Annotated in this window: 44 protein-coding genes and 2 pseudogenes; 30 read left to right on the plus strand and 16 right to left on the minus strand. The window is 39.9% G+C overall.

Annotation, left to right across the window (positions count from 1 at the left end; translation table 11 throughout):
- Nucleotides 1-1132 precede the first annotated feature (1132 nt).
- From A9Y75_RS00340 to A9Y75_RS00400, 12 genes are all read left to right on the plus strand, one after another.
- Entirely contained in the window at nucleotides 1133-8176 is a 7044-nt protein-coding gene (locus A9Y75_RS00340) for a type I polyketide synthase (RefSeq protein ID WP_071187157.1), read from the plus strand.
- A gap of 373 nt (nucleotides 8177-8549) precedes the next feature.
- On the plus strand, nucleotides 8550-11330 hold the full coding sequence (locus A9Y75_RS00350; protein WP_071187161.1) for a type I polyketide synthase: 2781 nt from the start codon (nucleotides 8550-8552) through the stop codon (nucleotides 11328-11330).
- A 110-nt stretch (nucleotides 11331-11440) separates the two neighbouring features.
- Nucleotides 11441-13090 carry a PfaD family polyunsaturated fatty acid/polyketide biosynthesis protein gene (locus A9Y75_RS00355; protein ID WP_071187163.1) on the plus strand — a complete coding sequence of 550 codons (1650 nt, stop codon included), beginning with the start codon at nucleotides 11441-11443 and terminating at the stop codon, nucleotides 13088-13090.
- Nucleotides 13091-13101: 11 nt separating this feature from the next.
- A complete protein-coding gene (locus A9Y75_RS00360; RefSeq protein ID WP_071187164.1) occupies nucleotides 13102-14430 on the plus strand; it encodes a condensation domain-containing protein in 1329 nt (442 codons plus the stop codon).
- A complete protein-coding gene (locus tag A9Y75_RS00365) occupies nucleotides 14431-14736 on the plus strand; it encodes an acyl carrier protein (RefSeq protein ID WP_071187167.1) in 306 nt (101 codons plus the stop codon).
- Nucleotides 14737-14920: 184 nt separating this feature from the next.
- Nucleotides 14921-16798 carry a hypothetical protein gene (locus A9Y75_RS00370; protein WP_071187169.1) on the plus strand — a complete coding sequence of 626 codons (1878 nt, stop codon included), beginning with the start codon at nucleotides 14921-14923 and terminating at the stop codon, nucleotides 16796-16798.
- Nucleotides 16799-17477: 679 nt separating this feature from the next.
- On the plus strand, nucleotides 17478-17756 hold the full coding sequence (locus tag A9Y75_RS00375) for a transcriptional coactivator PipX (RefSeq protein ID WP_071187171.1): 279 nt from the start codon (nucleotides 17478-17480) through the stop codon (nucleotides 17754-17756).
- On the plus strand, nucleotides 17753-18421 hold the full coding sequence (locus A9Y75_RS00380; RefSeq protein ID WP_071187173.1) for a YggS family pyridoxal phosphate-dependent enzyme: 669 nt from the start codon (nucleotides 17753-17755) through the stop codon (nucleotides 18419-18421). Before A9Y75_RS00375 ends, A9Y75_RS00380 begins: the two co-directional genes overlap by 4 nt.
- Before the next feature lie 364 nt (nucleotides 18422-18785).
- Nucleotides 18786-19379, plus strand: a complete 594-nt coding sequence (locus tag A9Y75_RS00385) for a cell division protein SepF (RefSeq protein WP_071187175.1) — start codon at nucleotides 18786-18788, stop codon at nucleotides 19377-19379.
- Between the two features lie 50 nt (nucleotides 19380-19429).
- Nucleotides 19430-20245, plus strand: coding sequence for a pyrroline-5-carboxylate reductase (gene proC / locus A9Y75_RS00390; protein WP_071188770.1), 816 nt, complete (start codon nucleotides 19430-19432; stop codon nucleotides 20243-20245).
- A 204-nt stretch (nucleotides 20246-20449) separates the two neighbouring features.
- Complete coding sequence (locus A9Y75_RS00395; RefSeq protein WP_026104256.1) at nucleotides 20450-20695, plus strand: UPF0175 family protein; 246 nt, start codon at nucleotides 20450-20452, stop codon at nucleotides 20693-20695.
- Entirely contained in the window at nucleotides 20692-21189 is a 498-nt protein-coding gene (locus A9Y75_RS00400; RefSeq protein ID WP_071187177.1) for a DUF3368 domain-containing protein, read from the plus strand. The genes A9Y75_RS00395 and A9Y75_RS00400 overlap by 4 nt, the downstream gene beginning before the upstream one ends.
- On the opposite strand, the gene A9Y75_RS00405 is transcribed toward A9Y75_RS00400, so the two are convergent.
- Nucleotides 21186-21377 (minus strand): DUF433 domain-containing protein, encoded by a 192-nt coding sequence (locus A9Y75_RS00405; protein WP_071188771.1) that lies wholly within the window; start codon nucleotides 21375-21377, stop codon nucleotides 21186-21188. The two genes, A9Y75_RS00400 and A9Y75_RS00405, sit on opposite strands and share 4 nt — an antisense overlap.
- A 754-nt stretch (nucleotides 21378-22131) precedes the next feature.
- On the opposite strand from A9Y75_RS00405, the gene A9Y75_RS00415 reads away from it, so the two are divergent.
- Together A9Y75_RS00415 and A9Y75_RS00420 are read left to right on the plus strand one after the other, a co-directional pair.
- Nucleotides 22132-22779 (plus strand): type I restriction endonuclease subunit R, encoded by a 648-nt coding sequence (locus tag A9Y75_RS00415; RefSeq protein ID WP_071187181.1) that lies wholly within the window; start codon nucleotides 22132-22134, stop codon nucleotides 22777-22779.
- A 90-nt stretch (nucleotides 22780-22869) separates the two neighbouring features.
- Nucleotides 22870-25542, plus strand: coding sequence for an RNA helicase (locus tag A9Y75_RS00420; RefSeq protein ID WP_071187183.1), 2673 nt, complete (start codon nucleotides 22870-22872; stop codon nucleotides 25540-25542).
- 305 nt (nucleotides 25543-25847) lie between these two features.
- Here the strand turns inward: A9Y75_RS00420 and A9Y75_RS00425 are convergent, their stop codons facing one another.
- On the minus strand, nucleotides 25848-26960 hold the full coding sequence (locus tag A9Y75_RS00425) for an aromatic ring-hydroxylating dioxygenase subunit alpha (RefSeq protein ID WP_071187186.1): 1113 nt from the start codon (nucleotides 26958-26960) through the stop codon (nucleotides 25848-25850).
- A gap of 206 nt (nucleotides 26961-27166) precedes the next feature.
- Nucleotides 27167-27313: a hypothetical protein gene (locus tag A9Y75_RS28065; protein WP_177176062.1), complete on the minus strand. Its 147-nt coding sequence runs from the start codon at nucleotides 27311-27313 to the stop codon at nucleotides 27167-27169.
- Nucleotides 27314-27444: 131 nt separating this feature from the next.
- Between A9Y75_RS28065 and A9Y75_RS00430 the strand changes: the two genes are divergently transcribed.
- The gene (locus A9Y75_RS00430; protein WP_071187188.1) at nucleotides 27445-27858 is read left to right on the plus strand and encodes a heavy metal-responsive transcriptional regulator; all 414 of its coding nucleotides are present in this window, start codon (nucleotides 27445-27447) and stop codon (nucleotides 27856-27858) included.
- A gap of 175 nt (nucleotides 27859-28033) precedes the next feature.
- On the opposite strand, the gene A9Y75_RS00435 is transcribed toward A9Y75_RS00430, so the two are convergent.
- From A9Y75_RS00435 to A9Y75_RS00455, 5 genes are all read right to left on the minus strand, one after another.
- Nucleotides 28034-28276: a hypothetical protein gene (locus A9Y75_RS00435; protein ID WP_071187191.1), complete on the minus strand. Its 243-nt coding sequence runs from the start codon at nucleotides 28274-28276 to the stop codon at nucleotides 28034-28036.
- On the minus strand, nucleotides 28277-30541 hold the full coding sequence (locus A9Y75_RS00440) for a heavy metal translocating P-type ATPase (protein ID WP_071187193.1): 2265 nt from the start codon (nucleotides 30539-30541) through the stop codon (nucleotides 28277-28279).
- A gap of 102 nt (nucleotides 30542-30643) precedes the next feature.
- The gene (locus tag A9Y75_RS00445) at nucleotides 30644-30838 is read right to left on the minus strand and encodes a heavy-metal-associated domain-containing protein (RefSeq protein WP_071187195.1); all 195 of its coding nucleotides are present in this window, start codon (nucleotides 30836-30838) and stop codon (nucleotides 30644-30646) included.
- A gap of 28 nt (nucleotides 30839-30866) precedes the next feature.
- Complete coding sequence (locus A9Y75_RS00450) at nucleotides 30867-31463, minus strand: DUF305 domain-containing protein (RefSeq protein ID WP_071187197.1); 597 nt, start codon at nucleotides 31461-31463, stop codon at nucleotides 30867-30869.
- A gap of 232 nt (nucleotides 31464-31695) precedes the next feature.
- Nucleotides 31696-32550: a Ycf66 family protein gene (locus A9Y75_RS00455; RefSeq protein WP_071187199.1), complete on the minus strand. Its 855-nt coding sequence runs from the start codon at nucleotides 32548-32550 to the stop codon at nucleotides 31696-31698.
- 218 nt (nucleotides 32551-32768) lie between these two features.
- Here A9Y75_RS00455 and gndA point away from each other — a divergent pair, with 218 nt between their 5' ends.
- Both gndA and A9Y75_RS00465 read left to right on the plus strand, forming a co-directional pair.
- Nucleotides 32769-34199 (plus strand): NADP-dependent phosphogluconate dehydrogenase, encoded by a 1431-nt coding sequence (gene gndA, locus A9Y75_RS00460; RefSeq protein WP_071187201.1) that lies wholly within the window; start codon nucleotides 32769-32771, stop codon nucleotides 34197-34199.
- A 180-nt stretch (nucleotides 34200-34379) separates the two neighbouring features.
- Entirely contained in the window at nucleotides 34380-34625 is a 246-nt protein-coding gene (locus A9Y75_RS00465; RefSeq protein WP_071187203.1) for a CopG family transcriptional regulator, read from the plus strand.
- Nucleotides 34626-34765: 140 nt separating this feature from the next.
- Here A9Y75_RS00465 and A9Y75_RS00470 read toward each other — a convergent pair whose 3' ends face one another.
- Nucleotides 34766-35488 carry a DUF305 domain-containing protein gene (locus A9Y75_RS00470; RefSeq protein WP_071187205.1) on the minus strand — a complete coding sequence of 241 codons (723 nt, stop codon included), beginning with the start codon at nucleotides 35486-35488 and terminating at the stop codon, nucleotides 34766-34768.
- 178 nt (nucleotides 35489-35666) lie between these two features.
- On the minus strand, nucleotides 35667-36806 hold the full coding sequence (locus A9Y75_RS00475; RefSeq protein ID WP_071187208.1) for a serine/threonine-protein kinase: 1140 nt from the start codon (nucleotides 36804-36806) through the stop codon (nucleotides 35667-35669).
- A gap of 78 nt (nucleotides 36807-36884) precedes the next feature.
- Here A9Y75_RS00475 and A9Y75_RS25925 point away from each other — a divergent pair, with 78 nt between their 5' ends.
- From A9Y75_RS25925 to A9Y75_RS00485, 4 genes and pseudogenes are all read left to right on the plus strand, one after another.
- Nucleotides 36885-37073 carry a BrnT family toxin gene (locus A9Y75_RS25925; RefSeq protein WP_083389456.1) on the plus strand — a complete coding sequence of 63 codons (189 nt, stop codon included), beginning with the start codon at nucleotides 36885-36887 and terminating at the stop codon, nucleotides 37071-37073.
- 15 nt (nucleotides 37074-37088) lie between these two features.
- Nucleotides 37089-37310: a hypothetical protein gene (locus tag A9Y75_RS00480; protein WP_071187210.1), complete on the plus strand. Its 222-nt coding sequence runs from the start codon at nucleotides 37089-37091 to the stop codon at nucleotides 37308-37310.
- 1 nt (nucleotide 37311) lies between these two features.
- Nucleotides 37312-37425 (plus strand): annotated as a pseudogene (locus A9Y75_RS29195) (type II toxin-antitoxin system VapC family toxin); the annotation flags it as partial.
- A gap of 112 nt (nucleotides 37426-37537) precedes the next feature.
- Nucleotides 37538-38557: a PIN-like domain-containing protein gene (locus A9Y75_RS00485; RefSeq protein ID WP_143046334.1), complete on the plus strand. Its 1020-nt coding sequence runs from the start codon at nucleotides 37538-37540 to the stop codon at nucleotides 38555-38557.
- Nucleotides 38558-38693: 136 nt separating this feature from the next.
- Here the strand turns inward: A9Y75_RS00485 and A9Y75_RS29200 are convergent, their stop codons facing one another.
- Entirely contained in the window at nucleotides 38694-39728 is a 1035-nt protein-coding gene (locus A9Y75_RS29200; protein WP_071187214.1) for a 4-Cys prefix domain-containing protein, read from the minus strand.
- The gene (locus A9Y75_RS00495) at nucleotides 39725-40525 is read right to left on the minus strand and encodes a hypothetical protein (RefSeq protein ID WP_071187216.1); all 801 of its coding nucleotides are present in this window, start codon (nucleotides 40523-40525) and stop codon (nucleotides 39725-39727) included. The genes A9Y75_RS29200 and A9Y75_RS00495 overlap by 4 nt, the downstream gene beginning before the upstream one ends.
- 272 nt (nucleotides 40526-40797) lie before the next feature.
- Here A9Y75_RS00495 and ilvA point away from each other — a divergent pair, with 272 nt between their 5' ends.
- From ilvA to A9Y75_RS00515, 4 genes are all read left to right on the plus strand, one after another.
- Nucleotides 40798-42309, plus strand: a complete 1512-nt coding sequence (gene ilvA / locus A9Y75_RS00500; protein WP_071187218.1) for a threonine ammonia-lyase, biosynthetic — start codon at nucleotides 40798-40800, stop codon at nucleotides 42307-42309.
- Nucleotides 42310-42383: 74 nt separating this feature from the next.
- Nucleotides 42384-42572, plus strand: a complete 189-nt coding sequence (locus A9Y75_RS00505; protein ID WP_071188772.1) for an RNA-binding S4 domain-containing protein — start codon at nucleotides 42384-42386, stop codon at nucleotides 42570-42572.
- Between the two features lie 183 nt (nucleotides 42573-42755).
- Nucleotides 42756-43967 carry a bifunctional phosphopantothenoylcysteine decarboxylase/phosphopantothenate--cysteine ligase CoaBC gene (coaBC, locus tag A9Y75_RS00510; protein WP_071187220.1) on the plus strand — a complete coding sequence of 404 codons (1212 nt, stop codon included), beginning with the start codon at nucleotides 42756-42758 and terminating at the stop codon, nucleotides 43965-43967.
- A 159-nt stretch (nucleotides 43968-44126) separates the two neighbouring features.
- The gene (locus tag A9Y75_RS00515) at nucleotides 44127-44825 is read left to right on the plus strand and encodes a hypothetical protein (RefSeq protein WP_083389457.1); all 699 of its coding nucleotides are present in this window, start codon (nucleotides 44127-44129) and stop codon (nucleotides 44823-44825) included.
- 68 nt (nucleotides 44826-44893) lie between these two features.
- On the opposite strand, the gene A9Y75_RS00520 is transcribed toward A9Y75_RS00515, so the two are convergent.
- The 3 genes from A9Y75_RS00520 to A9Y75_RS00530 all read right to left on the minus strand — a co-directional run bounded on the left by A9Y75_RS00520 (nucleotide 44894) and on the right by A9Y75_RS00530 (nucleotide 50280).
- Complete coding sequence (locus A9Y75_RS00520) at nucleotides 44894-45331, minus strand: hypothetical protein (RefSeq protein ID WP_071187222.1); 438 nt, start codon at nucleotides 45329-45331, stop codon at nucleotides 44894-44896.
- A gap of 381 nt (nucleotides 45332-45712) precedes the next feature.
- Complete coding sequence (locus tag A9Y75_RS00525; RefSeq protein ID WP_071187224.1) at nucleotides 45713-48880, minus strand: efflux RND transporter permease subunit; 3168 nt, start codon at nucleotides 48878-48880, stop codon at nucleotides 45713-45715.
- Between the two features lie 83 nt (nucleotides 48881-48963).
- Nucleotides 48964-50280: an efflux RND transporter periplasmic adaptor subunit gene (locus A9Y75_RS00530; protein ID WP_071187226.1), complete on the minus strand. Its 1317-nt coding sequence runs from the start codon at nucleotides 50278-50280 to the stop codon at nucleotides 48964-48966.
- Between the two features lie 371 nt (nucleotides 50281-50651).
- On the opposite strand from A9Y75_RS00530, the gene A9Y75_RS00535 reads away from it, so the two are divergent.
- Both A9Y75_RS00535 and A9Y75_RS28940 read left to right on the plus strand, forming a co-directional pair.
- Nucleotides 50652-52148, plus strand: a complete 1497-nt coding sequence (locus A9Y75_RS00535; RefSeq protein WP_071187228.1) for a site-2 protease family protein — start codon at nucleotides 50652-50654, stop codon at nucleotides 52146-52148.
- Nucleotides 52149-52168: 20 nt separating this feature from the next.
- Nucleotides 52169-52621, plus strand: a complete 453-nt coding sequence (locus tag A9Y75_RS28940; RefSeq protein ID WP_201788379.1) for a hypothetical protein — start codon at nucleotides 52169-52171, stop codon at nucleotides 52619-52621.
- Here the strand turns inward: A9Y75_RS28940 and A9Y75_RS00540 are convergent.
- Nucleotides 52593-53825, minus strand: a complete 1233-nt coding sequence (locus tag A9Y75_RS00540; protein WP_071187230.1) for a glycoside hydrolase family 10 protein — start codon at nucleotides 53823-53825, stop codon at nucleotides 52593-52595. The two genes, A9Y75_RS28940 and A9Y75_RS00540, sit on opposite strands and share 29 nt — an antisense overlap.
- A 326-nt stretch (nucleotides 53826-54151) precedes the next feature.
- Here A9Y75_RS00540 and A9Y75_RS00545 point away from each other — a divergent pair.
- The 3 genes and pseudogenes from A9Y75_RS00545 to purH form a co-directional block, all read left to right on the plus strand.
- A pseudogene (locus A9Y75_RS00545) lies at nucleotides 54152-54571 on the plus strand (site-2 protease family protein); the annotation flags it as partial.
- Between the two features lie 258 nt (nucleotides 54572-54829).
- Entirely contained in the window at nucleotides 54830-55210 is a 381-nt protein-coding gene (locus A9Y75_RS00550) for a hypothetical protein (RefSeq protein ID WP_071187234.1), read from the plus strand.
- 820 nt (nucleotides 55211-56030) lie between these two features.
- The gene (gene purH / locus A9Y75_RS00555; protein WP_071187236.1) at nucleotides 56031-57554 is read left to right on the plus strand and encodes a bifunctional phosphoribosylaminoimidazolecarboxamide formyltransferase/IMP cyclohydrolase; all 1524 of its coding nucleotides are present in this window, start codon (nucleotides 56031-56033) and stop codon (nucleotides 57552-57554) included.
- The last annotated feature ends 117 nt before the right edge of the window (nucleotides 57555-57671 follow it).

Below are 57671 nucleotides of genomic sequence, written 5' to 3' on the forward strand. Positions count from 1 at the left end.
ATGTTGCGGGTATTTGTGCTGAAAATTATTTGTTATTTAACTTGATTTATATTTGTTACTCATATCTTTAAAATTTGCTGATTTTTTATTAAAGATGCTATTTTTTTCATACTTTAGATATATTAACTAGTTATAAAACTTACATCAATTTTCACTTTAAGCTTGGAAATAAAGAACTTTTTTCCAGCAATAAACTAGTTCATAAATGTAAAAGCTAGAAATTAAATATTAACTAAAGATAGATGCACGATTTGGTTATTTATGGCAACATTTTCCAGAATATTAGCAAAAGTTTATGAGTCAAGATTGAGAATGCTTGCCAAATTCAGAATCTCACAACTATATATTTTTTTGAATCAATAACACCTATCCTAGGTTATAAATTTGAGTAAAATTTCCATATTCACATCTTGCAACTTCTCATATCAATTCACTTAATTAAAGCTACAACTGAATCTCCTTCCGCGTCTGTCCATTTGTATCAACCTTAAAGTAAAACGGTATCAATAAGGGTGCGGTGGGCATTGCCCACCCTACGAGACTATATATTGGTTAATTCTAATTATGAAGATTTCAATAATCTTAAATAAAGAATATATTTTATCAATGCAACATTATTAAAAATCGGGCGATATTAGCTAATACTTGATAAGTATTGGATTAGGAAATATCTCCCAGAGATGGCTCTAGTAACTTTAGAGTTTGCACAACTTTATTTAGTTGCATCTAAGTTGCATATGAGTTGTAAAAGTTTTGTCACCAGTTTAATATAAACCCAAGCGGCAATTTCAGGAATGATACAGGGAAGAAGATTAAGTTTTCCGCATAAAGCTATCTCAGCTTGAGCCGCCAAGCGATGCATTTTACCAAATTTCAGCTAACAATCAATAAGTAATTATTTAGTGAGAGAAAATTGTTGTTTTTAGTGACTAAATTTTAATAGTTACGATTACAAAAGATAACAACTATCTCATATCATATCCGCCTAATCACTTATCAAAAAAAGTTCTCCGCGTCCCCGCATCTCCCTGTCTTCGCGTGATAAGTATATCTCTGACGAGACGCTACGCGAACAACCGGACATGATATCAGTCCCTCTACATTGCACGAGCAAAATAGTGAAGATATAGTCATGGCTGCTTGCCAATTTGAAGTTGCGTTCGCACAATTGCAATCGGAAATTAGCGATTGTGAAAAAGCTCTGCTCAAGCTGATTAAGGTTAAAAAAGATATGTCGGAAAACACAAATAATTTCAGTAAAATTAATGCAAAGTTGCGGCAAACTAATGTTGCAATTATTGGCATGGCTTCTATATTTCCCCAATCAAAAAATTTACAGGAATATTGGGACAAGATTATTCAAAAAGTTGATTGTATTACTGATGTTCCTCCTTCTCGTTGGAGTATAGATGATTATTACGATCCCAACCCGAAGACACCAGATAAAACTTACTGTAAACGGGGCGGATTTATTCCCGATATTGATTTTAATCCGCTGGAATTTGGCTTACCTCCCAATATCTTAGAAGTAACAGATATTTCCCAGTTATTAGGATTGGTAGTTGCAAAAGCAGCAATGGAAAATGCCGGTTATGGGGAATCTCAGCAGTTGAACCGGGATATTTACGATCGCACTGGGGTAGTCTTAGGAGTAGCCATTGGTAGACAATTAGCAATCCCTCTCAGCAGCAGGTTACAATATCCAGTTTGGGAAAAAGTCCTCAAAAACAGCGGTTTATCAGCCGAAGATACCCAAAAAATCATTGCCAAAATCCAAAGTGCATATGTGCAATGGGAAGAAAACGCCTTCCCCGGTATGTTAGCTAACGTCATTTCTGGACGTATCGCCAACCGCCTCGACTTAGGAGGGCTGAACTGCGTAGTTGATGCAGCTTGTGCCAGTTCCCTCGGTGCGTTGAAAATGGCAATTAGCGAGTTAGTTGAACATCGTGCCGATATGATGATCACAGGTGGCGTTGACACCGATAACTCCATTTTGGCTTATATGTGTTTTAGTAAAACACCCGCAGTTTCTCCTGGTGAAAACGTCAAACCCTTCGATGTCGATTCTGATGGGATGATGTTGGGAGAAGGGGTAGGGATGTTGGTACTCAAGCGTTTAGAAGATGCCCAACGAGATGGCGATCGCATCTATGCAGTTATTAAAGGCATTGGCACTTCTAGCGATGGTAGGTATAAAAGTATCTATGCACCGCGTTCGGAAGGACAAGTTAAAGCCTTACACCGTGCTTATGAAGATGCGGGATTTTCACCGTCGAGTGTGGGTTTAATGGAAGCACATGGTACGGGAACGATGGTGGGAGATCCTACAGAATTCAGTTCTATCAAAGAAGTTTTTGGGGAAAACAATCCTAAAAAACAATATATTGCTTTGGGAACTGTCAAATCCCAAATTGGACATACCAAAGCCGCAGCGGGTGCAGCAAGTCTGATTAAAACTGCTTTGGCATTACATCACAAAGTATTACCACCCACAATTAACATTACTAAACCACATCCAAAACTGAATATTGAGACTTCTCCATTTTATTTAAATACAGAAACCAGACCTTGGATTACTAACCAACCCAGACGGGCAGGGGTGAGTGCTTTTGGCTTTGGGGGAACTAATTATCACGTCGTTTTGGAAGAATACGAACCTGAACATAATCACTCCTATCGTTTACACAATACTGCCAAATCAATACTGTTATTTGCACCCACAACTCCAGAGTTATTATCTCGCTGTTTAGATATCCAACAAAAGTTGCAATCAGAAGATAAAGAACGGCATTATGCAGAATTAATTACAGAATGTGAATCTGTAAAAATTCCTGTCAATCATGGCAGAGTGGGGTTTGTCGCTGATTCTTTGACACAAGCTGGAGAATTTTTGCAGATTATTATTGACTCGCTGAAAAATAAGCCAGAAGCCGAATCTTGGGAACATCCGAAAAGAATTTACTACCGCCAAAGTGGGTTAGAAACTTCAGGTAAAGTTGTGGCTTTATTTTCTGGGCAAGGTTCCCAATATTTAGAAATGGGGAGGGAAGTTGCAGTTAACTTTCCTTACTTGCGTCAAATCTATGCTCACATGGATAACCTGTTGTGTGAAGATGGGTTACGCCCCCTATCCGAGGTAGTTTTTCCGCCACCAGTTTTTGATACAGCCCAAAAAGCGAGTCAATTAGCAGCATTGCAAATGACGGAATATGCACAGCCCGCAATTGGTGCTTTTAGTGCCGGGTTGTACAAGATATTACAACAAGCTGGGTTTAAGCCGGATTTTGTTGCCGGTCATAGTTTCGGAGAATTGACGGCTTTGTGGGCTGGGGGTGTGTTGAATGAGGAGGATTACTTGTTCTTAGTGAAAGCTAGGGGACAAGCGATGGCTGCACCAGCAGATTCTCAATTTGATGCGGGAGGGATGTTAGCGGTGCAAGGGGATGTCATTCAGGTGACAGAATTGATTAAGAATTTCCCCCAAATTGCGATCGCTAATTGCAATTCTCAGCGTCAGGTAGTATTGGCTGGGAAAAAGACCGAAATTGCCCAAGTGCAGGATTTTCTCAAGCAGAAGGGTTTTTCTACTGTTTTACTGGGAGTTTCCGCAGCTTTTCACACACCTTTGGTAGCCCATGCACAAAAACCTTTTGCTAAAGCAATTGAAAAGGTGACTTTCAACGCTCCACAAATTCCAGTTTATACCAATGTCACAGGCGGATTTTACCCTAATGAAGCCCCAGCAATTCAAAAAATCCTCAAGGAACATTTGCTAAATCAGGTATTGTTTCAGCAGGAAATTGAGAATCTTTATGAGTCTGGTGGGTATTGTTTTGTGGAATTTGGCCCAAAAAACATTCTTACTAAGTTGGTGAAAGATATTTTGAGTGGAAAACCACATCTAGCTGTGGCTTTAAATGGGAATCCTAGTAAGAATAGCAGCGACGATGATCGCACTTTACGAGAAGCAGTAATACAGTTGCGAGTAGCTGGATTACCTTTGCAAAATCTCGATCCCTACCAAATTACCACCAAAATTCCAGAAGTTGATCAAAAGAAGGTTTTGAATGTGCGGTTAAATAGCACTAATTTGAATGACAAAACCCAACAAGCATTTGCCAAATCACTGCAAAATGGGCATATAGTTAACGTCCAACCAGCCACACCACAGCATTTAGAACCAGTTAACAATGGTAAATCTGTAAATAACGGACATCATTTAGAACCAGTTAATGGGAATGGTAAATCTGTAAATAATGGACATCAATTAGAACCAGTTAACAATGGTAAATCTGTAAATAACCACAAATTGGACAGAGTGGAAATTCAACCGCAGAACTACGAACGAGTTATTGATAGTTTAGAGTATTCCTTAAAAGAGTTCAATCGCCAACAACGTGACATCATGCACGTGCATGAACAATCTTTAACAAATCAGACAGAGTACACCAAAAACTTTGTCCAGTTAATGCAACAGCAGCATACCTTATGGGAAAATAGTCAAGTAACAGCAGAGCAGATCAAAACACAACAAACTGCGATCGCTAGTTCTGAGCGTAGCATGATGCAGTTTCATGAGCATCAAGCCGACACCCTCCACATTCATCAACAATATCTCAACTATCAGCAAGAATACACACACAACTACTTTCAACTCATTCAGCAACATTATCAGGTGTTGCTTCCAGATGATACTTCTCAACCTCAGCCAGAATGCAGAGACATTACATACAACATCACTACAATATCATCACCCCCAGAAACAGAAGAGTTATATCAAAACCGGTTAAATGCTGATCATCAAGACAGCAGGGAACAGGGGGAAACAGAGTTTAGCAATTTCTCAGCAAATACGGAAATTATCACTAATCAACCGGACTTGATATTAGAGTCAAAATCCCACAATGGTAATCATGTAGAAGCAGAAGAAATCGCAACTATCACCGTAGTCCCCACAACACCTATCAGTATTGATGTTTCTAACCTCAGCCCAACTCTACTCAACATCGTTAGTGATAAAACAGGTTATCCCGCAGAGATGCTAGACCTGTCAATGGATATTGAAGCAGATTTGGGAATTGATTCGATTAAACGGGTAGAAATTCTTGGTGGTTTGCTAGAACTTTACCCCGATTTACCCAAGCCAAACCCAGAAGAATTAGGACAATTACGCACCTTGAGTCAAATTGTCGAGTATATAGAAACTCAAGTGCGAGACTTACCTAATTATCAAATAGAGGTTTCCGAAGCAACTATTTCTCACGCACAGATATTAGTTGAAATTCCTCACGAAGGGATTGAAAATGACCGCCAAATCCCCGAACCCCAACAACAGGTAACGGTAAATCAATCAACAACAACTATACCCGCAGACTTGAGTAATGTTCTCCTGAACATTGTCAGTGATAAGACAGGTTATCCAGCAGAAATGTTAGAACTGTCAATGGATATTGAAGCAGATTTGGGAATTGATTCGATCAAACGAGTAGAAATTCTCGGTAGTTTGCTAGAACTTTATCCCGATTTACCCAAACCAAACCCCGAAGAATTAGGACAATTGCGTACCTTGGGTCAAATTGTCGAGTATGTGCAGAATCAGGGAACGGGAGTATCATCTGATGTTGAAAACAATGAAACAGAGACGCAAAAAGTTGTTTTTGATCAGCAATTAGCCGAACTTGATAAAACAGAATTGGTGACGGAAGCAACGCAGAATCTAAAAGCAGCAGAATTGAATCACAGGATTCTTCGCAGTCCGGCGAAATTAAAGCAACTTCCCCAACCAGACATTTTAGATTTTACCATTCCTGAAAACCATATCGCCTTAATCACTGATGATGGTTCTTCCACCACGGAGAAATTAGCCACAGCTTTAACAGCACAAGGTTGGAAAACTGTAGTTTTAAGTTTCCCTTCTTTGGGGTCAAAATTATCTGAAAATGCTGAAAATATTGATCAGGTAGTGCTGGCTGATTGGAGTGAGGAAAGTTTACAACGTCAGTTAGAAGATATCTCTCATCAATATGGGGCTGTAGCTACATTTATTCACCTGCACCCCTTACACAATATCCATTATCTGGAAACAGAAAAAACTATTCTCCGCCATGTCTTTTTAATCGCCAAACATCTTAAAGAACCACTAAATAAAGCAGCAAATCAAGGACACAGTTCTTTCTTCACAGTGGCGCGTCTAGATGGACAATTTGGACTTGGACGTACCAATAATTTCAGCGTCATTGCTGCGGGATTATTTGGACTTACCAAAAGTTTGAATCAAGAATGGGAAACTGTATTTTGTCGTTCCTGTGATTTAAGTCCTGATTTAGATAGAGAAACATCAGTAAAACATATTCTCGCCGAACTTAAAGATCCTAATCTGTTAGTTACAGAAGTCGGATATAGCAAAACAGGAAGATTCACCTTAGTTGCAGATACTCCCAGCCAATTACCCATTACTAATGACCAATTACCCATTACCAATAACCAAGTATTTCTAGTCAGTGGTGGCGCAAAAGGAATTACCGCCCAATGTGTGATTAAATTAGCCCAAGAATCGCAATGTAAATTTATCCTCTTAGGGCGTTCGAGTACAGAATCAGAACCTGTATGGGCTGAAGGTTGCGAAAATGAAGCTGAACTAAAACAGCGGATTATGGAGGATTTTCAGGCGAAAGGGGAAAAACCAACACCTATAATGGTGCAGAAAAAATATCAGACAATTTCTTCTCAGCGGGAAATTCAAAATACCCTAAAAGCTATTGAGAAAGCCGGAGGAAAAGCTGAATATTTGAGTGTAGATGTGACTGAAGGGGTTTTACTCCAAGAAAAACTTGCGCCTGTAATTGAACGTTTAGGAGCGATAACTGGAATTATTCACGGTGCGGGTAATTTGGCTGATAAGCGAATTGAGAAAAAATCAATTCAGGATTTTGAAACCGTTTATACTGCCAAAGTTAAGGGTTTAGAAAATCTTCTGCATTGTCTACCACCCAGCCAACTGCAATATCTCATTCTATTTTCTTCCGTGGTTGGTTTTTACGGTAATGTGGGACAATCAGATTATGCAATTGCTAATGAAATCCTCAACAAATCTGCCCATCTTATCAAACTAAACCACCCCGATTGTCATGTAGTTGCTATTAACTGGGGTCCTTGGGATAGTGGCATGGTATCGCCAGAATTAAAGAAAGCTTTCGCAGAACGCGGAATTGAAACTATTCCCATAGAAGTCGGCGCACAGATGTTAGTTAATGAACTAAAAAACCACAATCATGAAACAGTGCAAGTGGTAATTGGTAGCCCCTTAATTTATGTCCCAACTACCTTAAATAGCGAATTAAAAAGCTATTGCATTCACCGCCAATTAACATTAGCAGCTAATCCATTTTTACACGATCATGTAATCGCAGGTCGTCCCGTTCTCCCCGCTACTTGTGGATTATTATGGATGGCTAATACTTGCGAACAACTTTATCCTGGTTATAAAGCTCTTTGTTTTCCCAAGTTCAAAGTTTTGAAAGGAATTGTTTTTGATGAAAATTTAGCCAAGGAATACAATCTAGAATTGCAAGAAATTGCTAAGATTGAAAACAAAGAAATAGAATTTACTGCTAAAATTAGTAGTAAGAGTCCCGATGGAAAAATCCGTTATCATTTCAGTACTAATGTCATTTTGAAACGGGAAGCTTCTACTCCCCCTAACTATGAATTCCTGAACTTACAACAGGATGAGAAATTCCTTTCTACGAATCCATTACTTTATCAACATGGGGCAAGTAGCTTATTTCACGGAACTACTTTTCAAGGCGTTAAATCTGTATTAAATGCCAGTCCCGCTAAACTCACCCTAGAATGTTATTTACCACAACCAACAGCACAACAACAGGGACAGTTTTCAGTCCAAACATTTAATCCCTATATTGCCGATGTGCAGATACATTCGCTCTGGATTTGGACACAGCAATTTCATCAATTAGGTTGTTTACCGGCAGAGATTCAATATTTTGAACAATTTGCATCTGTGCCATTTGGCGAAACGTTTTATGTCACTTGTGAGATTAAATCTCAAACTGCATTAACTGTAATTGCTGATGTCATTACTCACAATCGCCAAGGGCAAGTTTATAATCGCATGATTGGCGCTAAGGGAACTATTTTGAGTCAACCAATTTGATGATTTTTAACCGCAGATTTTTGGGTAAATGAACTACATTTTTTTGTCTCACGCAGAGGCGCAGAGGCGCAAAGAGGAATCAAGAGTTTGGTCTGCAAATGTCCTCCGCAATGCACTTGCTTCTCTGTGTCTCTGTGGTTAGTTAAAAAAATGATTTTGATGACAGACCCTAGCCTTACAGCGGTTTCCGCTCTTATAAGGTACATCATAGCCCCCTCATCGCTTGCGGGGAGGGGGTTGGGGGTGGGGTTCTTGTACCGCATGAAACTGGGAAGTGCTGTAAGGACTAAAGTCCTCACTACAAACCTTGAATTATTCACCCTGCTCTACTTAGTCTTAACTGAAACCCATTGCAACATAATGGAGAATAATAATGAAAGACTTTTACAAAAATCAATCTCAGAAAATGGCAATTGTGGGGATGGATTGCTATACTGGTGGTTGTCAGGAATTGGATGCTTTTGAACGCTGCATTTATGAAGGTAAGCAATATTTTGTTTCTGCCAATTATGCCAATGAACGATTACCTTTAATTGATCTTTGCAATTTACCAATTACCCCAGAGGAAATTAATCAACTTCCACTTCAACAACTGTTAATGCTGAAGGTGGCTGCTCGTACTCTCCAAGATGCAAAACTGCAACCAGAAACCAAAATAGCAGTGATCATGGTGAGTACATCCCAAGGTAATAAACCCAATAAATTAGCCAGTTATATTTCCCGTCTTTGGGATGCGACTAGTCCCGCTTTCGGTGAAGAAAATTCAGTTTTTTCTGCCTTACATTTGGCACAAAAGCTATTAATTAATCAACAAGTAGATGCTGTTTTAGTTGCAGCAATGGATTTTGCTAGGGAGAAAAATCACGTTACAGGTGTAAATACCCTTAGTTATGATCAAAAAGCTGATGGTATTCTAGTAGGAGAAGGTGCAGGTGCTGTGGTCTTGCAACTCCACAACACAGCCAAACAAAAACATCACCGCATATATGCAGTAATTGATGGTTTGAGTGTGGTGCAGAATTCCCTACACAACTCTGAAGCAGTCACCCAAGCTTGTGAAATGGCTTTTAATCTTGCAGATATTCAACCTCAAGATATTGGCTATTTGGAACTTTGTGCTAGTGGTATTCCTCAACAAGATGATGCGGAAATTCAAGGTTTAATTCAAGCTTATGGAACTACAAACACAAAATTAAATTGTGCAGTAGGTAGTGTCAAAGCTAATATTGGTCATACTCACGCTGCTTCAGGAATTATCAGTCTCATCAAAACAGCGCTTTGTTTATATCACCGCTATATTCCCGCCGTTCCCCAGTGGTCTAGTCCCAAACAGCCGCAGGTGTGGCGTGAAAGCCCCTTTTATGTAGCGACACAATCTAAACCTTGGTTTGTAGAACCAGGTGCGGACAAAAGAATAGCTGCTGTGAATAGTTTGGAGTTAGATGGCAGTTATGTACACTTAATTTTATCAGAAGAATCCAGTCAGATAGAACGTCACAGTCGATATTTAGAGCAAATACCATATTATCTGTTTGCTCTGGCTGCTGAAGATTGCTCTTCTCTATTAGAACAGCTAAATAGACTGCAACAAACTATTCAAGATTCCCTCTCCTTATCTCACACCGCTAGTCAGAATTTTAGGGAATTTCAAAAGCATCAAACAGCAACCTACGCTTTAGCAATTTTGGGACGCAATCAAGATGAATTAACACGAGAAATTCAGCGAGCAATTCAAGGTGTTACAGTTGCTTTCGATACTGGCAAAGACTGGCAAACCCCTATTGGAAGTTATTTTACACCCAAACCACAAGGAAAAATTGGTAAAGTCGCCTTTGTTTACTCTGGTTCATTCACCTCTTATATTGGACTATGCCGTAATTTATTTCATATGTTTCCTCAACTTTACGAGGACACAATTGTTAAGAGTGTTTACAACCGCGTTGCTAACATCGAAAAACTTCTTTATCCCCGCAGCATCAATAAATTATCAAACAGACAATTAGAAGCCTTAGAACAGCAATTAGTTGATGACCCAGTAGCAATGCTGGAATCAGAAGTTGGCTTTGCTGGACTCATAACTGCAATTCTCAAAAATTATTTCCAAATCCAAAACCAATGCGCCTTTGGTTACAGTCTCGGCGAAACCAGCATGATGTTAGCTCAAGGTGTCTGGACTAGCTTTAAAGAAACCAGTGATTACTTAAACTCATCACCTCTTTTTAAAACCCAGCTATCCGGCCCCAAAAATGCCGTTCGTCAATCCTGGGGATTACCATTAAATGATCAAAATCCAGAATTCTGGAGTAACTACATTCTCATCTGTCCAGTATCCCAGGTCAGGGAAGCTATCAAACATGAAAAACGTGTTTATATCCCTTTAATTAACACACCAGAAGAAGTTGTAATTGCTGGAGAAACACAAGCTTGTCAAAGAGTAATTCAACAACTAAATTGTGATGCTTTCCCCACTTCTATCAATCATGTAATTCATTGCGACCCCATGCGCTCTGAATACAACGAACTGCAAAAAATCAACACTTTACCCGTTCAAAACATCCCTGATTTGACTTTTTATTCCGCCGCCGAATATGAACCAATTACCATCGATAGCCAAACTATTGGCAACAACATAGCTAAATGTCTTTGTCAAGAACTTGATTTTCCTCGCTTAATTAACCGGGTTTATCAAGACAACTACAGAATATTTATTGAAGTAGGCGTTGGTGGTAACTGCTCCAGATGGATTAGTGAAACCCTCAAGCAAAAAGAACACGTTGCCGTATCTATAAATAAAAGAGGCGTAGATGACCATACCTCAATTATTAGAGCCTTAGGTAAAATCCTCAGTCATCGAGTTGAATTAGATTTATCACCTTTGTATGTTCCTTCTCCAACAGATAATCAGCCTAATATCAAAGTAGAAAATACCCCACAGCCTCAAAATCAATCTTTAAATTATCATCCCCCAAAAATTTGGAAATCAACTTCCTTCCCACTTCCCAATTTTCGCAAACATCACCAACAAAAAATGAGTGATAACAATGCACTCATAACTAAAACCCACAGTTTCTTATTAAAGTCTCGCCAAGAATCACTACAGCAAATAAATCTCTTGATTCAGCAACAAATGGAATTTTATAAGCGGATGTTTTAAAAGTATTCACAACCTCCGCAATGATTGTCATAGCACAACTCAAATATTGTGGGTTGGGCTGAAAAGTCCACCCCAATAATACCAATTAGATTTTTCAGAGGTCTACTAACGTGTTAAACACAGAAACTATCCTAGAAAAGCCCAATAATTCTCTAAAAATATCTCCTTTATTGAGCCACAATCACCAACCTTGGCAAGGAAATATAAATACTGTTTCATTTGATGCAGAAGGAATTAAATCTAAACTGAGGAATTTAGAAAAACCATGTTATATAGTCAAGAAAGAAGGACAGATTGGCGTTACCAATGAAGGACATATAGTTCCTATTAATCATGGCAACCAAGCTCAAATACAAACACTAATTACTGTCCCATCTTTATCAATTCAACAATTAGGTGATCCCAGCTTTCTTGATTTTTACGGAGTAAAATATGCCTACGCTACAGGTGCAATGGCTCAGGGAATTGCTTCCGAAGAATTAGTAATTGCGCTAGGAAAAGAAAGGATTTTAAGTTCATTTGGTGCAGGAGGTTTATCTCCTAATCGTGTCGAATCAGCCATTAACCGCATTCAACAAGCTTTGCAGCAAAAACCTTACGCTTTTAACTTACTCCATAGTCCTAGTGAACCAGCCATTGAACGCCGTAGTGTTGATTTATATCTGCAATATCAAGTCAGAATAATTGAAGCTTCTGCATTTTTAGATTTGACTGATAACATCGTTTACTATCGAGCCGCAGGACTAAGTTTAAATTCAGCTAATGAAATCGAAATCAAAAATAAAGTCATCGCCAAAGTTTCACGTCGAGAAGTTGCAACTAAATTTCTTCAACCTGCTCCCGTAAAAATTCTGAAACAATTAGTTCAACAAGGTCTTATTAGTGAATTACAAGCCACTCTTGCCGAGAAAATTCCTATGGCTGATGATATTACCGTAGAAGCAGATTCTGGAGGTCATACAGATAATCGTCCGCTCATTTGTTTATTACCTTCTATTTTGGAATTGCGAGATGAAATTCAAACTAAATATTGTTATCAACAACCAGTAAGAATTGGTGTAGCAGGCGGAATTTCTACCCCGCAATCAGCATTAGCTGCCTTTATGATGGGTGCAGCTTATGTAGTCACCGGCTCTATTAATCAATCTTGTATTGAAGCTGGAACTTCTCAATATACCAAAGAATTACTAGCTCAATCAGAAATGGCTGATGTAATGATGGCTCCCGCAGCAGATATGTTTGAAATGGGAGTAAAATTGCAAGTTCTCAAACGTGGAACACTCTTTCCTCTCCGCGCTCAAAAATTATTAGAATTATACAAAAACTATAACTCAATTGAAGAGATTCCCCTAGCCGAACTGGAAAAATTAGAAAAGCAAATTCTGAAAAAAACAGTACAAGAAGTTTGGCAAGAAACTGTGACTTATTTATCGCAACGTAACCCAGAAAAATTAAACAAAGCACTGAGTAATTCCAAGCTAAAAATGGCTTTAATTTTCCGTTGGTATCTGGGATTATCTTCCCGCTGGTCTAATACTGGTGAAAAAGGTCGAGAAATTGATTATCAAATTTGGTGTGGTCCCGCAATGGGTAGCTTTAATAATTGGGTGAAAGGTTCTTATTTGTCTGAATCCAAAAATAGAAAAGTGGTGGATATTGCTGACCATATTATGACAGGAGCAGCATTTCTCTACCGCATCCAAAGTTTAAAAATTCAAGGATTAAAAATTCCAGATAAATACAGTCAATATCGTCCATAAGGTTTATAAATATGTCCAGCGGCAGAAAATTGGGCAATGTAGAACAAGCAATGGAAATCCTCAATAGACGTGCTAAAACATGGAATTTAGTCACTATTAGCCGCATCAAAGGTAATTTCCAAGAAGCAGTTCTCAGGCAATCTCTAGACATTATTCAGTATCGTCATCCTCGTTTAAATTCACACATTCTTCATTTCCGAAAATGTTTTTATTTTCAAACCACAGGTACAGAAAAAATTGATTTACGGATTGTTAATCATATAAACGAGGAACATTGGCAAGAAGTTGTTAATGAAGAGATGAACCAGGAAATTGATAGTAGCAAATCTCTGATGCGAGTAGTGCTTGTGCATATCCTCAATGAGGAAAAAATCAGTTACTTAATTACTACCCTACACCATGCAATTTCCGACGGCTTATCTAGCATTCAACTGCATTCAGAAATATTGAATTATTATCAAAGGCTTAGATCTTGTGAACCCATTCAACCAGTTAGAAGATTAGAACCTTTGCCACCTATTGAAACCCTAATACCCAAATCTAAACAGGGGTTTATAGGTAAGATTAGCGGACTTTTATATTTGTTAAAGCTGGGATTTTATAAAATATGGAATCAACCCCAAACATTAGGATTTGAAAAATATGTCTCCGTCTCTCAGCGTCATTCCACTATTATTCACAGACAGATAAACACAGAATTAACTCAAAAGTTTGTGCAGCGCTGTCGGCAGGAAAATACCACAGTACATAGTGCTTTATCTGCCATTCTCATGTTTACAGTAGCCAGAAAAATTATCAAATATCATCAAAAAGATGTGCGAGTAAATAGCTTATCATATCTTAATTTACGAAAACGATTGCAACCTACAATTAATGAAGAAGATCTGGCTGTTTTAGCCACATCAATGATGGGATTTCACAGCATAAAACCCAATACATATTTCTGGGATTTAGCACGGGATGTTAAGCAAAATCTAGAAGCTGGAATCAAGCGTCAAGATATCTTTAATATGATATTAATTGCTAAACAACTTATAGACTTTAGTTTGACTTTTCCCAAACAAATAGCTGCTACAGTTTCAGTATCTAATATTGGTAAAGTAAATATTCCTGCAACTTATGGGGAATTAGAACTAGAAGAAATTAGTTTTGCAGGTTCCCATAGTTTGTATGCAGGTGTTTTGGTAATTCATGCTGCAACTTTTCAGGGAAAAATGCTATTAAATTTTGTATTTTCTCAGCCTTCAATTAGCCAAAAAACAATGGAAGCAATTGTCACAAATGTTATTGATCTTATCTCTGATGTCACGTTTAATTCCTTACAACTTAGAGGTACATAAATGAGCAATTCTCTTGCTAATTCTTCACAAAAACCAGCTTACTCTACTTTAGAGATTCAAGCTTGGCTAGTTTCTCAAATTTCTTCTTTATTGGGAGTCAATCCAGATGAAATAGATATTCGAGAACCTTTGGATAGCTACGGTTTAGATTCAGCACAAGCAATGACTCTTGCTAGTAAAGCCGAGAAAATGATGGGAATTAAGTTGTCTCTTATCCATCTTTGGTACTACCCTACTATTGAAGAACTTGCTCAACGGTTAGCCGAAGAATTGGAAAATTCCCAAACCGAAATTTTGCAGATGTGAACTCTCATAGTAGTTCTTAATTAGCTACAATAAGAGCAACTACTATGCATCTAAAGCAATAAAGAATTTTAAGTTTTTTCCTCCTATAAGACGGACACTTCGCAGGATTGAGGGAAAACCGTTCCAGTGAAGTGTCTTCTTTTTTCTCTTCTTTGTACTTCCTTAAAAACTGGGAGATTTAGTAATGAACGCATCCGAAATTCTAGCAAAACTTACTCAACAAGGTGTTCAATTTTGGGTAGAAAATACCAAACTAAATATTCGCTCTCCCAAGGGTGTAATTACACCAGAAGTACAGGCAGAAATAGCCGCCTATAAAGCAGATATTCTGGCATTAATACAGGAAATGAATATCACACCAAAATGTGCATCTGAGCCTCTGAGTCAAGGAATTAGCTTAGAAACTATTGGCAGATTAATAGGTGGCTTTGCAGGAGAATCATCTCTGGAATATCAACCACCAGTTATTAACCCTAAATCGATGGCTCAAAACCTCAGTGTTACATTTAGACCTTTACCTAATGGTTATCAAAATCAAATAATTATTAAATTCCGTCAAGAATTAGCAATTAAATTAAAAAAATTTGGTGTTAAAGTTCTCTCTTGGCAGGAAGCAACAGCAGATTATTTTTATGATATTAAAATTCCCATACTTAACAAAAAAATCTCCTTTAAGCTGCGGGGAGTGAAAGCAGAAATTAATGCAGTTATAGATATCGAAAGACCGAATTCTTGGCTTAGAAAAATAGGCATATTTATAGCGGAGAATCTATATAAATTTTCTTCTCTCTCGCTGGCAAAAAATCGCCAAATGTCGGTTGTACAAATTGCTAAATTAAGTAGTTGGGCTGAAGATCATGCAGCTAAGTATGTTGAAAATCCGACAAATACACAAGTGATTATTCTTAGCGAAATAGATCATAAATTTGTGAATCCAATCACACCATATAAAGAAAAAATTAGCATTGGCATCAACACACTGATTAGAACATTTTCAGAAATTGTCATTGGTGTATCTAGTAATCAGATTTCTATCCTGAACATGAATTTATCAGATTCTATTTTTTCTAAATCTGAACTAGATAATTTTGTCTCAAAATCGCTAATTCCTAAAGTTTTCGTCCCCATTGCCCCACTATTAATGAGTCGATTTGAAATAGGAACCTATAATCCTCATCTATCTAAATATGCGAATAACTTAGTAAATTTAGGACGAGAATTAGCCTCAACTGGTTTATTTCCGGCTGGGTTTAAGCTGGCTGAAGTTATTAAAAGAAAGTCTCACAGAGATATTGTCAACATCATCGTCAATGGGAGAACAGGAGTCTCTTATGGTTTTGTAGCTTATGCAGAACCTCCCCACTATGTAGGAAAACCAGAAATAAATAATTATGAGTGGGAGAATTTATGGCCAGTTCCTGGATTTAGTAGTAATGAAGTTCGCAAAAATGAAGCAAATAGACGTTATATTAAAATCATTATTGACGGAGAATATGTATTTAAGCAAATTCCTGATATTTGGCTAGTTAGTTCTCGTTCAGGCTCGAATAAAACCGATTTAAATCTTGAACAAGATATTATTCGGATTGGGTTGCAAGATAAATTACATCTGCAATTACCAATAGAAGCACAGCAGCAAAAAATAGATATCAAACCTTCTTATGATATCTATGTCATGCTGGCAATTAGTCTTTCTGCTGCTCTGTATACACCGGAATTAATTGAAAATGGTGCGCCAATTGTTCACTTTCATGGTTATCCTGCATTTGATTGGTTTCAAGAAAATGAATATTGCGTTGGCGTAACCAATCCATCAGTACCCTGTGGCACATATGAATCAGGAGTGTTGAATTTTTTGGGTTTCTCTAATTTAGCTGATCAAAAAATCCCAAATATCAAATTAGTGAGTTTAATAGAACCAGATCATGGCGTAAATTTTATTGCTCATGATGTGGAGTATCTAGTTGATAGGTTAAAACATGGATGTGTCGCCGATCAAATTGAACTAGGTGGTAAAAATTTTGCTTCTCTGAAAGCAAATCTAGGTAATTCCCAAATTTAAATTTTAAAATTTAAATTAATTTCCAGACTTAGTAATTTTAAAACAACAGTTGCTGCAACAAGTTTAGTCCGGTTGTGGCAACTTTTTTTAGTGAGTAAGTTTAATTAAGCAATTTTTATACCGAAATGCAAACTAAATTAACGTAATTAAGAGGGTATAATCCCCCAATGATTGCAACTACGTAGACGTAGGCTACGTTCGTCACTATTACGAATTACGTATCCCTAGCGGGACCGTAGGCACTATTACGAATTACGAATTATCAATTACTTTGATTATATATTTGCGCCATAAAGCGAGAATTATGGCAGGATGGAAAGAAGCTTGTGCAACGAGAAGTCCGAATTCACTCTTAGGAACTTCAAAGGCGCTTTCCTTCTGGGAATCTGTGAACAAATCAGCGTGTAAATCTCCCTGTCTAGTAGTACCGCATGATTTGTGAATTGCGCGTTATCCAGACTAGATGGTTTCAGCCCGATTTTCAGTTTTTCCATAGGTATTCATACTTTACCTGCCAATGAGAAACTAGATCAAGGTCTTCATGAAAGCCATTACCTGGCAAAATGTCGTTAGTTTCGCATTGTCAGCAAAGATTCTGGCAAAAGAATATCTATTATCGTCGGAATGTTTGTGTTTGACTGCGAAAACAGAATATATGTACTCCAACCTTGACTATTAAATGAATCCAGACTACTCAGAAACTTACATAAATCATCCTACGTGGGGTTTGCTATATAGGATCTGTATGGTTGATGATAACCAGGATCTGTTCACTACACTTTATGCCCAACGTTTATTTTTCTTGGTAACAAATGACGTTAAAGGTCTTAAATTTCAGTCAATTGGACGTACTGAAGCCAGAATGATGCTGGAAAATCGCTTACGTACTTTACGTCGCAATGGCAAGTCCCAGGAGTACGATCAGCTTCAGAGTGTTTTCCAACGCACCTTCCAATGAGTAGTTCGATTAATGAACGTATTGCTGCCATTCGTGCCTCACTTCCTGATTCAGTGCGGTTGATTGCTGTTAGTAAGCAAGTGCCAACCGCACTAATGAGAGAAGCTTATGCTGCCGGAATTCGTGATTTTGGCGAAAATCGCATCCAAGAAGCTGCCAGCAAACAATCTGAGTTGCAAGATTTGTCGGATATTACCTGGCACTTTATTGGAAATTTACAAAGTAATAAAGCCAAAAAAGCTTTGGAACTATTTGACTGGATTCACTCCGTCGATAATTTGCAGATTGCCCAACGCCTCGATAGTCTGGCGCAACAGCTAGGTGTGAGTCCCCAGGTTTGCTTACAAGTCAAAATTCTCCCTGATCCTAGTAAATCTGGTTGGATGGTTCCGGAACTGTTAGCTGATTTGGCGGCACTTAACCAATGCAAAAATTTACAAATTCAAGGTTTGATGACAATTCTCCCCCGTGGCTTGGCTGATGCTGAGATTGTAGATGTATTTAATAGGACTAATAAACTAGCAAAAGCCATCGCATCACAAAACTGGCCAAATATTACCATGCAGCATCTCTCAATGGGTATGTCAGGGGATTATCAATTGGCAGTTCCAGCAGGTGCAACGATGGTTAGATTGGGAACTATATTATTTGGGGAGAGAACCTGATCTTTTTGCTTCTGGCTAGGGGTTAAATATCAAAATCAAGACCGAACTTGCTGAAAACCAATTCAGTACGTTAGAGTATAATGCGTGTCTTAAAGATATAATATTGACAAATGTAATTACTAAGACAAAATGAAGTAGATAGGATTTTACCTTGACCAAAACTTAGGATATAATTTTGACTCATTGTTGTGTCCAGTTAAGGTATAGTCCTTTCTAGAACCGTCTTTTTCTTATGAAAACCTGTACTAGAGGCTACTAAGGGCAATAAAATTGCCCCAGGCAGCGGCTAATATAGCAATCACAATTGGTTGTCAATAATTAACAGCCAGAGCAATTAAGGTAATTTCCACCGGGAGCGTACAAAATGAACAATATATTTTCCAAACTTAGAGACTTTGTGGGGCTGAATGAGCAAGTAGAGTACGAATACTACGAAGAGGAACCAGAAACTGATAGCTACCGAAATATGTATCAGCAAGAAAATCCTCAACCTGCTCCACAAGAAACCACTACACCCAATCGACGTTGGCGCGAACCCATGCCTACAATGGAAGAAGAAGTAGCCGCAGCAGGGTCAAAGCCTATGAGTAATGTGATTGGTATGCCAGGTGCAATTAATGGAATTTCCGAAGTTTTAGTACTTGAGCCACGAACCTTTGAAGAAATGCCTCAGGCAATTCAAGCATTACGCGAGCGCAAATCCGTAGTATTAAACTTGACGATTATGGACCCGGATCAGGCTCAACGGGCAGTCGATTTTGTGGCTGGTGGTACATATGCTCTAGATGGACATCAAGAGCGGATTGGTGAAAGTATCTTTTTGTTTACCCCCAGTTGTGTGCAAGTTAGCACTCAAGGTGGCTTTTTACATGAAGTACCGCAACCAGCAGCACGCCCCAGTCGTCCCGCGAGTACAACTCCAGCTTGGGGAACCGAAGTTAACCGAGCAGCGCAATAATAAAGTTAAATTAGTCATTAGGTGGACTAATGACTAATATCTATTCACAAATGACTATTAAATTTGGTTTAATTGGTGGCGGGGTAATGGGTGAAGCACTATTATCGCGCCTCATAGCTAGAGGAATTTATCACGGTTCAGAAGTTATCGTTAGTGAACCGCAAGTTTCTCGGCAAAGTTTTTTACAGCAGCAATATGATGTAAGAGTGACGACGGATAATTGCCTGGTTTTAGCTGAGGCTCAGGAAGCGGTGATGTTGGCGGTTAAGCCCCAGGTATTTAGTGCGATCGCTCAAGAATTAGCAGATATCCTCCCTACAAAACATTTACCCCTGATTATTTCTATCTTGGCAGGTGTCACTTTAAAGCAGCTGGAAGCCGCCTTTCCCCAACTGCCTGTGATTCGCGCTATGCCCAATACCCCCGCTACAGTGGGAGCCGGAATAACGGCGATTTGTTTAGGTGCTTACACTCACCCTATCCACCAGCAAACAGCACAGCAAATTTTTTCCGCCGTGGGAGAAGTTGTCGAAGTTCCAGAAACGCTAATGGATGCGGTGACAGGCTTATCTGGTAGCGGCCCTGCTTATGTAGCGCTGATGATAGAAGCTTTAGCTGACGGGGGTGTTGCAGTCGGTTTACCGAGAGCAGTTGCTAAACAACTAGCGTTGCACACTGTACTAGGAACAGCCAAACTCTTAGAAGAAACTAAATTACACCCCGCAGAACTCAAAGACAGAGTTACCAGTCCTGGTGGGACAACAATTGCGGGTGTGAGCGAATTAGAAAAGGCTGGATTTCGTTCCGCTTTAATTGAAGCCGTCAAAGCCGCTAAAGAACGTTCTCAGGAATTGGGGAAAGGGTGATAGGTGAGGTTGTTTATCTTAGCCCTTTCAAGGTGACTCAAAAAATATTTTTTCCACTCTGCGGTTCAAAGATAATTTATCTAACCACAGAGGCGCTGAGAACACAGAGAAAAAAGGTTAGAAAATTCTTTTTTAACCAAAATTTTTACTCATTTTGAAAGGGATAGAAGCTTAGAATTAAAAATAATGAAGAGGACTTGAGTTATGAGTATTATCATCTCTGATGAACTTCTAACGGCGACTCGAATGAATGAAGCGGAAATGAAGCAAGAAATTGCCGTTTTGTTGTTTCAGAAGGAAAAACTTACTCTTGCTCAAGCCAGTCGATTTGCTGGGATGAACCGTATCGCTTTTCAACATCTACTAGCAAGCCGTCAAATTCCGGTGCATTATGGTGTTGAAGATTTTGAACAAGACATTAAGAATCTGCGGGAGATGGGTAGGTTGTGATCATTGTCAGCGATACATCACCAATCAATAACCTTGCAGCAATTAACCAACTCTATTTACTTCAGCAACTTTACGAGACAGTCATTATCCCGGAGGCTGTTTATCGAGAATTAACTGATCCTGACTTCCCAGTTGCAGGTGCAGTTGAAGTTCAAACGTTGGAATGGATTCAAACTCGTTCAGTTACTAATCGCACAGTTATTGAAGTCCTCAGTAATGAACTCGATATAGGTGAAGCTGAGGCGATCGCTTTAGCAGTTGAATTACAAGCAGATCAACTTTTAATTGATGAGCGTCGAGGGCGCATTATTGCTGATAGACTACACCTCAAGTACACAGGAATTTTAGGCATCTTGATAGAGGCAAAAAGTCAAGGTCTAGTTCCTTTAGTTAAGCCTTTGATGGACGATTTGATCAATCAAGCAGGCTTTTGGATTGCTGAGTCGTTGTACAAAAGTGTTTTACAAGCTGTTAATGAAGAAACTGGTAGTTAAAGATCATAGGCAAGAGCCTCATAGATATCTGCTTCTTCAAGGTAGGGGTGAGCCTTGAGAATGTCATTTGCACTGTGTCCAGATGCCATTAAGCCAACGATAGTACCAACTGTGACACGAATTCCCCGGATACAGGGTTTTCCTCCCATTATTTCTGGGTTACGGGTAATTCTAGTAAGATTTTGCATGGCTGATTGGATTGGGAAACCAGAAATGGCTGCGTCAATTTTTTCCATTATCACTCTTTTCAACTGAAGTTCCCAAGGCTGCAACTGAAAGCAAAAAGTTTCTACTGGTTTTTTGGGATTGTTTTTCAGTAATGTACACCTACACCATATCCAAATCTACTAGTCGTCATCATAATCGTAGATGTATGTCTTAGTAGCTTGGCAGAAAAAAACAGCACGACACTTAACCTCGTAATTAACCTCGTAATAAATAGGAGCAGTGACTAAGCACACTCGTTTTCCTCTAGAATTAGGATAACTACAAATATGAGATACACTCCAAGACTTAGTAGTCGGGAATAACAATGTTGATAGTATAAAAATTGGAACAGCTATCCATATAGCTTTAATTGGATCTCTTAGTCCAATAACTGAAGTAAGAAACCATATAATAAGAAAACGAGCAATATTTGTGTCCATAAAGAAATATAAAACTAATAGGTTTCAACTTATTTTGCATAGCTACAGGTAGGATGCCTCCCCTGACGCATCTGACAACGCAAAAAAATCAGTTTTTTGTAGGGTGCGTCAGAGAGACAAGTCTGTTTTTTTTGCTAACTTATCAGGTTTGACGCACCGAAGATGGTGCGTTAGGTAACGCACCCTACAAGATTTTTGATCCCACTGTTCAGCAATAGTCATAATAGAGTTTTAGATAAAATTAGGTCGGTGCAATTATTTTATCGTAGATGCAACTACTGAGACTGAATCCACCATGCAAACACTAGCCGTTACTGAAACTATCACCACGATCGCAGAAGCAGAAAAAAGATTTGGTTTGAATCGCAGTCAAGCTCAGGATTTTTTTACAGAATGGCATGATCAATTACCTGCATCTACCCCTAATGACCGCACTAACCTAGAAATTTTATGGAAGCGTTATATTTATCACCGATCTGGCGGGCATTTATTAGAAAGTACGGTGATACTATTACTCGTCTCTCCATTACTGACCGTTGCAGGTTTATATGATCCACCTTTTCGCATCAAAGCTGAAGAATCTGTGCAAATCACAGTAGCTGATAGCGAAGAAACTCTACAGGGTCGAATAGATGTGCTAATGTTACGCGACCGCTTTTGGATAATCGTTTTAGAGTCCAAAAAAACCATGTTATCAGTTTGGTCAGCATTGCCCCAAACTCTCGCTTACTTGATGTCCAGTCCAAATACTGATTTGCCTACTTTTGGAATGCTAACCAATGGTGATGATATTGTCTTTGTCAAGCTAGAAAATCAAAAATATGCCATGTCAAGAGTATTTGCACCTCTAACTACCCAAAGTGAATTAGAGTCTGTGTGTCGAGTGCTACGCAGAATTGCAGAAACAGTTAGCCGAATAGGGAACAGCGAACAAGCAGAATAACCAATTACCCATTACCCATCACCAATTACCCATTACCTCTTCCCTAATCACGTTATGATAGTAGACAGTCTGGTTGCAAAAGATGATTGAGTGAACTATCCTGTCCCATCTTCAGAAATTGACTTAAAGTCAGTATTTCCCTTTGAATTAGATCAATTCCAACAAGAAGCGATCGCCTCCCTCAATGCTGGACGCTCCGTAGTTGTCTGTGCGCCCACAGGTTCAGGTAAAACATTAATTGGGGAATATGCCATTTATCGCGCCTTGTCGCGGGGAAAACGGGTATTTTACACCACCCCTCTTAAGGCATTGTCAAATCAAAAATTACGAGACTTTCGCGAAAAATTCGGTTTTGATCAGGTCGGACTATTAACTGGTGACGCTTCTATTAACAGAGATGCGCCAATTTTAGTCATGACCACCGAAATCTTCCGTAATATGCTCTATGGCACACCCATAGGACAAATTGGCATCTCCTTAGTAGACGTTGAAGCAGTGGTGCTAGATGAATGCCACTACATGAACGATCGCCAACGAGGTACAGTTTGGGAAGAATCCATTATTTATTGTCCCCGTGAAGTCCAACTCGTCGCCCTTTCCGCCACAGTTGCCAATAGTGACCAACTCACCGACTGGCTAAATCGCGTTCATGGTCCCACAGACCTGATATACTCCGATTTTCGCCCAGTTCCCTTAGAATTTCACTATTGCAATCCCAAAGGGCTGTTTCCCCTACTGAATGAAAGCAACACCAAAATTAACCCCCGCCTAATTAAGCGTGGTAAAAAAGGACAAGGAGAGCGGGGCAAAGCTGGCAGACCAGAAGCCCCCGGCATCATTTATACCCTCAGTCAACTCCAGCAACGAGATATGTTGCCAGCCATTTACTTTATCTTCAGCCGCAGAGGATGTGATAAAGCTGTGGAAGAAGTAGGTGATTTATGGCTGGTAAATAACGACGAATCCCAAATATTACGGCGACAGATTGATGACTTTTTAAGCCGCAATCCCGACGCTGGACGGGCAGGACAAATTAAACCCCTCTACCGAGGCATTGCCGCTCACCATGCCGGAATATTGCCAGCATGGAAAGTGTTAGTAGAAGAACTATTTCAACAGGGGCTGATTAAGGTTGTATTTGCCACAGAAACCCTGGCAGCGGGAATAAATATGCCCGCCCGCACCACAGTTATTTCCACCCTTTCTAAGCGGACTGACAACGGACATCGCTTGTTAAAGGCTTCTGAGTTTTTGCAAATGTCAGGCCGGGCAGGTCGTCGGGGGATGGATCTCCAAGGTTATGTAGTCACAGTCCAAACTCCCTTTGAAGGAGCTAAAGAAGCAGCGTATTTGGCCACATCCGAAGCAGATCCTTTAGTTAGCCAGTTTACACCCAGCTACGGCATGGTACTCAACTTACTGCAAACCCACTCCTTAGAGCAAACCAGAGAACTGATCGAACGCAGTTTTGGTCAGTACATGGCAACTTTGCATTTAAGACCAGAGTACGACGAAATTGCGGAAATACAAGCAGAATTAACGCAAATACAAGATGAATTAGCCGCAATTGATGAAAATGAATTGGCGTTATATGAAAAATTGCGCCAACGCCTAAAAGTAGAACGCCATATATTAAAAACCTTACAAGAGCAAGCGCGGGAAGATAGACAAGAACAATTGGTGATGATGCTGGATTTTGCAGTGTCTGGGACATTGTTGAGTCTTAAAGACAAAAACATCACAGCAACTTTACCGATGACAGCGGTATTAGTTCACAAAGCGCCAAATGCTGGTCAAGCTTCTTACTTCGTATGTTTAGGACAGGATAACCGCTGGTATGTAGTCACAAGTGCAGATGTAGTTGATTTATATGCCGAATTGCCAAGAGTTGAAGTGTCCCCTGACATCATCCCACCCTCAGAACTGGCGTTAAAACGGGGGCAGTGTGTCCGTGGTCATCAAGAAACAGCAGCGATCGCACAAAGCATACCCGATCCTGGCGAATTTATGTATATGCCACAAGAAGTGGTAGAACAACTCAGTCGTGTTAACGCTGTGCAATCGCAATTAGAAAACCATCCCTTACATCAATCAGGGAACATAGCCACAATATTTAAACGCAGGGCGCGTTGTGTAGAATTAGAAGCAGAACTAGAAGAGATTCAAGGGCAAGTAGAACAACAGTCCCAACGACATTGGGAAGAGTTTCTCAATTTAATTCAAATCTTGCAGCACTTTGGTGGTTTAGATAACTTAGTCCCCACACAATTAGGACAAATGGCCGCCGCTATTCGGGGCGAAAATGAATTGTGGTTGGGTTTAGTCATCGCTAGTGGTGAATTAAATAATTTAGATCCTCATTATTTAGCGGCGGCGGCGGCGGCTTTGGTAACAGAAACACCACGCCCCGATAGCAAGGTCAACTTTGGGCTGAGTGAGGATGTAGCCAATGCTTTGAAGAAATTACAGGGGATTCGCCGGCAAATTTTCCAACTGCAACGGCGTTACAATGTAGCGCTGCCTATTTGGTTGGAATTTGAGTTAATAGCAATGGTAGAACAGTGGGCGTTGGGTGTGGAGTGGGTAGAATTATGTGCCAATACCACCTTAGATGAAGGTGATGTAGTCAGAATTTTACGCCGGACATTGGATTTATTATCCCAAATTCCCCATGTTCCCCATGTTCCAGACTCTTTGCGACGGAATGCTCAACGAGCGATGCAGTTGATTGATCGGTTCCCTGTCAATGAAGCGATGGAGTAAGGGTGACGCGGTGACGCGGTGACACGGGGACGCGGGGAGACGGAGACACGGAGATTCATATACAGCGGTTTCCGCTCTTATGAGGTGCATCTTAGCCCCCTCATCGCTTGCTCTTAGTGGGTTGGGGGTGGGGTTCTTGTACCTCATAACACCGGGAAGTGCTGTAAAATTGAGTCCGCATGAAAATCTGTGTTAATTTATACGATTTTAAATTCCGACAGTGGTTATACTCATTGCTAAGGTTCTACCTGGGAATTGATGAAGTGGCCAAGCCACTTCATTTTTATGGGCAGAATGTCGAATTTTCAATCATTTACTAGCTCATCGCGCCATTTTTCGCGGTTTTCGCGTTTTTCTACATCTCGCACCTCACCATCACGCGCTCGCTCTAAATTTCCCATTGCCCAACTTTCCCACTTTAGGCTTTTTTGTCTTTCCAAGTGGTTGATAAATTGTATGATCGACTGGTCAGGCTGAATAGGTGTTTTTAAATTAAACTGAATTGTCTGGAAAATTTTGCTGTCATTTTTAATGAAGTAGTGAGTTAAAATTTCAGTTAGCCACAGCACAAATCGATTATACATTTTACCAAAAATAGTTGTGCGTTTCTTAGTCAGAAAAATCGCCTGACCTTCTGCTTTTCCATTTTCTATAAGACGTAAAGTAAACATAATATAGAAATGCAAAAAGTCTGGGCCAAATGTCACCATTCCAGTCGTACCATACCAATAACAAAGACTGTAAATAACAGGATTTTTATAGAAGGGACGAATCAGTTTAATCAAAAAATAATCTTCGCCATCTTGTGCAACGTTACTGAAAGTAATCGCATTCTCATTCAGTTCCTGCTTATCAAAAATCAATTCTGATACCTGCTTGTGAACTGTATTAAAATGTTGAGTATCGATAGCATTAACCATTACAACATTAGGGTGACAGTTCGTGATAAAACGCGCTCCAAAACTACTATCACACTCCTCAATTTCTAACTCTGAAATAAAAGGTAAAGGTTGTTGCGGTGTTTCTCCAGTCCAAACCCAAATCATGCCATATTTTTCGGCAGTAGGCCAAGTTTTGGCTTTGATATTAATCGGCTCATCCAAACAAGGAACATCAACACAGAATCCTTCTGAATCGTATTTCCAATGATGAAAAAAACATCGCAATTCATTACCCTCAACCTTACCTTCAGCCAGATGAGCGCCCATGTGTGGACAGTAAGCATCAAAAATAACTGCTCGTTTATCTTGACCACGATAAATTACTAATTCTCTCCCTAAAACTGTTACAGATTTTACTTCATAAACCCGTAATTTTCGAGAGGGTATTACCCAATACCACCCCTCAATAAAACGTTCTGGGTTATTGAAAGTTTTAAGTTTCCGGGGGTAGTTAACATTCTCAGCGTTGACGTTCATTTTTATAGTTTAACTTGCCGTGAAGCGGTTAATCTAGAACTATCATGGCAAGCTAATAAAAACAGTTATTTTCAGTACTAAGCTAAAACCTAAGATGTCGGGTGTGTGAAGACCAAAGTCCTGAAAACACGGTAGACTTAGGATGATGGTGGTGCAATACTGTTCGGTTAAGCTAAAAACATTAAATCAGGTAGGTTGGGTTGACGTTAGGAAACCCAACATTTACGGACTTTTGTTGGGTTGCGCTGTCGCTTAACCCAACCTACAAAAACTCTTAACCGACAAGTATTGAATGGTGGTGTACTTTCTAAGCTAATACCATTTTTGATTTTGGATTTTAGATTGTGAAACATAGATAGGTAATGGTTTGGCGCTATCCATCTGTCACAATTATTTTGCCAAATGGTATAATTGATTCTACAAATATTTTGTATTTAATTAATTTGACCTACTTAATAATGACAATAATTGGGGAAAATCAGTTATGTTAACTCAAGATAAACAACTACTTTTAATTGGTCAGGTAACAGAACTCAGTGGAATTTCCATCCGGACAATTCGCTATTATGAAAGTTTAGATTTAATTCAAGCATCAGCACGCACTGAAGGAGGTTTTCGTCAGTTTTCCTTAGATGTCCTGACTCGTTTAGATTTCATTAAAAGAGCGCAACATCTGGGTTTAAGTTTGGAAGAAATTCGAGACATTCTTCAGGTGTATGATCAAGGAGAAACACCTTGTCGTGAGATTCAAGAAAAGTTGCAAGAAAAGCTATTTAAAATAGACCACCAAATTGAACAGTTGTTAACTTTACGCGAAGAGATTCAAGGATTACTTTCAGGCTGGCAAAATAGGGAAGAACAAACACAGGAAAATATTTGTCCTATTATTCAGAAATAAAGTTTAATGTGGTGACCTTTTTTAAATTAAAAGTTAAAAATTAAAAATTAAAAATTTAAGATTAGTAATAATTTTTAATTAATTTTGGATGCAAGCCCCCACTGATCGCAATTTTTAATTAATAATTTTTAATTGGAGCGTTCGCGCAGCGTCTCGTAGAGAAGCGACTTGACTTCTATTCGTTATTAGTCAACTTAGTTGGTGATACTTTTGATTTACTATAAATAAACCACCATAACTCGATGCCAATTAAGGCTAAACCACCGACTGTAACAGCAACTTTCAAGCTTAATGGTTGCTCAATTCTGTGAAATTTGCTAGTTTTCATAGAGTGGTCATCTGGCATTTCTGCTACTGCACTTGATGTCAGGAGTAATAAACCAATAAGACTTGCAAAAAGAGTTTTTTGACTCAACATTTACTTAACTCCTGGTTGAAAGTTACGCAATCTTAAGGCATTAGTGACGACAGAAACGGAAGAAAAGGCCATTGCAGCACCAGCAATAATGGGATTAAGCAACCAACCAAAAATAGGGTAGAGAATACCCGCAGCAATAGGAATGCCAATAATGTTATAAATAAAAGCAAAGAAGAGATTTTGCTGAATATTGTTGATAGTAGCGCGGCTGAGTTTTATGGCGGTGACAATGCCTTGCAAGTCTCCAGAAATCAGGGTAATATCACTAGCAGCGATCGCAATATCTGTTCCTGTGCCAATCGCAATCCCTACATCTGCTTGTGCTAAAGCTGGGGCATCATTGATACCATCCCCTACCATAGCGACAATTTGAGATTTGGAATTCTGGATTTGGGATTGTAAAGATTGAATAATAGCGGCTTTTTGGTCTGGACGGACTTGGGCAAAAACCTGGGTGATACCAACTTGAAGTGCGATCGCATCCGCAGTTTGCTGATTGTCTCCAGTTAACATTACCACTTCTAAACCTAAATTTTGCAGTGCTTTGACTGCCTGTGCTGAGGAAGGTTTCAGGGCATCACTAATAGCCATTATTCCTTGTAATGCACCATCAACAGCTATGAAAATCACTGTTTTTCCAGCCGATTCCCAACCCAATTGATACTGCTGTAGAGAATCTGGATTAATTCCTATTTCTGTTAACCAGCGTTGTGTACCGATTTGCACCAGATGGTCATTGACAACTCCTTGTACACCACTACCAGCAATAGCCAGAAAATTATTAACCGTTGCTAAACTCACTTCTTGGGATTTGGCATATTGTACCACCGCCTCTGCCAAAGGATGCTCAGAATTTCTTTCTACAGTTGCGGCTAACTGTAATAATGCCAGTTCATTACTATTTGCTGTGCCATGAACAGTGACAAAATCAGTAACTGTGGGTTTACCTTGAGTTAAAGTCCCGGTTTTATCTAAGACAATAATTTTGATTTTGTGGGCTAACTCCAAACTTTCAGCACCTTTAATTAAAATACCATTTTCCGCACCAATACCAGTTCCCACCATCACAGAAGTAGGAGTAGCTAAACCCAAAGCACAGGGACAGGCGATAATCAAAACACCCACCGTTGTCATAGTCGCGAGGGTGAGATTACCCATGATATTAAACCAAATCACAAAAGTTGTAATTGCGATCGCTATCACAGCCGGCACAAACCAACCTGTTACCTGATCTGCTAAACGTTGAATAGGTGCTTTTGAACCCTGCGCTTCTTGCACCAATTTGACAATTTGTGCTAAAAATGTATCTTTTCCTACCCTTGTTGCCCTAAACTTAAAACTACCAGTTTTATTGATTGTCGCCCCAATCACCTCATCTCCTGGCTGTTTCTTTCTTGGTAAACTTTCACCTGTAACCATTGCCTCATCTACCGTTGAAGCACCTTCAATCACTTCACCATCTACGGGAATCTTTTCCCCAGGACGCACCACAATCACATCATGAATTCTCACCTCAGCAATGGAGATATCCATTTCTACATCATTGCGAATCACTCTAGCAGTTTTCGCTTGTAGTCCCATCAGTTTGCGAATTGCTTCCGAAGTTTGTCCCCTAGCGCGACTTTCCAAAAATCGCCCTAACAAAATTAAAGTGACAACCATTGCTGCAACTTCATAATAAACATGAGGTTCTAAACCTTGGGTAATCAACAACCCAGGGAACAGCGTTACCACCAGAGAATATAAATAAGCCGTACCCGTCCCCAAAGCAATCAAAGTATCCATAGTTGCAGTATGGTGTTTGAGAGACTTCCAACCATTGCGGAAAAAAGACCAACCACACCAAAATTCAACCGGTGTCGTCAACACCAACTGTAACCAAGGATGATGTAAAAAGCTGGGAATAAAAGGCAAATTTAACCCCGTCATCATCGGTAAAGAACCGAAAAACAGGAAAATGCTAATTACACCTCCAGTCTTCAACTTGAGAACGAGTTCCTGTTGTTCTGCTAACCTACTCGCTGTTTCTGTATCATCTTCGCCTTGTTCTTCTGACAGCGAAAAAGACGAATAACCCGCAGCCTCAATAGCAGCTTGGATGTTCTCTAAATTTGTCTGTTTGGGATCATAATTAATACTAGCTTGCTCTGCACCAAAATTAACATTACAATCAATCACCCCAGAAACCGACAAAATCGCCTGTTCCACATTATTAGCGCAAGCAGCGCAACTCATACCTCGAAGTTTGAGAGTGAGATTATCCATATTGGTAAGTTAAATTTTTCAGCCGCAGATAAATGCAAACAATTTATCTGTGTTCGTCTGCGTGTATCTGCGGTTTTTTTAGAAAATTGACTCAGCACCGTATTAAGCAGGAGGATACCCAGCCGCCACCAAAGCTTCCTTAATTGTTGTTTCTGAAGCTTGAGTATCTACACTGACCAGCTTAGTTTTTGGGTCAGCATCTATGTTAGCGTTAGCATCTACAGCCTTTAGGGCATTAGTGATATTGGTTGCACAAGTCGAACAAGCCATTCCGGGAACTGTAAGTTGGAGTGTCATAGGTTGAAAGAATCTCATGAAAAACTAATTAAGATGAAGCTTTAGACAACTGCTCTAATTGCTGAATTTGAGCGGTTTGCGTTTTGATGATATCTTGAGCTAGATCGCGGAGTTGTTTGTGAGTAGCACTGTTTATGGCTTTCTGTGCCATGATCACAGACATTTGCTGGTGGTGAGTCATCCGTTGCACAAATGCTTTGTCAAAGTCGGGGGAATTTTGCAAAGATTCCATATTCATCATTTCAGCCATTCCCTGATCTTTGCCATGCTGCATTCCCATACAATTCATAGTAGTAGCGGGAACTTCTGTGCCATACAACTGTTTGTTCAAGGCTTTCAGTTGCTCAATTTCTTTGGTTTGATCAGATTTTATCGTTCCAGCCAATGTTTTAATTTCTGGATTTGTAGCTTTTTGTACAGCCAAATCCGCCATTTCTATAGTTTTCTGGTCATGATGAATCATCATGGCGATGAAACGCTGATCTTCCCACTTCTGCGTCATAGTTTTAGTCACTCCAGCAGGAGAAGATGGTGACTGGTGGTGCTGTTGTGCTAGGGCGCTGTAGGTTGTGGATAAAGCGACAATTAATCCGACAAACCCATAATTTACTAATTTGTTAAACATACTGTTGCTCCTTTCGCTTCCTATGGAAGGTTGAGGGCATTTCCGCCAAAAATCAGTACATGGTATTGTCTTGTTACCAATTTTCGGCTGAGAGTCCTGTTAAATTTATCCTAAACCCTCTAGTGGGATAGAGAGTCTAGAGGAGATTTACAAATCTTGATAATTTTATGAATAAGACGCGGAGCGTATCACCGCGTCAGCTTTAATGATTAGTATTCAGCCGGACAGGATATCAGTCCTGCTGTGTTTGTTCTATTGGTGTTTCGGCTGGGGGAGCAAGTACCGCGTCTGGTGCGACTTCCTCAATGGGAATTGCTGGTTTTGCTTCTGTTTCCCCTTGCGCTGCTTCCACCAGTTCTGGTGATGGAGGGTTGGGAGGAATTACTTCTGGTATACTCACAATTTCATCTTCTATTAGTTGTTCTGCTACAGCAACAGTTACCGCTTCTATTACAACTTCCTCTTTCTCCGTCACCGCGTCTTCCTTCCTCTCCATCTCCGCGTCACCGCGTCCTTCCGTCACCGCGTCTTCCTTCCTCTCCATCTCCGCGTCACCGCGTTCCTCCGTCCTAACTTCCGGGGAAGGTGCTTCTATTTCACTAGGTTGTGCTGGTACAGAATCGGTTTTATCAATTACTTCAACAACAGGCTTTGGTGTAGGTGTAGATGGTTGTTTGGTCATTGTTTGCTGCACCTTACCTTTGACACCACTGAACACACTACCAATAAAGGCTGGTAATTGTCCCAGTTTTTCCTGTAGAGAAAAATTAGATACTTGGTCTTGTAGACTAATCTTCACTAGCTCCAAACTAGGTACAGGCGTTTGTTGTCTTTCTGGTGTGAGTTGCCGACGTAATGACAGAGTTTGCCAACCAAAAGAACTCAAAAGAGCAACACTAGCTACATGACCCAGCAGTAAACCCCCAGTAATTCGGGGTGCAAAAATCCATAAGACCAAGGCATAGAACAACCCAACCCCGCTCCAGATAAAATCATTCTTACGGTGGATTTCCGGGAAGAAGAAAGCTGCTATGTAAATGGCTAGGCTGCCAAGTCCAACTACTAAGGCTAGGAAATAGGCCAGCATTTTTCAATACTCCTGATTGTTTCATTTGTGCCAGTATTTTAATTTTGCAAATTTTGTTACTGAATTGTTGACTTAGATACAAATTAAAACTAAATATTGATGTTAGTTGTGATTTTTTTAAATATAGAAAAACTCTTAATATCTTCTTTAGGAGTGAAGCGAAAATCTCGGATTACCCTTAAAGAGAAAGGATCTGCAAGAGTTAGCCAAACAAATTTATGACCCTACAAAGCTTTGGTGTGATTGGATTAGCCGTTATGGGCGAGAACATCGCTCTCAACGTTGAGCGTAATGGCTTCCCAATTGCAGTTTACAACCGCTCTCGCGAGAAAACCGATGCCTTCATGGCGCAACGCGCAGGAGGACGGAATGTTGTTGCAGCCTTTACCCTAGAAGAATTTGTCGCCGCACTAGAACGTCCCCGCAAAATTCTGGTGATGGTGCAAGCTGGTAAGCCTGTTGATGCGGTAATTCAACAGCTTAAACCTTTACTACAAGAAGGCGATATCATTATCGACGGTGGTAACTCTTGGTTTGAAGATACTGAAAGACGCACTCAGGAATTAGAACCCACTGGATTACGCTATCTCGGTATGGGTGTCAGTGGTGGTGAAGAAGGTGCGCTAAATGGTCCTTCTTTGATGCCTGGTGGTACAAAAAGTTCCTACGAGTACCTATCCCCCATTTTCAACAAGATCGCTGCTCAAGTTGATGATGGTCCTTGTGTAACCTACATTGGCCCCGGTGGCTCTGGTCACTATGTGAAAATGGTACACAACGGTATTGAGTACGGCGATATGCAGTTAATTGCAGAAGCCTACGATTTGCTGAAAAATGTAGCTGGGCTTAATCCTACTCAGCTACATGAAGTGTTTACTGAATGGAATACAACTGACGAACTCAATTCATTTTTGATTGAGATTACAGCTAATATTTTCCCCTACGTTGACCCAGAAACCAAGAAACCCCTAGTTGACTTGATTGTTGACGCAGCTGGTCAAAAGGGAACTGGACGTTGGACTGTACAAACTGCTTTGGAATTGGGCGTTGCTATCCCTACAATTACAGCTGCTGTAAATGCTCGGATTCTCTCTTCAATCAGAGATGAGCGGATTGCTGCATCTAAGCAACTCACTGGCCCTAATGCTAAGTATACCGGAGACATCAAGGCTTTTGTGAACATGGTGCGTGATGCGCTCTATTGTTCCAAAATCTGTTCTTATGCTCAAGGTATGGCGCTGTTATCTACAGCTTCCAAGACTTACAATTGGGATTTGAATCTCGGTGAAATGGCTCGGATTTGGAAGGGTGGTTGTATTATTCGTGCTGGCTTCTTGAATAAGATTAAGAAGGCTTTTGACGAAAATCCAGCTTTGCCAAACTTGCTATTAGCACCTGAGTTTAAGCAGACTATTCTGGATAGACAAACTGCTTGGCGTGAAGTAATTATTACTGCTGCTAAATTGGGTATTCCTGTCCCAGCTTTTAGTGCTTCTCTAGATTACTTTGATAGCTACCGCCGCGATCGCTTGCCACAAAACTTGACTCAAGCACAACGCGACTATTTCGGCGCTCACACTTATCTCCGTACTGATAAGTCTGGCAGTTTCCACACTGAATGGGTTCCCATTGCTGAAGCTAAGAAGTAAGATACTTCTGGTTAAGCTTTAAAGTTAATTCTTGCTGTTGATTTAGGCAAGGTTGACTGTAGGGGCGGGTTTTCCCGCCCTTAATCGTAAGATTGATACTAGGTTTTTAGAGTAAAAATCAATTATAAGGTTAAAGCTACTTGAGCCTTCAGAGTTTTTACGCTTGAGAGGAAAGTTGCCATGAGTATTGTTCAAGTTCAAATTCCCGACTCATTACAAAAAAGCTTGCATGAACTTGCAAGTCGTGATGGAATTTCTATTGATCAATTTATATCTACTGCGATCGCAGAAAAACTCTCAGCTTTGATGACAGAAAATTATCTCAACGAAAAAGCAAAAAGCGGCAGTCGCTTGAAATATGCAGCAATTTTGGCAAAAGTCCCAGATGTTGAACCAGAACCTTATGATAGGATACCGACCGTCTAACAAATTAGCATAACTCAATTATTCGTACTGCAAGCGATCAATGATTTTCTAAAAGACCTCTCCGGAAAAGAATGTAGAGACGTTCCATGGAACGTCTCTACAAGGGTTCTAGGATACGCATATTTAAATTCGGTCGATGTCTATTTGTTATACCAAGCTTGTCGCCACTGTTTCATTTGGTTAATCTCTGCATCTTGGGATTTGATAATATTTTCAGCCAATTTTTTAATTTCAGGACGCTGAGACTTTTGCAAGGCATCTTTTGCCATCACTACAGCCGCTTCATGGTGAGGAATCATGGCGTTGATAAAGCGCAGGTCAAATTCTGCATCAGCTGCACCTAAGTCCATATTCATCATCATGGCTTGCATTTGGTCAGATGACATTTCCATCATGTGACCCATTTTGGCATCATAAGCCATTGGTTTATCTCCCGCTTTGGGATACCAAGTTGTACGCCACTGTTTCATCTGGGTGATTTCTTGATTTTGTGCTTTAATAATTTCGTCTCCTAGCTTTTTGATCTCAGGGCGTTTCGATTTCTGCTGTATTTCTTTGGCCATTATGGTTGCTCCCTGATGGTGCGGAATCATCGCATCAATAAAGCGCAAATCATAGTTAGCATCGGCTGGGCCTAAATCCATTGTCATGCTGTGATCCATCATGCCACTACCATGATTCATCATGCCGTCGTGGTTCATCGGTTGCTTGTCATTAGTAGCAGTAGCGGCAGGGGTTGATACTTGGTTTTGGGAATCGGTTGTAGAACAGGCTGTTAACAGTCCGCTGGGAACAGAAGCGATCGCTATCAAGGTCAATGACAAGAAGCTGTTTTTTAGCGTAGAAAGTTGCATAGGGAGCATCTAAATATTTCCTGATTTGATTCTAAAGTCTCTAGTTAGCTGGAGAGTAAAGCCGTGCTGTAATAGTTGTTTACACAGTGATTATTGTACTTACTACATAGTTTGACAGCCAAAAATGAAATCAAGATGAAATTGCTGTAAGTGATTCCTGAGTGTAGAGAGAAATCAATTACCAATTTTACCCATTACCCAAAAACTTAGCTCTCATTTCCTCCAAATCTTTATCGATAGCATCATTACTCGTAGGCACAGATGTAGGATTAGATGGTTGTTTGGGAACATTTTGCAGTTGTACCTTACCACCTGTAAAATGTGTTTTAATTTCTAGTAATTCTTTCTCAATTTCAGGAGAAGTTTGAGAAACAAAGGTAGGTGGAGAAGTTGGTGATGCTTGGGTAACGGGTTTAGTAATTATTGTTGGTGGGATATTGACGGGTGACTGGTGATGATTTAAATGATTGAGAACTTCATCGGCAGTTTGGTAGCGGCGGTTGGGAATGCTTTCTACCATTTTGTCAATAATCTGAGTTAATTCTTTACTTACTGGAGATTTTACGTATTGTGGCCAAATCCAATCAGCATTATGAGTATCATAGCTATCGAAGGGCGATCGCTCTGTTAAAAGATTAATACAAGTTACGCCTAAACTATAAATATCACTGGCGAAAAGCGCCCTCCCGCGCATTTGTTCCGGTGCGACATATTCGGGACTACCTATACTTGTACCAGTGTGCTTCAGGGATGTAGCTGTGGCAGATTTCGCAGCCCCAAAATCTACTACAACCAGTTTATTATCACTACTCCGACGAATAATATTTTCTGGCTTAATATCTCGATGTATGACTTGTCTTGCATGACAAAATTGCAGCACTGGCAATAAATCATTCAGTAATTGCCGAATCTGGGTTTCATTAAAAGCACCTTTATGAGCTAATTCCTGGGCTAAGTTTAGCCCGTCAATAAATTCTTGCACAAGATACTGCCTGTCATCTTGGCTACAATATGCCAAAAGTGCCGGAATTTGGGAATGTTGTCCTAATTCGTCCAACTGTATGGCTTCTTGGTTAAATAATTCTACGGCTTTTTGTACCGTGTTTGTACCTTGGGCTTGGGGGTAAAATTGCTTAATGACACAGGGCGGTTTTGAGGGTTTATCCTCATCCACGGCTAAAAAAGTTCTGCCAAAACCACCTTGTCCTATCGGTTTGATAGCACGGTAGCGTTCTTTGAGAAATAATTTTGTACCACAAGTCAGGCAAAACTTGACATCATCAGGGTTTTCCGGTTTGGAACAATGGGGATTAAGGCAGTAACTCATAGAGAAATCACTCGTACTTATCTTTATTGTGCCTTGTCGCTGGGTTGTTTGAAACTTGCTCAGACTTTGGGGTGACTCTTGCAATTTAGGATAAGCGATCGCTCTACTGGCGTTTTGTTAGCAATCTTTACATTCTGGTGTGGTATTGGTTTTTTGGGAAATGGAGTAGCTGTAGTTGTTTGGATTGAAAGACGCGGTGATGTGATTAGAATTATTTCAGCACGAAAGGCAAATCGTTATAATCAAATAAAAACTATCAAAATATAGGGACAAAAATTGATTATGCAAAGTATTAGAGTGCGATCACGTATTGGTAAAGATGGACTTTTGCAGATTCAGTTACCGGAAGCAAAGGAAGGAATGGAATTAGATATTATTCTTGTTTATGAAACAGCATCAGCAACCCAAGAAATAACAAAGCTGAGTGATTTTTATGGTTGTATTCAGGATGAAACGTTTATCAGACATCCACAACCAGAACAACCAGAGAGAGAAACATTCTGATGATTTACAAATTGCTGCTATTGCTTTAGCTCACAATTTGATATTAGTTACGCATAATACTAGGGAGTTTTCACGTATTCCTGAACTTCAATTAGAAGACTGGGAAATTGTCTGAATCAGGATTTCCAGTATTTAAGGATTTACAGGATGAAAGAATAATATATTATGTGTTATCCTTGTATGGATAAGCACTATACTTTAAGCATCTCTTACGAAGTCATCAAAAAATGAATATGCGTGATTTATTCCCTGGCTATTATCAACCCACAAAGCAAGAGTTTGAAGAACTATGGAAAGAGTGTGTTTTTTCCTTTGACACAAATGTTTTATTAAATATCTATCGTTATTCACCTACAGCAAGAGAAAGATTATTTGATATTCTCGAAAAACTTCAGAAGAGAATTTGGATTACACATCAAGTTGGTTATGAGTTCCATAAGAATCGCTTAACTGTTATATCTCAACAGTCAAGTGCCTATGGCAAAATAGGTACAATATTAGACGAAAATTTAAAAATAGGAAAAATTGGAACACTCAAAAAAGATTTAGAAGCATATAAAAAACATTCTGTAATTGAAATACAAGAAATTTTAAACAATATTGAAACCTCACTTAAAGAGGTGATTAACTCAGTCAAAAATAATTTACACAATCAAAAAGCAAATCATCATGATCTCTCAAAAGATGATGTATTTCATGAGAGGATAATCAAGATACTTAATGGCAGGATTGGTAATCCATACACTGATATATTATATATTTATAAGTTAGTTGAAGAAAGATTTAAATATTTAATACCTCCAGGGTATAAAGACAAGGATAATAAACAAAAATCAGTTCCAGATATTTATGGTGATGCTATACTGTGGTTGCAATTAATTGATTATGCAAAATCTGAGAAAAAACCCATTATTTTTGTGACAGATGATGATAAAGAAGACTGGTGGCTAGAAAGTGAAGGAAAAACTATTAGCCCAAGACCTGAGTTAGTACAAGAAATGCTAACTGAAGCTGGTGTTAAATTCTATATGTATTCATCTGATAGATTTTTAGATTATGCTCAGAAGTTTCTACATCTTTCAGAACAGCCGGAAGTAATTGAGGAAGCTAGAGAAATTAGGTTTCAAAATGCGTTTCCTGTGGAAGAACTGGAAAATGTTGTCAAAGAACTAGCACTGAGGTTTGGTATTACCATACCAGAAAGCCCGTATCGTGTCGTTTTTCAAACAAAAAAAATAAAACCTTAGAGCCAATTTTGCAAAATGATCAATAAAGTGATAGAAGTATGAAACATGACCATTGTGTAATAAAATAAATATTTACCAATTTAATTAAAGTTATTCCAGGTATTTTTAGCTGCCATTAATAATGATGTCTTTTACATTAAAAAACAAATGTATTAATACTTGTTTGAAAAATAGGAAAATTCTGTTCAAATTGTTCTTTTTTACAAGAAAATAATACTGTCCAAACCGTCTCATTATCCCTAATGACATAATATAGTTGTTTGCTATTTACACCTAATAAAATCATTCGTCCTACTTGATGTCCTTTAACTGAGTATGTCTCTATACCTAATATAGTTGAGTTTACAGCAGTTTCTCTCATATAAAGTTCTAGGTTCACTTGATTTGGTAATTTTTCATGGGCAACCATAACAGTATTAAAGGATTGTGAGTAAGGATTATTAGGCTCAAAAGCCCAAATAGGAAAATTTGATGGATTTTGTTGGACTAATTGAGCAAACTGTTCCATTTGTGGATTATGACTTCCTGATTTATTCATAAATTCATATAACTTTTCATTGATGTCACCAGTTTGCCAATTTGGAGGCAACCATAATGACGCACCTCCACCCTGAAACTTTTTCCAACCATAGGGAATTTGTGGATATGTGTTTTCATTATCAACAGGAGGTGCTTGACTGGTAGCTTTAGAATTTATTTGTTCAGGATTATTTTCTTCTGTCTCAGTTGGTGTTGAAATCGCAACTGGTTGACTGACTTGAGGTTGAAAAATCTTACTAATATCTTTCCATCCTAATCTAATTATTATTAATAATACTCCACTAATTATTGTGCCAATAGCTTGATAAATTTGCTGAGATGATTTATCTTTTTCAGTCTTTGATGATTGCTTTTGAGAACTTGGTATTCCTGGATGATTTAGCTGGCTTAATACTCGTGCTTCTTGTTGAAAAAGTGATACTGCCTTAGAGTCATCTAATATTAGCACTTTTAGCACTTTGAGGACATTACTTTGACTAACCTCAAATGTCTTACCAAAACCACCTTCTCCTAATTGGCGTATAATTCTATAGCGGCCTTCTAATAGCAATTCTGATCCACAGGCTTCACAAAATAGGATATTGTCAGCGTTTTGCGGTTTTGGGCAATTAGGATTAATGCAGAGGCTCATTGTCTTGGAGTATTGTTGTAATAATCAGGATATAAATCCTGTTGTACGTCGTTTATAAATTTAAAAACTTTATTGGTAGTATCATTAGGTTCTAAAAATCCTCCCTTAATTTGAGATTCATTTTTCACATCAGTGATAAATTTAATGGCTTTTCTGCCAATTCTAATATGTTTGAGAACATCTTGATAGTGATTTTCACCAATTAACATTGAAGAATGTGTAGATGCTTCAAATAGTTGACGATAATTATTAAATATATGTAATCCTGTATTTATGAGTTGTTCAACTTCCTTCGATGTCAGTTGATCAGGATCGACTGTACCTTTGAAAATTACTTTTGTATTTCTGTGAGCAATATGACTACCTCTCAATTTGGATAATTTTTTTACAAGAGGATTAGTGTTACTAACAAATTCAATATCTTTCTTAATTTGCTCCTCATTTGGCTTTCTACTAGACTGTGCCAATCTATCAACATAAGGATTTTTATTAAGTCTTTCTTTAAATTTTTCAATATCAAATATATTAGTATTACCTTGAATAATTTCAAGTAAATTTTTCAGGCTTAGTGTACCCTCTCTATTATTATCATAGGCTCTACATAAACATAGAAGACAACCTGAATAGTGAGCGTCAAGTGTTAAGCCCCAGAAACCAATATGAGTATTTATTTCATATTCATACTTATTTAGAGCATCGAGAAGGTTATTATACAAACGATAGTGGTGATTTGCATCAAGTAAATCATTAGCCAGAACATCTAGTAGAGTGCTGAACTCCTCTTCAGTATATTTCATAAGTTACTTACTGAGAATAAATATATTGTTAGCGTAACAGATTAATCTTAACTTATGTTCGTGGTTGTATTTTTTGGCTGAAAAATCTTGTGTTAATTATAGCAGCTTTAGATTTTACCTAATTGCTGTTTTATCGCGTTACCTGGAAAAATTTAAAATCATACTATACCTCTATTTAAACTTGGCGATCGCCCCCATCACAAAAACCCATCCCCCCAACTACCCAACAAGCGGTAAAATTAACATCCATCTCCAAATTGCATCTATAACCAATGTATTGCGACTACCTGGTACAAATCCTCACCGCCCGCGTCTATGATGTAGCCCAGGAAACACCACTGGAAAATGCGCCGAACCTCTCCGCGAGACTGAATAACAAACTCCTGCTGAAACGGGAAGATATGCAATCAGTCTTCTCCTTCAAACTGCGGGGCGCATACAACAAAATGGTCAACCTGCCACCAGATTTACTGAAACAAGGTGTAATTGCGGCTTCTGCTGGTAATCATGCCCAAGGTGTAGCCTTAGCTGCCAGTCGCTTGGGAACAACAGCAATTATCGTGATGCCTGTCATCACACCCCAGGTAAAAATAAATGCAGTCAAAGCACGGGGAGGAGAAGTTGTACTACATGGCAATAACTATGATGATGCTTACGCCCACGCCCGGCAATTGGAAGCGGAAAAAGGGTTAACCTTTATACATCCCTTTGATGATCCTGATGTGATTGCGGGACAGGGAACAATTGGCATGGAAATCCTGCGACAATATCAACAACCTATCCATGCAATATTTGTGGCTATTGGAGGTGGGGGTTTAATTTCCGGTATTGCAGCTTATGTGAAACGGTTGCGTCCCGAAATCAAAATTATCGGTGTCGAACCAGTAGACGCTGATGCTATGTCTCAATCTCTCAAAGCAGGTCATCGTGTACGCTTGTCTCAGGTGGGGTTATTTGCTGATGGTGTAGCAGTGCGGGAAGTGGGGGAAGAAACCTTCCGTTTGTGTCAGCAATATGTGGATGAAATCATTTTGGTAGATACTGATGCTACCTGTGCAGCGATAAAAGATGTGTTTGAGGATACTCGTTCTATTTTAGAACCAGCCGGGGCATTAGCGATCGCAGCAGCCAAAGCCTACGTCGAAAGAGAACAAATTCAAAATCAAACCCTCATCGCCGTTGCCTGCGGTGCTAACATGAACTTTGACCGCTTGCGTTTTGTGGCGGAAAGAGCAGAATTTGGGGAACGTCGAGAAGCCATTTTTGCGGTGAATATTCCCGAAAAACCGGGAAGTCTGCGTCAATTTTGTGAATGTTTAGGCGATCGCAATCTGACAGAATTTAATTATCGCATTGCTGACAACAAAGACGCACATATATTTGTTGGAATGCAAATTGAAAATCGTGCTGACGCAGCTAAAATAGTTGCCAAATTTGAAACTAACGGCTTAAAAACTATTGATTTAACCGACGACGAATTAACAAAATTGCACCTGCGTCATATGGTAGGTGGACATTCTTCCCTCGCCCACAATGAATTATTATACCGTTTTGAATTTCTCGAACGTCCCGGTGCATTAATGAAATTTGTGGCTTCTATGTCCCCTAATTGGAATATCAGCCTCTTTCACTATCGCAACAATGGTGCAGACTACGGGCGTATTGTGGTAGGAATGCAAGTACCACCCCATGAAATGGAACAATGGCAAGTATTTCTTGATTCCTTGGGTTATCGTTATTGGGATGAAAGTCAAAATCCCGCATATCAGCTATTTTTAGGTTGAAGCATCATATTCCCACACATCGTCTTACAATTTAAAGTAAAAAGCAAGGTGGATTACTTTCGACAATGAACAAAATGATTAAACTCGATCAGTTCTTAAAGTTAGTAGGTATAGCCGCAACAGGAGGTCAAGCCAAATTGATGATTGTTGATGGTGAAGTTAAAGTCAATGGCACAGTTGAAACTCGACGTGGCAAGAAATTAGAACCAACAGACCAAGTAACAGTCAATGGTCAAATTTTCAAAGTTGGAGATGTAATTTAATATTGGCGCTGCTACAAATCAACCCCAAAAATACAGTAATAAGCGACTGAATTGGATATAGCAATCCTATTTGATTTTGGAAATATACGTAGGGTGGGCAATGCCCACCGTAGCAATGGTGAGACAAAAAAATATTTATCCAAGGAGTCTATTATAGTATTTGTAAATCCCTAAAATCAAAAAATGCTATCATCTAAAAATTTAAAATCCAAACGAGTTGTTGTTGCTTTAGGTGGCGGTATTGCTGCCTATAAAGTCTGTGAATTGGTTTCCACTCTATTTAAATCTGGGGTAGAAGTACGAGTTATTCTCACTAAATCTGCTCAAGAATTTATCACACCTTTGACTTTAGCAACTTTATCCCGTCATCAAGCTTACACTGATGATGATTTTTGGCAACCAATTTATTCTCGTCCTTTGCATATTGAGTTGGGTGAATGGGCAGATTTAATTGTGATTGCGCCTTTAACTGCTAATACTTTGGCTAAGTTAACTTATGGAATGGCGGATAATTTGCTGACAAATACTGTTCTCGCTTCTACTTGTCCGGTGTTGTTAGCACCTGCAATGAATACAGATATGTGGGAACAGGTAGCAGTACAAAGGAATTGGCTACAGCTATTGACAAATAGTAGATTTTATGGTATGGGTACAGCATCGGGTTTATTGGCGTGCGATCGCATCGGTGCTGGTAGAATGGCAGAACCCGCAGAAATATTTGTTTATATTCAATCTTTATTACACACCCAAGGAATCAGAGATTTAGCTGGAAAGCAGGTTTTAATCAGCGCTGGGGGAACACGAGAATATTTAGATCCGGTGCGATTTATTGGCAATCCCTCAACTGGTAAAATGGGTTTAGCATTGGCACAGGCAGCACTACACAGGGGCGCAAAGGTAATATTAGTCCATTGTCCAGCGAGTTGGGATGTACCTTTGGGAGTAGAAGCAATTCCCGTAATTAGTGCAGACGAAATGCAGCAGGTGATGTTAGAGCATTTAGCCAATGCAGATATCATTATCATGTCAGCCGCAGTTGCAGACGTAAAGCCTAAAGAATATAGTACCGAAAAATTGCCCAAGCGATCGCTTCCCGAAAATCTTCCTCTAGCAGCAGTACCGGATATAGTCGCTGAAATCGGAAATCGCAAACAACCACATCAATATTTAATTGGTTTTGCAGCACAAACTGGGGATATTATTACTCCTGCGAAAGAGAAATTGCAAAGAAAGAAATTAAATGCAATTGTAGCGAATCCTATTGATAAAGTTGATAGTGGTTTTGGGAGTGATAATAATCAAGCGGTGTTTTTAGATATGTCAGGAAGAGAGGTAGAAATTCCGGCTTGTTCTAAGTTGGAAATGGCGCATTATTTGTTTGATTTTGTTGTTTAATAGACATATCCGGTAAAGTAGAGACGTTCCATGGAACGTCTCTACAAGGGTTTCAAATACTTAATTTTAGATTTATTCTCAAATTTCCAATAAATTACTCTGTCCATGATAAAATATAAAAAATAGTTTTATACTGTATCAATCTCTAAATATAAAAATATGAATCAAACTACAAATAATAGTAAAAAAGAAGTGATTTCAGAAGCAGAAACAAACATCCCAAAAAATTTACCAGAACTAGAAAGATATTTACAAAATTATTCTCATGATGATCAGGCTATTAAAACTATTCAACAATTTTCCAAAAACCTCAAAAAGACAAAATATCGCCAGGATGTATTTAGTGAAAAAGGGGCGCTTATTCGTGAACCAATTTATTATCAGGATGTCGTTGAAAAGGGTTTAGCAGATCCAGAAAAGGACTCCTTTACACTTTTACAAGGTGACATTGTTAGTACAAATGCAGCTTATTTTCTCGGAAATCGTCCGGAAAATACCAAGTTTGCAATAGCTAGTTCTACTTGTGATCTCGTAAAAGGCAGACGCAATTATGCAGCACTACTACGAATTCAACCAATTAGTTGTAAAGATCCCAAAGCAGCAAACGATCTTTCGCAATTGTTAAAGTTTACTTCCACACAACAGATGTATCTTCCACCCTTGCCAGGTGATTCATCTGATGTAGTTGGAAATGCCTTATTATTTGATGGAATAGTACAAATAAAATTAGATGATTTGCTATTAGCAACACGACACGCAAGTTTAAGTTTAGTAGGATGGCGGATTTTTGGCTCAATGGTTCGCTCAATTATAGTTCGTGCTGGTGAAGAAGAAGTAAAAATGAGGTCATCTCTATAAAAAGAATATTAGGGTTGGTATTAATAACCCTAATATTTATGAATGAGAATTGTACTCATGAACAAACCTCAATAATCAAGAGGTCTTTTAATTGTAGTAGGATCAAGATTTACTTCATCATCCTCATCTACATCTATACCATCTTCTGGCATTAAAGGCTCGAAACTACTACGAGTGGGAAGTTCAGGTAAACCTCCTAACATAGCAATTGCTTCTATTAATAAATCAATACTCTCTGCATCACGATGTTTTTGCACAACACGCACAGAGCTAGATATTACACGCAAACCTCCACGCAAACGATCAACATCACGAGCTAAACCTAATAAATGTTGGAAATCCCGTTCTTCAAGAATGCGGTATTGTCCAGTTTTAGTATTTAAAGTAGCAACTGTCCCACTTTTTACAGATTCAAGAGCTTTTCCACCTTCTGTGCGAAATTTTTCAAAGGATGGCCAATTTGGACCATTTTGTAAATTAAGTGATTTTTCTACTGTAATTGCCATAGCTATATTTTCCAACCACTGTCTTTTCGTGTTCTTCGGATTCTAGCTTATTTTCTGTGGAAATACATTGGTATTTCGTTGTGTAACTGTGGATAACAAATAAACACTATACTTGCGTAGGGAGATTACACGCTAATTTTTTAAGCGCGATTTTTCCTTTTTATTAGAATTGTAGCGCCGTGAAAATTACGCCACTTTCAAAGACTTGCCTAAAACTTGCGGTTCAGGAAGAGTTTCACCATCTGCTAAACATGGCTCAATCAGTAATTGTAGGTTGGGTTAAGCAAAGCGCAACCCAACAAAAATTAATCAAAAATATCAATTAAAGGAGGATTATAGCCGTTTCTCTCTTCCTTTGCGCCTCTGCGTGAGTGAGAAATCTTATCTATATAAAACCTGATTATCCTCACTCGCTTCCAAATGCGGATACTTACGAACAGGTTGCAAACGCTGACGAATTTTACCAATGATGATATAGAGAATTGGCACAATAAACAAACTCAGAAAAGTAGCCACAAACATTCCCCCAAACACAGCCGTACCCAAAGATTGACGACTCGCTGCACCTGCACCTGTCGCAGTTGCTAGGGGAAAAATACCCAGCAAAGTTGAAAAAGCAGTCATCAGAATTGGACGTAAACGACCTTGTGCTGCTTCAACCGCTGCTTTCGTAATTGATAAACCTTGCTGTTCTTGTAATTGATTAGCAAATTCCACAATCAAAATTGCGTTTTTACTTGCTAAACCAATTAACATTACTAACCCTACTTGGCAAAATACATCATTACTTAAACCCCGTAAAGATTGTGATGCTAAAGCTCCCATAATAGCTAGAGGAACTGAAAGCATAATAATCAAAGGATCAACATAATTTTCATACTGAGCAGCTAACACTAAAAAGACGAAAACTAAGCCCAAACCAAAAATGATCGGTGCTTGTCCACCAGATTCTTTTTCCTCGGCAACAATACCGGACCATTCATATCCCATACTCGTCGGTAAAATCTTCTTAGCTAGTTGTTCCATAGCCAGATTTGCTTGTCCAGAACTATAACCAGGAGCAGGAGAACCGTTAATTTCAACAGAGCGGAATAAGTTGTAGTGATTAATAGTTTGCGCTCCCGTTGTCGGAGTTAATTTCACCAAACTATTCAAAGGAATCATCTGATTAGTTGCAGAACGCACATTTAATAAACCGATATCATCAGGATTGGAACGAAACTGAGCATCAGCTTGGATATACACCCGATATGTGCGAGAAAGGAAATTAAAATCATTGACATATTGTGAACCCAAATAAGTCTGTAGGGTTTTAAAGATATCGTCAATGGAAACTTGCAGAGATTTAGCTTTATTGCGGTCAACTTCAATTAAAATTTGAGGTGTATTGGCTTTAAAGGTGCTAAATACAGCTTGCAGTCCTGGAGTCTGATTACCCTCCCTCATGAACTGACCGACTGTTTGCAGCATAGAATTTAAGCTGTTAGTGCCGGCTATATCTTGTAAGTGAAACTGGAAACCACTAAAACTACCTAAACCGCGAATTGCGGGAGGATTAACAGGAAAAACGCTGGCTTCGGTAATTCCTGAGAATGTTTGTCCTAATTGACCAATAAGGGCTTGTACTGACTGATTTGGTTTAGTGCGTTCGTCCCAGGATTTGAGAGTAGAGAAAATTACGCCACTGTTAGCAGTATTGCCACTAAAACTAAAGCCACCAATGGCAAAAGTACCTGTAACTTCTGGCAATTTCAGGATTTCGGCTTCTACCTCACTCATAACTTTGCTAGTGTATTCGAGTGAAGAACCTTCTGGCCCTTGAATAATGGTGATGAAATAACCTTGGTCTTCGTCCGGTAAAAATGATGTTGGTACGGTCATGTAAAGCCAAGCTGTAACACCCAATAAACCGATAAATGCGATCGCTACTATTGCTTTTATTCTGGTCAAAAATCTAACAATTCGCTCATATCCGCTACGCATGGCTTCTAAAAACCAGTTAATTCGACCAAACACCCAGCCGAAAATGCCTTTGGGTTGAGGTCTAGGACGCAACAATAAAGCCGCGAGAGAAGGTGTGAGAGTCAAAGCTAAAAACGTAGAAATAGCAATAGAAAAGGCAATAGTCAGCGCAAATTGTTTATAAATTTGTCCAGTGGAACCGGGGAAGAATGCTACCGGCACAAATACAGCCATTAGTACCAGAGAAGTCGCAATTACCGCCCCAGTCAGTTCATGCATAGCTGCGGATGCCGCTTTTCGGGGTGATATTCCCTGTTCTTGAATTAAGCGGGAGATATCTTCAACCACAATAATCGCGTCATCAACTACCATTCCCGTTGCTAGAGTCAAACCAAACATGGTTAAGATGTTGACAGAAAAACCCAATACTTTCACGAAGGCAAAAGTACCTATCAAGGACAGCGGAATAGTGATCACAGGAATTAAAGTAGTGCGCCAATCTTGTAAGAAAATAAAGATGACGATAATAACCAGAGCGATCGCTTCTAAGAGCGTTTTTACCACTTCTGCCAGCGACTCTTCTATAATCGTAGTCGTATCAAATGCTACTTCATACTTCATCCCTGGGGGAAAGCTTTGGGACAATCGCGCCATTTCCTTTTTGACTGAATTAGCAACGTTCAAGGAATTACTTCCCGGTGTCGGAAATATCCCCATCCCTACACCTTCATTACCCTTAAAACGGAGAAATGAGCTATAGTTTTGAGCGCCAAGTTCCGCCCTACCCACATCTTTCAACTTAATCAAACTACCGTCACCAGCAGTTTTGATGACTACATTGTCAAATTCCTCAGCTTCTGTCAGCCTACTAACTGCCCTTAAGTCAATTTGATACATTTGACCATCGGCGGCTGGTTGCTGTCCAATTTGCCCCACACCTACCTGTAAGTTTTGTTCATTCAGGGCATCAATCACATCATCAGTAGTTAAATTCCGAGTAGCCAGTTTATTCGGGTCAAGCCATAAACGCATCGCATAGCGGCGTTCACCAAAAATCCGCGCCTCACTTACACCTTTAATCCGTTTGAGGGCATCTGCTAAATATAAATCCGCATAATTACTTAAAAAGACATTATCTAGTTCTTTTTTCTCACTGTACAAACCTATCGCTAACAGAATATTGTTAGACTGTTTGCTCACAGTCACTCCGTTTTGCTTCACGGCTTCTGGTAATTGCGGTTCAGCAGCATTCACACGGTTCTGCACATCAACCGCTGCAATATCCTTATCCCGCGAATCATCAAATGTTACAGTAATTGTGCTAGTGCCATCATTACTACTGCTCGAAGTCATATATTTAATGCCTTCGATACCGTTAATCTGACGCTCTAAAATCGTCGTTACGTTACTTTCAACAATTTCCGCAGTCGCACCAATATAATTAGAACTGACAATAATCTGCGTAGGACTAATTTCTGGATACTGGGCAGTGGGCAATGTCGGAATACTGATTGCACCAACCAGCAAAATGATAATAGCGCAGACACTGGTAAATACAGGTCGCTTAATAAAGAAATCAACAAACATAAATTGGTAATTGGTGATTGGTGATTAAAAAGATCCCCAAAAAGATCCCCGACTTCTTCAAGAAGTCGGGGATCTCTCTATTGTCAATTTTCAATTATTATTGGCAGTCCATCTCTGAGGTTTTGTATTCCTGAAACTATCAGTTTTTCATCTGCTTTTAATCCTTCAATGACTTGGTAATCATTACCTTTGATATTTCCTAATTTCACCTGTTTTTGCTTGGCTATTAATTGGGAAACACCGTTAGGAGATTTTTCTGTTTCAGCTACAAATACAAAGGTTTCCCCAGCTATTCGAGATATTGCTGTGGCAGGAATTAGAACTCCAGAACGCTGATTCCAAATCACTTTAGCCCGAATCATTTGATCTGCTCGTAGTTGTCCTTCGGAATTGTCGTAAAGAGCTTTAACTAATATTGATTGAGAATTATTGGTGATGTTGGGTGAAATAAAGAATACACTACTATTGCCAATGGTTTGACCTTGAGCGTTAATTAATTCCACTGGTAGTCCTGGACGCAATTGTGTACCTCGTTCCAGTGGAACAGGAATTTTAACTTCTAAAGGTCGGTTTTGAGTGATAGTAGCTAATGGTGTGGAAGTATTCACAAAATCACCTACTTTCACAGGAATATCGCCCACAGTTCCAGTAAAGGGAGCAGTAATTTTGTAATATTGAAGTTCTACTTGTTGTTGTTTAATATTGGCATCAGCTTGTTCTAAAGACTTTTCCGCTTGGGATATGGTAGCTAGTTGTGCTTGAATTCGGGAATCTATAGCTCCAAGTTGGGCTTTAGCTGTAGCCAGTTTATTAGCATATAAATCTTTAGTTTGACGAGATACTGCCCCTTGTGCAGCTAATTCAGAATAGCGATTATAATCTAGTTGGTTTAAGCGTACATCTGCAACATTTGCTAACCGTTCCGCTTGCAGAGATTTGAGAGTAGCGCGAGCATTTTCTAGTTGCGCTTGCGAACCCTGACCAGCAGCTGATAAACTACTGACTGCGGCTTGTTGCTGTCTGGAATCTATTTGGAGAATTGCCGCACCAAAGGCAACTGGATCTCCTGACTTTACGAATATTTGAGCAACTTGACCTTGAATTCTGGGTTGGAGATTGACTGAACGTCTAGATTCCAAACTGGCTATATATTCTGTACTATCTTCGACTGTACCTGTTTGCACTGCCGATAGTTTAACTCTTACCCCTGGAGGTGGAGCATTTGCCGCTGCTGGACTGGGTTTTTCAGGAGTTAGCAACTTCCACGCTATAGCCGTTCCACCCCCAAGTATTAATACTAGAGCTAACAATAAACGTAGCCACCGCTGTGATTTGCTAGGTGGCTGAAATGAAGGTTGTGGAATCTCTTTAAAATCTGCTTGAGGTTCAGGAGATGTCATAGGTTAGAGGAAATGGCAAGAACAAGTAATTAAAATTCCGCTGGGATTATATATATTCATATTAAAATTACTTATTTGGTAAGATGTATTTACAAAAACTATGTGTTAGCTCATCTCAATATACAGTATTTATAATTCTTTACACTCTATCAAAGGTTTAATTATTAAAATCTCCCCCCGTCCCCGCTTCAGCCTAATGATAAGTATTAAACCAGACACGATATAGAAATCCTTGCGGAGGTTGTGAACATCTTTTTCCTAGCCAAATTTCTCGCTGATGCAGCATTGCTTCATAACGGCGTTATAGATTAAGTAATGTATCTATAAAACCGGACTTGTTCTGGCTTGGTCTCAATAGCGAAGGTTTAGCGATGTTTACTTCATCAGAAACTCCTATAATTGCGGCAGTAGTGCTGGTCGCTTTCGGCATTTTGGGTTGGGGCTTTTATCGCGCCAGACCTTTTGGTAAACTGGGAATCTTAGCCTGGTTACAGTCGGTCGTATTAATGGCTCCTTGGCTGCTGTTTTTTGGCTTGTTTGCCGCTGGGATTTACATCAATATAGCGGGTATATTGTTATTGCTCGTGGCTTCTACTGCAATCTACATCTTCTTAGGTAGACAGTTACGCAACGCTGGGCAAGATGCCATTCTCAAGCAACGGGCAACGGAAAGACTAGCTGCGAATGCTTCACAGGAAGCCAATTCCCCATCAAATGCCAACAGTCAAGTACTAGTTGCAGAACTAAAACTGGACGCAATGACAATACCCGAAGAAGATTTGAGTACCATTAAAGGTATTTTCGGGATTGACACATTTTTTGCTACAGAAACCATCCCCTATCAAGAAGGAGCAATTTTCAAAGGCAATTTGCGGGGAGAACCAGAGGAAATTCACAACCGTTTGATGAAAAGTTTGCAAGAACGTTTAGGTGATAAATATCGCCTGTTTTTAGTGGAGAACACAGACGATAAACCTGTGATCATTGTTCTTCCCAGCCGCACAGATCCACGTCCGATGGAGTTACCACAGAAAGTCTTTGCGGTGATTCTTTTGGTAGCAACTCTTGCCACCAATTTTGAAGCGGCGGGATTATTACTGAATTTTGATTTATTCTCCAACCCATCACGGTTTCCCGAAGCTTTACCTATCGGTTTGGGGATATTTACGATTTTGATAGCTCATGAAATCGGTCATTGGTTACTAGCGCGACGACACCAAGTCCGCCTCAGCTTACCCTTTTTCCTCCCGGCTGTGCAAATCGGCTCTTTTGGGGCAATTACCCGGTTTGAGTCTTTATTACCTAACCGCAAGGCGTTATTTGATATTGCTTTGGCTGGTCCTGCCTTTGGTGGTATCGTTTCTTTGGTAATGTTGGTGACAGGTTTGCTGCTTTCCCACCCAGGTAGTTTATTTCAATTACCAAATCAGTTTTTCCAAGGTTCGATTTTAGTGGGAAGTTTAGCGCGAGTTGTGCTGGGTGCAGCTGTCAAAGCGCCTTTAGTTAATGTCCATCCCCTAGTTATTATTGGTTGGTTGGGTTTGGTGATTACCGCATTAAATTTAATGCCAGCTGGACAATTAGATGGTGGGCGGATTGTCCAGGCTATTTATGGACGCAAAACCGCAGGAAGAGCCACATTTGCGACTTTAATTTTGCTGGGCTTGGTGTCTCTTGGTAATCCTTTGGCTATGTATTGGGCGATTGTGATTGTGTTCTTACAACGAGATTTAGAACGCCCCAGCTTGAATGAGGTAACTGAACCAGACGACGCTAGAGCCGCTTTAGGTCTTTTGGCTCTGTTTTTGATGATTAGTACCCTCTTACCCCTAACTCCCGCTTTGGCTGGGCGTTTGGGAATAGGTTAAGGAGGCAGGGAGGTAGGGAGGTGGGGAGACGCGGGGACGGGGAGACGCGGGGACGCGGAGAGGAGGAGATGGAGAGACGAGGGGAGATAATTAAGAATTACTTCCACCCTGCCCCCTGCCCCCTGTCACCTGTCACCTGTCACCTGTCACCTGTCACCTGTCACCTGTCACCTGTCACCTGTCACCTGTCACCTGTCACCTGTCACCTGTCACCTGTCACCTGTCACCTGTCACCTGTCACCTGTCACCTGTCACCTGTCACCTGTCACCTGTCACCTGTCACCTGTCACCTGTCACCTGTCACCTGTCACCTGTCACCTGTCACCTGTCACCTGTCACCTGTCACCTGTCACCTGTCACCTGTCACCTGTCACCTGTCACCTGTCACCTGTCACCTGTCACCTGTCACCTGTCACCTGTCACCTGTCACCTGTCACCTGTTCCTTATGGTTTCCAGCCTGCTAGTAAATTAGGATAGGTTGTGGGTTTGGGGAAGATTTTTCCAAAACTAGCTTGACGTTGTTCCGGTTTTTCTTGGCTGATGTTCCAGAGAGTTTCGTAGAAGAAGAAGGAAACTCCGGCAAAATTGCGATCGCGCACTTTCTGTACTTGTGTCTGAATCTGTGACATGGGTACAGAACGATTTTTTAACCCACTCAAAATGCCAATACTCACAGGAATATGTCTTTTGGCTGCTTTCACTTCCGGGTATTCTAATTCGCTGATAAACACATTTAAGTCATTGCGATATATCTGCAAAACCAAGTCTTCAACTATTCCCATCCGTTCCCATTTCTGCCAGTCTGCTAAAAAGTATTCGTAGGAAAACCGCTGAGGATTAGGTGCAACAGAAACTATACAGTCTTTTTTATTAGCTTTGATAGCTGTGAATACCTGCTTCATGAAGTTGGTGATTTTGTTCGCTCTCCAGCGCACCCATTCTGGATCTTTCGAGTTTTTCGAGGGCGCTTTACCACGATGTTCTTTTTTGTAAAGTGCTACTGTGTAGGCATCATAGCCTAATTCTGATGGTAAGCCGAAGTGGTCATCAAATTGAATCCCGTCAATATCGTAGTTTTTAACGATTTCGACAATTAAATCTTGGATAAATTGTTGTACATCGGGACGAAAAGGATTGAGCCAAACACGATCATGTGTACCTTCTTTGATAATTTTACTGCCGTTGCTGCGGCTGGTAAGCCATTGGGGGCGATTTTTGGCTAAAAGGGAATCAGCAGGAGCCATAAAGCCAAATTCAAACCAGGGAATGACCGTTAAGCCTTGTTTATGTCCCTCAGTGACAATCTCTTGGAGCATATCTCGTCCTTGTAATCCTGGTGCGGGATCTAGAGATTTACCAATGACTTGAGCAGCAACTTTGCTAGGGTAAAGAGTATATCCCCAATTCCAAACAGCCGGATAAACAGTATTGAAGTTAAGATCATCTAAAGTTTGCAAAGACTTTTTCAAGCGTTGGCTCTCAAACAAAACATCGCTATCAATATTGGTTAACCACACCCCCCTTAACTCCGATGTTGTCCCTTGGGGAGAAGCGATTTGAGCTTTTAAGGGTAACGATAGCATCACCACAGTCATCATACTCATGACAACTATAGCCGCAAACAAACCTGACTTAATCCGTTGATGCATATGCCCATGAAATAATTTTTGATTCATAAATACACTGAGGGGATGGAAACCCTTGATTTTGGGACTAAGTAGGTTGGCGTTAAAAATTGTCGTTGGGATAATATACAGTATTTATAATTCTTTACACTCTATCAAAGGTTTAATTATTAAAATCTCCCCCCGTCCCCGCTTCAGCCTAATGATAAGTATTAAACCAGACACGATATAGAAATCCTTGCGGAGGTTGTGAACATCTTTTTCCTAGCCAAATTTCTCGCTGATGCAGCATTGCTTCATAACGGCGTTATAGATTAAGTAATGTATCTATAAAACCGGACTTGTTCTGGCTTGGTCTCAATAGCGAAGGTTTAGCGATGTTTACTTCATCAGAAACTCCTATAATTGCGGCAGTAGTGCTGGTCGCTTTCGGCATTTTGGGTTGGGGCTTTTATCGCGCCAGACCTTTTGGTAAACTGGGAATCTTAGCCTGGTTACAGTCGGTCGTATTAATGGCTCCTTGGCTGCTGTTTTTTGGCTTGTTTGCCGCTGGGATTTACATCAATATAGCGGGTATATTGTTATTGCTCGTGGCTTCTACTGCAATCTACATCTTCTTAGGTAGACAGTTACGCAACGCTGGGCAAGATGCCATTCTCAAGCAACGGGCAACGGAAAGACTAGCTGCGAATGCTTCACAGGAAGCCAATTCCCCATCAAATGCCAACAGTCAAGTACTAGTTGCAGAACTAAAACTGGACGCAATGACAATACCCGAAGAAGATTTGAGTACGTTACCCCTGTTTGTTTCTGATTAAGAGTTCCCGCCTTAGTCAAATTTCCATTGGTGGACGGGAATTTATGCCTATAAGTTTCCCTTTCATTTAATCTCTTCCAAAAGAGATATTTTTACGTTTACAGCCCCTATTGACTCGGCAATTGCGGCTTGATCGAGTACCATAGTCCCACATCCACACAGTAAAAAAATTTGCAAAATTTTTTCCGGATATGCATAAAATTTTGCGTTTATTGTTACACGTAATTATGTCAGCACTATGAATATTAAACTCGATAAGCACACTCCAGACAATCTGGCATCTTTATTTGTCCTTCTCATGGAAGAAGGCATGACCCCAAATCAGATAATGGCCGGTATTGTTCGTTTTGCGTCGGATACCAGAGAGCTAGAAGGAACAATTGTATCAGTTGATTGTCTGCAATTCTTGCTGGCCACCATGCCAGTAGATAACAGTGCTATGGGGGTGACAGAATATATCACATCCCTAGCAGCAGAAGGCGTTAGTACCTTAATGTTGTTGGATGCCTTGGGTTTTGCTTGCTATGTTCGTGGTTTGTTCGATTCTGCCAGCATTATTCGCTTGACTTATCAGAGATTGCAAGCCGATAAAATCATCTCACAAATGTTGCGCGATTAATCATTCATGACTAACCACTCTAATTCAGGAATTTTTCAGCAAAACCAAAAAAGGCCAAGATCAATGATCATGGACATAATTCAGCTTTTTTCTCAATCCTTGGAGGTGTCCATTGGATGAACTGCTTGAACAGTTGTATTTTGATGATGAGATTTTTAGCCAGTTGTAGTGAAGCGGCGAGAAAGCGCTCTTTATTGGACTGCTGCAACATTTAGGGCTGTTGTACAGTACTCCATCAACAACTGGCGAGTGGCTAAGAGTTCTAAGGGTTGGCGCCAATCCGTCCCTGGGAACAATCTTAAAGGCCTCTTTCTCTTTCTTGATATTTCCATTAAAACGGCAACAGAAAAATTTTGTCTGCCAAATTGCCAAAACTTCGGAGTATTAGTTTACCGTTGATATGATTGCATAGGTGGGGTGCTAAGGAGCGCCCCAATTTTTGTTTAAGAAGAGATAGACGGGGAGGACGCGGTGACGCGGTGAGTGGGAGACGCGGTGAGGTGGAGAAGATTCATTTGTGGGTTAAATTTAAGTGAGTTGATATAAGACCTCGACTCATATCTCTAATTCAGTAATTCAGTCGCTGATCTTTCAGGTGAGGTTTAACTCCAGTTGAAAGGTTCCCCCCCGTCACCACGTCTCTTCTTCCCCTCATATCTTCTTCCCCGTGTCTCTTCTCCCTCTCTCCCCCTCTCCACCTCCCCGCGTCCCCGCGTCAGTCCTAATGATAAGTATTCAACTGGACACTATATCTCTTGTCTCCTTTGGGTAAAATGGTTTTCTGCTGGGAATTTTGTAGTCTAAAGGAAACTGGGGAATTATGGCGCGTCTAGCCCTGCTGAGTGTATCTAACAAAACTGGTATAATTGACTTAGCCCGTAGCTTGGTTGAAGAATTTGGCTTTGATATCATCAGCAGTGGCGGAACAGCCAAAACGCTGAAAGATGCCGGAATTCCAGTAACAAAGGTTTCTGACTATACAGGTTCACCGGAAATTTTAGGTGGCCGTGTCAAAACTCTACATCCCCGCATTCATGGGGGTATTTTAGCAAGACGAGATGTGGCGGAAGATGTGACTGATTTGGAAAATAATCAAATTCGTCCCATTGATTTAGTTGTCGTCAATCTTTATCCTTTTGAACAAACGATCGCTAAACCGGGTGTAACATTAGCTGAGGCGGTTGAGCAAATTGATATCGGTGGTCCAGCTATGTTAAGGGCTTCATCGAAAAACTTTGCTCACTTGACGGTATTATGTGATCCTGCTCAATATGATGAGTATTTGCAAGAATTACGCCAAAATGGGGAAGCTTCTTTAGAGTTTCGCCAAAAATGTGCGTTAAAGGGATTTTTGCATACTTCTAGTTATGATAATGCCATTGCTGCCTATCTCGCTGGCAAGCAAACAGAGGAATATACTCTTTCGGGAAAACAAATCCAAGCTTTACGCTACGGTGAAAACCCACACCAACCCGCAGCTTGGTATCAAACGGGAACTACTCCCACAGGTTGGACGGCGGCTACTAAACTCCAAGGTAAGGAACTCAGCTACAATAATTTGGTAGATTTGGAAGCTGCACGCCGAATAATTACTGAATTTACGGAAAGTCCCGCAGCGACAATTATCAAACATACTAATCCCTGTGGTACTGCTGAGGCAGATACGATTTTTGCAGCTTATCAAAAAGCTTTTAATGCTGATTCTACTTCGGCTTTTGGTGGGATTGTGGCTTTAAACCGTCCTATTGATGCGGCGACAGCGACAGAATTAACGAAGACATTTTTAGAATGCGTGGTTGCGCCTGAGTGTGACGAAGAAGCGCAGGAAATTCTCACTAAAAAAGGTAACGTCAGAGTTTTGATTTTACCAGATTTGCAGAGTGGACTAAAAGAAAGTGTGAAAGCGATCGCAGGTGGTTTCCTAGTTCAAACAGTTGATGACATCATTGCTGACCCCAGTAAATGGCAAGTTGTCACCGAACGTCAACCCACATCTAGTGAATTGGCCGAATTACTATTTGCCTGGAAAGTTTGTAAACACGTCAAATCAAATGCTATCGTCATCAGTAGCGATCGCACTACCTTGGGAGTAGGCGCTGGACAAATGAACCGTGTCGGTTCCACAAAAATTGCTTTAGAACAAGCAGGAGAAAAAGCCCAAGGTGCATTTCTCGCTAGTGATGGATTCTTCCCTTTTGATGATACCGTCAAAGCCGCAGCCGCTGCGGGTATTACTGCGATTGTCCAACCAGGTGGAAGTTTACGTGATAAAGATTCCATCAAAGCTGCTAATGAACTAGGTTTATTAATGGTTTTAACGGGTGTTCGTCACTTTTTACACTAGACATCTCCGGAAATTAAATATGCATTTCCTGTAACCCTTGTAGAGACGTTCCATGGAACGTCTCTACAATCTTTTCTGGAGATGTCTACTAATTTGATCGAAAAGACGGGGTGAGGG

The sequence above is a fragment of the Trichormus sp. NMC-1 genome (assembly GCF_001858025.1).
In the GTDB taxonomy this organism is placed as follows: Bacteria; Cyanobacteriota; Cyanobacteriia; order Cyanobacteriales; family Nostocaceae; genus Anabaena.

Bases quoted from the DNA above. Each gene is read 5' to 3' on its own strand.
- A9Y75_RS00415 (WP_071187181.1), top strand. From the start codon at position 22,132: ATGCAAACACTAGCCGTTACTGAAACTATCACCACGATCGCAGAAGCA.
- purH (WP_071187236.1), top strand. From the start codon at position 56,031: ATGGCGCGTCTAGCCCTGCTGAGTGTATCTAACAAAACTGGTATAATT.
- A9Y75_RS00360 (WP_071187164.1), top strand. From the start codon at position 13,102: ATGTCCAGCGGCAGAAAATTGGGCAATGTAGAACAAGCAATGGAAATC.
- A9Y75_RS00370 (WP_071187169.1), top strand. From the start codon at position 14,921: ATGAACGCATCCGAAATTCTAGCAAAACTTACTCAACAAGGTGTTCAA.
- proC (WP_071188770.1), top strand. From the start codon at position 19,430: ATGACTATTAAATTTGGTTTAATTGGTGGCGGGGTAATGGGTGAAGCA.
- A9Y75_RS00455 (WP_071187199.1), bottom strand. From the start codon at position 32,550: ATGCTGGCCTATTTCCTAGCCTTAGTAGTTGGACTTGGCAGCCTAGCC.
- A9Y75_RS28065 (WP_177176062.1), bottom strand. From the start codon at position 27,313: ATGTTTCACAATCTAAAATCCAAAATCAAAAATGGTATTAGCTTAGAA.
- A9Y75_RS00515 (WP_083389457.1), top strand. From the start codon at position 44,127: ATGAATCAAACTACAAATAATAGTAAAAAAGAAGTGATTTCAGAAGCA.
- A9Y75_RS00480 (WP_071187210.1), top strand. From the start codon at position 37,089: ATGCAAAGTATTAGAGTGCGATCACGTATTGGTAAAGATGGACTTTTG.
- A9Y75_RS00380 (WP_071187173.1), top strand. From the start codon at position 17,753: ATGAGTAGTTCGATTAATGAACGTATTGCTGCCATTCGTGCCTCACTT.
- A9Y75_RS00530 (WP_071187226.1), bottom strand. From the start codon at position 50,280: ATGACATCTCCTGAACCTCAAGCAGATTTTAAAGAGATTCCACAACCT.
- A9Y75_RS00520 (WP_071187222.1), bottom strand. From the start codon at position 45,331: ATGGCAATTACAGTAGAAAAATCACTTAATTTACAAAATGGTCCAAAT.
- gndA (WP_071187201.1), top strand. From the start codon at position 32,769: ATGACCCTACAAAGCTTTGGTGTGATTGGATTAGCCGTTATGGGCGAG.
- A9Y75_RS00525 (WP_071187224.1), bottom strand. From the start codon at position 48,880: ATGTTTGTTGATTTCTTTATTAAGCGACCTGTATTTACCAGTGTCTGC.
- A9Y75_RS00465 (WP_071187203.1), top strand. From the start codon at position 34,380: ATGAGTATTGTTCAAGTTCAAATTCCCGACTCATTACAAAAAAGCTTG.
- A9Y75_RS29200 (WP_071187214.1), bottom strand. From the start codon at position 39,728: ATGAGCCTCTGCATTAATCCTAATTGCCCAAAACCGCAAAACGCTGAC.
- A9Y75_RS00405 (WP_071188771.1), bottom strand. From the start codon at position 21,377: ATGCAAAATCTTACTAGAATTACCCGTAACCCAGAAATAATGGGAGGA.
- A9Y75_RS00340 (WP_071187157.1), top strand. From the start codon at position 1,133: ATGGCTGCTTGCCAATTTGAAGTTGCGTTCGCACAATTGCAATCGGAA.
- A9Y75_RS00365 (WP_071187167.1), top strand. From the start codon at position 14,431: ATGAGCAATTCTCTTGCTAATTCTTCACAAAAACCAGCTTACTCTACT.
- A9Y75_RS00495 (WP_071187216.1), bottom strand. From the start codon at position 40,525: ATGAAATATACTGAAGAGGAGTTCAGCACTCTACTAGATGTTCTGGCT.
- A9Y75_RS00470 (WP_071187205.1), bottom strand. From the start codon at position 35,488: ATGCTCCCTATGCAACTTTCTACGCTAAAAAACAGCTTCTTGTCATTG.
- A9Y75_RS00395 (WP_026104256.1), top strand. From the start codon at position 20,450: ATGAGTATTATCATCTCTGATGAACTTCTAACGGCGACTCGAATGAAT.
- A9Y75_RS00385 (WP_071187175.1), top strand. From the start codon at position 18,786: ATGAACAATATATTTTCCAAACTTAGAGACTTTGTGGGGCTGAATGAG.
- A9Y75_RS00375 (WP_071187171.1), top strand. From the start codon at position 17,478: ATGAATCCAGACTACTCAGAAACTTACATAAATCATCCTACGTGGGGT.
- A9Y75_RS00535 (WP_071187228.1), top strand. From the start codon at position 50,652: ATGTTTACTTCATCAGAAACTCCTATAATTGCGGCAGTAGTGCTGGTC.
- A9Y75_RS00550 (WP_071187234.1), top strand. From the start codon at position 54,830: ATGAATATTAAACTCGATAAGCACACTCCAGACAATCTGGCATCTTTA.
- A9Y75_RS00485 (WP_143046334.1), top strand. From the start codon at position 37,538: ATGAATATGCGTGATTTATTCCCTGGCTATTATCAACCCACAAAGCAA.
- A9Y75_RS00450 (WP_071187197.1), bottom strand. From the start codon at position 31,463: ATGTTTAACAAATTAGTAAATTATGGGTTTGTCGGATTAATTGTCGCT.
- A9Y75_RS00505 (WP_071188772.1), top strand. From the start codon at position 42,384: ATGATTAAACTCGATCAGTTCTTAAAGTTAGTAGGTATAGCCGCAACA.
- A9Y75_RS00475 (WP_071187208.1), bottom strand. From the start codon at position 36,806: ATGAGTTACTGCCTTAATCCCCATTGTTCCAAACCGGAAAACCCTGAT.
- A9Y75_RS00350 (WP_071187161.1), top strand. From the start codon at position 8,550: ATGAAAGACTTTTACAAAAATCAATCTCAGAAAATGGCAATTGTGGGG.
- ilvA (WP_071187218.1), top strand. From the start codon at position 40,798: ATGTATTGCGACTACCTGGTACAAATCCTCACCGCCCGCGTCTATGAT.
- A9Y75_RS00540 (WP_071187230.1), bottom strand. From the start codon at position 53,825: ATGAATCAAAAATTATTTCATGGGCATATGCATCAACGGATTAAGTCA.
- A9Y75_RS00435 (WP_071187191.1), bottom strand. From the start codon at position 28,276: ATGTTGAGTCAAAAAACTCTTTTTGCAAGTCTTATTGGTTTATTACTC.
- coaBC (WP_071187220.1), top strand. From the start codon at position 42,756: ATGCTATCATCTAAAAATTTAAAATCCAAACGAGTTGTTGTTGCTTTA.
- A9Y75_RS00430 (WP_071187188.1), top strand. From the start codon at position 27,445: ATGTTAACTCAAGATAAACAACTACTTTTAATTGGTCAGGTAACAGAA.
- A9Y75_RS00440 (WP_071187193.1), bottom strand. From the start codon at position 30,541: ATGGATAATCTCACTCTCAAACTTCGAGGTATGAGTTGCGCTGCTTGC.
- A9Y75_RS00425 (WP_071187186.1), bottom strand. From the start codon at position 26,960: ATGAACGTCAACGCTGAGAATGTTAACTACCCCCGGAAACTTAAAACT.
- A9Y75_RS00445 (WP_071187195.1), bottom strand. From the start codon at position 30,838: ATGACACTCCAACTTACAGTTCCCGGAATGGCTTGTTCGACTTGTGCA.